The organism is Sphingomonas spermidinifaciens (assembly GCF_002351485.1).
Taxonomy (GTDB): domain Bacteria; phylum Pseudomonadota; class Alphaproteobacteria; order Sphingomonadales; family Sphingomonadaceae; genus Sphingomonas; species Sphingomonas spermidinifaciens.
In genome coordinates, this window is the sequence record NZ_NWMW01000002.1 from 1 (window position 1) to 54,934 (window position 54,934).

General features: G+C 68.8%; 57 protein-coding genes and 2 tRNA genes (1 of these 59 cut by a window edge). 36 read left to right on the forward strand and 23 right to left on the reverse strand.

What is annotated here, in order from left to right:
- Window positions 1–170 precede the first annotated feature (170 nt).
- Window positions 171–247: transfer RNA gene (locus COC42_RS10070), tRNA-Met, on the forward strand.
- A gap of 54 nt (window positions 248–301) precedes the next feature.
- On the opposite strand, the gene COC42_RS10075 is transcribed toward COC42_RS10070, so the two are convergent.
- Window positions 302–688 (reverse strand): JAB domain-containing protein, encoded by a 387-nt coding sequence (locus COC42_RS10075; protein ID WP_096343232.1) that lies wholly within the window; start codon window positions 686–688, stop codon window positions 302–304.
- A 145-nt stretch (window positions 689–833) separates the two neighbouring features.
- Here COC42_RS10075 and thyA point away from each other — a divergent pair, with 145 nt between their 5' ends.
- Window positions 834–1,754, forward strand: coding sequence for a thymidylate synthase (thyA, locus tag COC42_RS10080; RefSeq protein WP_096343233.1), 921 nt, complete (start codon window positions 834–836; stop codon window positions 1,752–1,754).
- 570 nt (window positions 1,755–2,324) lie between these two features.
- The gene (locus tag COC42_RS10085) at window positions 2,325–2,483 is read left to right on the forward strand and encodes a DUF1674 domain-containing protein (protein ID WP_096343234.1); all 159 of its coding nucleotides are present in this window, start codon (window positions 2,325–2,327) and stop codon (window positions 2,481–2,483) included.
- A 116-nt stretch (window positions 2,484–2,599) separates the two neighbouring features.
- On the opposite strand, the gene COC42_RS10090 is transcribed toward COC42_RS10085, so the two are convergent.
- Both COC42_RS10090 and tsaD read right to left on the reverse strand, forming a co-directional pair.
- A complete protein-coding gene (locus COC42_RS10090; protein ID WP_096343235.1) occupies window positions 2,600–3,574 on the reverse strand; it encodes an NAD(P)H-dependent glycerol-3-phosphate dehydrogenase in 975 nt (324 codons plus the stop codon).
- On the reverse strand, window positions 3,571–4,605 hold the full coding sequence (gene tsaD, locus COC42_RS10095) for a tRNA (adenosine(37)-N6)-threonylcarbamoyltransferase complex transferase subunit TsaD (protein ID WP_096344124.1): 1,035 nt from the start codon (window positions 4,603–4,605) through the stop codon (window positions 3,571–3,573). The genes COC42_RS10090 and tsaD overlap by 4 nt, the downstream gene beginning before the upstream one ends.
- Before the next feature lie 38 nt (window positions 4,606–4,643).
- On the opposite strand from tsaD, the gene hemC reads away from it, so the two are divergent.
- The 3 genes from hemC to COC42_RS10110 are packed head-to-tail and all read left to right on the forward strand — an operon-like array spanning window position 4,644 to window position 7,116.
- Window positions 4,644–5,570, forward strand: a complete 927-nt coding sequence (gene hemC / locus COC42_RS10100) for a hydroxymethylbilane synthase (RefSeq protein WP_096343236.1) — start codon at window positions 4,644–4,646, stop codon at window positions 5,568–5,570.
- The gene (locus tag COC42_RS10105; protein ID WP_096343237.1) at window positions 5,555–6,247 is read left to right on the forward strand and encodes a uroporphyrinogen-III synthase; all 693 of its coding nucleotides are present in this window, start codon (window positions 5,555–5,557) and stop codon (window positions 6,245–6,247) included. Before hemC ends, COC42_RS10105 begins: the two co-directional genes overlap by 16 nt.
- Complete coding sequence (locus COC42_RS10110; protein ID WP_096343238.1) at window positions 6,244–7,116, forward strand: hypothetical protein; 873 nt, start codon at window positions 6,244–6,246, stop codon at window positions 7,114–7,116. Before COC42_RS10105 ends, COC42_RS10110 begins: the two co-directional genes overlap by 4 nt.
- 4 nt (window positions 7,117–7,120) lie before the next feature.
- Here COC42_RS10110 and COC42_RS10115 read toward each other — a convergent pair whose 3' ends face one another.
- The gene (locus tag COC42_RS10115; RefSeq protein WP_096343239.1) at window positions 7,121–7,570 is read right to left on the reverse strand and encodes a hypothetical protein; all 450 of its coding nucleotides are present in this window, start codon (window positions 7,568–7,570) and stop codon (window positions 7,121–7,123) included.
- A gap of 178 nt (window positions 7,571–7,748) precedes the next feature.
- Here COC42_RS10115 and COC42_RS10120 point away from each other — a divergent pair, with 178 nt between their 5' ends.
- The 3 genes from COC42_RS10120 (at window position 7,749) to COC42_RS10130 (ending at window position 10,823) form a co-directional block, all read left to right on the forward strand.
- The gene (locus COC42_RS10120) at window positions 7,749–8,408 is read left to right on the forward strand and encodes an outer membrane protein (protein WP_096343240.1); all 660 of its coding nucleotides are present in this window, start codon (window positions 7,749–7,751) and stop codon (window positions 8,406–8,408) included.
- 165 nt (window positions 8,409–8,573) lie between these two features.
- The gene (gene dnaN / locus COC42_RS10125; RefSeq protein WP_096343241.1) at window positions 8,574–9,701 is read left to right on the forward strand and encodes a DNA polymerase III subunit beta; all 1,128 of its coding nucleotides are present in this window, start codon (window positions 8,574–8,576) and stop codon (window positions 9,699–9,701) included.
- Between the two features lie 363 nt (window positions 9,702–10,064).
- Complete coding sequence (locus COC42_RS10130; RefSeq protein WP_217991282.1) at window positions 10,065–10,823, forward strand: ubiquinone biosynthesis protein COQ4; 759 nt, start codon at window positions 10,065–10,067, stop codon at window positions 10,821–10,823.
- A gap of 117 nt (window positions 10,824–10,940) precedes the next feature.
- Here COC42_RS10130 and COC42_RS10135 read toward each other — a convergent pair whose 3' ends face one another.
- From COC42_RS10135 to COC42_RS10145, 3 genes are read right to left on the reverse strand one after another with little or no spacing between them, the layout of a single operon-like run.
- On the reverse strand, window positions 10,941–11,120 hold the full coding sequence (locus COC42_RS10135) for a Trm112 family protein (RefSeq protein WP_096343242.1): 180 nt from the start codon (window positions 11,118–11,120) through the stop codon (window positions 10,941–10,943).
- Window positions 11,117–11,725, reverse strand: a complete 609-nt coding sequence (locus COC42_RS10140; RefSeq protein WP_096343243.1) for an LON peptidase substrate-binding domain-containing protein — start codon at window positions 11,723–11,725, stop codon at window positions 11,117–11,119. The genes COC42_RS10135 and COC42_RS10140 overlap by 4 nt, the downstream gene beginning before the upstream one ends.
- Window positions 11,722–12,633 carry a tetratricopeptide repeat protein gene (locus COC42_RS10145; RefSeq protein WP_281253094.1) on the reverse strand — a complete coding sequence of 304 codons (912 nt, stop codon included), beginning with the start codon at window positions 12,631–12,633 and terminating at the stop codon, window positions 11,722–11,724. Before COC42_RS10145 ends, COC42_RS10140 begins: the two co-directional genes overlap by 4 nt.
- Window positions 12,634–12,793: 160 nt before the next feature.
- Here COC42_RS10145 and COC42_RS10150 point away from each other — a divergent pair.
- Window positions 12,794–12,868: transfer RNA gene (locus COC42_RS10150), tRNA-Gly, on the forward strand.
- Between the two features lie 196 nt (window positions 12,869–13,064).
- Here the strand turns inward: COC42_RS10150 and COC42_RS10155 are convergent.
- Window positions 13,065–13,481: a DUF1810 domain-containing protein gene (locus COC42_RS10155; protein ID WP_096343245.1), complete on the reverse strand. Its 417-nt coding sequence runs from the start codon at window positions 13,479–13,481 to the stop codon at window positions 13,065–13,067.
- 68 nt (window positions 13,482–13,549) lie between these two features.
- Between COC42_RS10155 and COC42_RS10160 the strand changes: the two genes are divergently transcribed.
- Window positions 13,550–16,876 carry an amidohydrolase family protein gene (locus COC42_RS10160; protein ID WP_096343246.1) on the forward strand — a complete coding sequence of 1,109 codons (3,327 nt, stop codon included), beginning with the start codon at window positions 13,550–13,552 and terminating at the stop codon, window positions 16,874–16,876.
- A gap of 84 nt (window positions 16,877–16,960) precedes the next feature.
- Complete coding sequence (locus COC42_RS17670; RefSeq protein ID WP_176484631.1) at window positions 16,961–17,125, forward strand: hypothetical protein; 165 nt, start codon at window positions 16,961–16,963, stop codon at window positions 17,123–17,125.
- Window positions 17,126–17,252: 127 nt separating this feature from the next.
- On the opposite strand, the gene COC42_RS10165 is transcribed toward COC42_RS17670, so the two are convergent.
- A complete protein-coding gene (locus COC42_RS10165) occupies window positions 17,253–18,542 on the reverse strand; it encodes an MFS transporter (protein ID WP_096343247.1) in 1,290 nt (429 codons plus the stop codon).
- Window positions 18,543–18,661: 119 nt separating this feature from the next.
- On the opposite strand from COC42_RS10165, the gene pgsA reads away from it, so the two are divergent.
- Genes pgsA through COC42_RS10180 form a run of 3 tightly spaced genes read left to right on the forward strand, consistent with a single transcriptional unit; the run spans window position 18,662 to window position 19,907 of the window.
- Window positions 18,662–19,216: a CDP-diacylglycerol--glycerol-3-phosphate 3-phosphatidyltransferase gene (pgsA, locus tag COC42_RS10170; RefSeq protein WP_096343248.1), complete on the forward strand. Its 555-nt coding sequence runs from the start codon at window positions 18,662–18,664 to the stop codon at window positions 19,214–19,216.
- Window positions 19,216–19,473: a molybdopterin converting factor subunit 1 gene (gene moaD / locus COC42_RS10175; protein WP_096343249.1), complete on the forward strand. Its 258-nt coding sequence runs from the start codon at window positions 19,216–19,218 to the stop codon at window positions 19,471–19,473. Before pgsA ends, moaD begins: the two co-directional genes overlap by 1 nt.
- Window positions 19,470–19,907 carry a molybdenum cofactor biosynthesis protein MoaE gene (locus COC42_RS10180; protein ID WP_096343250.1) on the forward strand — a complete coding sequence of 146 codons (438 nt, stop codon included), beginning with the start codon at window positions 19,470–19,472 and terminating at the stop codon, window positions 19,905–19,907. Before moaD ends, COC42_RS10180 begins: the two co-directional genes overlap by 4 nt.
- Before the next feature lie 257 nt (window positions 19,908–20,164).
- Here the strand turns inward: COC42_RS10180 and COC42_RS10185 are convergent, their stop codons facing one another.
- Window positions 20,165–20,824, reverse strand: a complete 660-nt coding sequence (locus tag COC42_RS10185) for a fasciclin domain-containing protein (protein WP_096343251.1) — start codon at window positions 20,822–20,824, stop codon at window positions 20,165–20,167.
- A gap of 111 nt (window positions 20,825–20,935) precedes the next feature.
- A complete protein-coding gene (locus tag COC42_RS10190) occupies window positions 20,936–21,871 on the reverse strand; it encodes a hydrogen peroxide-inducible genes activator (protein ID WP_096343252.1) in 936 nt (311 codons plus the stop codon).
- A 154-nt stretch (window positions 21,872–22,025) separates the two neighbouring features.
- Here COC42_RS10190 and COC42_RS10195 point away from each other — a divergent pair, with 154 nt between their 5' ends.
- On the forward strand, window positions 22,026–22,568 hold the full coding sequence (locus tag COC42_RS10195) for a peroxiredoxin (RefSeq protein WP_096343253.1): 543 nt from the start codon (window positions 22,026–22,028) through the stop codon (window positions 22,566–22,568).
- Window positions 22,569–22,692: 124 nt separating this feature from the next.
- The gene (gene ahpD, locus COC42_RS10200; protein WP_096343254.1) at window positions 22,693–23,211 is read left to right on the forward strand and encodes an alkylhydroperoxidase, AhpD family; all 519 of its coding nucleotides are present in this window, start codon (window positions 22,693–22,695) and stop codon (window positions 23,209–23,211) included.
- A gap of 100 nt (window positions 23,212–23,311) precedes the next feature.
- Here the strand turns inward: ahpD and COC42_RS10205 are convergent, their stop codons facing one another.
- Window positions 23,312–24,091, reverse strand: coding sequence for a sulfite exporter TauE/SafE family protein (locus tag COC42_RS10205; RefSeq protein ID WP_096343255.1), 780 nt, complete (start codon window positions 24,089–24,091; stop codon window positions 23,312–23,314).
- Window positions 24,092–24,250: 159 nt separating this feature from the next.
- On the opposite strand from COC42_RS10205, the gene epsC reads away from it, so the two are divergent.
- Both epsC and COC42_RS10215 read left to right on the forward strand, forming a co-directional pair.
- Entirely contained in the window at window positions 24,251–24,931 is a 681-nt protein-coding gene (gene epsC, locus COC42_RS10210) for a serine O-acetyltransferase EpsC (RefSeq protein WP_096343256.1), read from the forward strand.
- The gene (locus tag COC42_RS10215; RefSeq protein WP_096343257.1) at window positions 24,928–25,269 is read left to right on the forward strand and encodes a DUF2794 domain-containing protein; all 342 of its coding nucleotides are present in this window, start codon (window positions 24,928–24,930) and stop codon (window positions 25,267–25,269) included. Before epsC ends, COC42_RS10215 begins: the two co-directional genes overlap by 4 nt.
- Before the next feature lie 43 nt (window positions 25,270–25,312).
- Here COC42_RS10215 and COC42_RS10220 read toward each other — a convergent pair whose 3' ends face one another.
- From COC42_RS10220 to COC42_RS10235, 4 genes are all read right to left on the reverse strand, one after another.
- Window positions 25,313–26,335, reverse strand: a complete 1,023-nt coding sequence (locus COC42_RS10220) for a hypothetical protein (protein WP_096343258.1) — start codon at window positions 26,333–26,335, stop codon at window positions 25,313–25,315.
- A gap of 65 nt (window positions 26,336–26,400) precedes the next feature.
- Window positions 26,401–26,820, reverse strand: coding sequence for a DUF4112 domain-containing protein (locus tag COC42_RS10225; RefSeq protein ID WP_096343259.1), 420 nt, complete (start codon window positions 26,818–26,820; stop codon window positions 26,401–26,403).
- Window positions 26,821–26,825: 5 nt separating this feature from the next.
- Entirely contained in the window at window positions 26,826–28,271 is a 1,446-nt protein-coding gene (locus tag COC42_RS10230; protein ID WP_096343260.1) for an ABC transporter substrate-binding protein, read from the reverse strand.
- A gap of 42 nt (window positions 28,272–28,313) precedes the next feature.
- On the reverse strand, window positions 28,314–29,090 hold the full coding sequence (locus COC42_RS10235; RefSeq protein ID WP_245844033.1) for a type II secretion system protein N: 777 nt from the start codon (window positions 29,088–29,090) through the stop codon (window positions 28,314–28,316).
- A gap of 2 nt (window positions 29,091–29,092) precedes the next feature.
- On the opposite strand from COC42_RS10235, the gene COC42_RS10240 reads away from it, so the two are divergent.
- The 6 genes from COC42_RS10240 (at window position 29,093) to ilvD (ending at window position 35,387) form a co-directional block, all read left to right on the forward strand.
- Window positions 29,093–30,067, forward strand: a complete 975-nt coding sequence (locus COC42_RS10240) for an ABC transporter substrate-binding protein (RefSeq protein WP_245844034.1) — start codon at window positions 29,093–29,095, stop codon at window positions 30,065–30,067.
- Window positions 30,068–30,071: 4 nt separating this feature from the next.
- Window positions 30,072–30,620, forward strand: a complete 549-nt coding sequence (locus COC42_RS10245) for a type II secretion system protein GspJ (RefSeq protein WP_245844035.1) — start codon at window positions 30,072–30,074, stop codon at window positions 30,618–30,620.
- The gene (locus COC42_RS10250) at window positions 30,617–31,498 is read left to right on the forward strand and encodes a type II secretion system minor pseudopilin (protein ID WP_096343263.1); all 882 of its coding nucleotides are present in this window, start codon (window positions 30,617–30,619) and stop codon (window positions 31,496–31,498) included. Before COC42_RS10245 ends, COC42_RS10250 begins: the two co-directional genes overlap by 4 nt.
- 73 nt (window positions 31,499–31,571) lie before the next feature.
- Window positions 31,572–32,327, forward strand: a complete 756-nt coding sequence (locus COC42_RS10255) for a tryptophan 2,3-dioxygenase (RefSeq protein WP_096343264.1) — start codon at window positions 31,572–31,574, stop codon at window positions 32,325–32,327.
- A complete protein-coding gene (locus COC42_RS10260; protein WP_245844036.1) occupies window positions 32,324–33,469 on the forward strand; it encodes an aminotransferase class V-fold PLP-dependent enzyme in 1,146 nt (381 codons plus the stop codon). Before COC42_RS10255 ends, COC42_RS10260 begins: the two co-directional genes overlap by 4 nt.
- A 67-nt stretch (window positions 33,470–33,536) precedes the next feature.
- Window positions 33,537–35,387: a dihydroxy-acid dehydratase gene (gene ilvD / locus COC42_RS10265; protein WP_096343265.1), complete on the forward strand. Its 1,851-nt coding sequence runs from the start codon at window positions 33,537–33,539 to the stop codon at window positions 35,385–35,387.
- A gap of 184 nt (window positions 35,388–35,571) precedes the next feature.
- On the opposite strand, the gene COC42_RS10270 is transcribed toward ilvD, so the two are convergent.
- Window positions 35,572–37,383, reverse strand: a complete 1,812-nt coding sequence (locus tag COC42_RS10270; RefSeq protein WP_096343266.1) for a fatty acyl-AMP ligase — start codon at window positions 37,381–37,383, stop codon at window positions 35,572–35,574.
- 74 nt (window positions 37,384–37,457) lie between these two features.
- Between COC42_RS10270 and COC42_RS10275 the strand changes: the two genes are divergently transcribed.
- The 3 genes from COC42_RS10275 to COC42_RS10285 are packed head-to-tail and all read left to right on the forward strand — an operon-like array spanning window position 37,458 to window position 39,163.
- Window positions 37,458–38,033, forward strand: coding sequence for a regulatory protein RecX (locus COC42_RS10275; RefSeq protein ID WP_096343267.1), 576 nt, complete (start codon window positions 37,458–37,460; stop codon window positions 38,031–38,033).
- Between the two features lie 39 nt (window positions 38,034–38,072).
- On the forward strand, window positions 38,073–38,660 hold the full coding sequence (locus COC42_RS10280; RefSeq protein ID WP_096343268.1) for a cold-shock protein: 588 nt from the start codon (window positions 38,073–38,075) through the stop codon (window positions 38,658–38,660).
- A gap of 8 nt (window positions 38,661–38,668) precedes the next feature.
- Window positions 38,669–39,163, forward strand: a complete 495-nt coding sequence (locus tag COC42_RS10285; RefSeq protein ID WP_176484632.1) for a DUF192 domain-containing protein — start codon at window positions 38,669–38,671, stop codon at window positions 39,161–39,163.
- Between the two features lie 128 nt (window positions 39,164–39,291).
- On the opposite strand, the gene COC42_RS10290 is transcribed toward COC42_RS10285, so the two are convergent.
- Together COC42_RS10290 and COC42_RS10295 are read right to left on the reverse strand one after the other, a co-directional pair.
- Window positions 39,292–40,065, reverse strand: a complete 774-nt coding sequence (locus COC42_RS10290) for an arginyltransferase (RefSeq protein WP_096343270.1) — start codon at window positions 40,063–40,065, stop codon at window positions 39,292–39,294.
- A 225-nt stretch (window positions 40,066–40,290) separates the two neighbouring features.
- On the reverse strand, window positions 40,291–41,535 hold the full coding sequence (locus COC42_RS10295; RefSeq protein WP_096343271.1) for a threonine ammonia-lyase: 1,245 nt from the start codon (window positions 41,533–41,535) through the stop codon (window positions 40,291–40,293).
- Window positions 41,536–41,612: 77 nt separating this feature from the next.
- Between COC42_RS10295 and COC42_RS10300 the strand changes: the two genes are divergently transcribed.
- Window positions 41,613–41,945, forward strand: a complete 333-nt coding sequence (locus tag COC42_RS10300; RefSeq protein ID WP_096343272.1) for a hypothetical protein — start codon at window positions 41,613–41,615, stop codon at window positions 41,943–41,945.
- Window positions 41,946–41,953: 8 nt separating this feature from the next.
- Window positions 41,954–42,811, forward strand: a complete 858-nt coding sequence (locus COC42_RS10305) for an NAD(P)-dependent oxidoreductase (RefSeq protein WP_096343273.1) — start codon at window positions 41,954–41,956, stop codon at window positions 42,809–42,811.
- Window positions 42,812–42,887: 76 nt separating this feature from the next.
- Here the strand turns inward: COC42_RS10305 and COC42_RS10310 are convergent, their stop codons facing one another.
- Window positions 42,888–43,700, reverse strand: a complete 813-nt coding sequence (locus COC42_RS10310; protein ID WP_245844212.1) for a DUF4163 domain-containing protein — start codon at window positions 43,698–43,700, stop codon at window positions 42,888–42,890.
- A gap of 45 nt (window positions 43,701–43,745) precedes the next feature.
- Here COC42_RS10310 and COC42_RS10315 point away from each other — a divergent pair, with 45 nt between their 5' ends.
- Window positions 43,746–45,527 (forward strand): amidohydrolase, encoded by a 1,782-nt coding sequence (locus COC42_RS10315; RefSeq protein WP_096344129.1) that lies wholly within the window; start codon window positions 43,746–43,748, stop codon window positions 45,525–45,527.
- Window positions 45,528–45,614: 87 nt separating this feature from the next.
- Here COC42_RS10315 and COC42_RS10320 read toward each other — a convergent pair whose 3' ends face one another.
- On the reverse strand, window positions 45,615–47,204 hold the full coding sequence (locus COC42_RS10320) for a peptide MFS transporter (RefSeq protein WP_096343274.1): 1,590 nt from the start codon (window positions 47,202–47,204) through the stop codon (window positions 45,615–45,617).
- A 157-nt stretch (window positions 47,205–47,361) separates the two neighbouring features.
- On the opposite strand from COC42_RS10320, the gene COC42_RS10325 reads away from it, so the two are divergent.
- A complete protein-coding gene (locus tag COC42_RS10325; RefSeq protein ID WP_096343275.1) occupies window positions 47,362–47,940 on the forward strand; it encodes a nitroreductase family protein in 579 nt (192 codons plus the stop codon).
- Window positions 47,941–47,980: 40 nt separating this feature from the next.
- Window positions 47,981–48,337: a GntR family transcriptional regulator gene (locus tag COC42_RS10330; RefSeq protein WP_096343276.1), complete on the forward strand. Its 357-nt coding sequence runs from the start codon at window positions 47,981–47,983 to the stop codon at window positions 48,335–48,337.
- A 4-nt stretch (window positions 48,338–48,341) separates the two neighbouring features.
- Here COC42_RS10330 and COC42_RS10335 read toward each other — a convergent pair whose 3' ends face one another.
- Entirely contained in the window at window positions 48,342–49,016 is a 675-nt protein-coding gene (locus COC42_RS10335; protein WP_096343277.1) for an arylesterase, read from the reverse strand.
- A 22-nt stretch (window positions 49,017–49,038) separates the two neighbouring features.
- Here COC42_RS10335 and COC42_RS10340 point away from each other — a divergent pair, with 22 nt between their 5' ends.
- From COC42_RS10340 to COC42_RS10350, 3 genes are all read left to right on the forward strand, one after another.
- On the forward strand, window positions 49,039–49,764 hold the full coding sequence (locus COC42_RS10340) for an ABC transporter ATP-binding protein (RefSeq protein ID WP_096343278.1): 726 nt from the start codon (window positions 49,039–49,041) through the stop codon (window positions 49,762–49,764).
- Window positions 49,761–52,271: an ABC transporter permease gene (locus COC42_RS10345; RefSeq protein ID WP_096343279.1), complete on the forward strand. Its 2,511-nt coding sequence runs from the start codon at window positions 49,761–49,763 to the stop codon at window positions 52,269–52,271. The genes COC42_RS10340 and COC42_RS10345 overlap by 4 nt, the downstream gene beginning before the upstream one ends.
- 64 nt (window positions 52,272–52,335) lie before the next feature.
- Entirely contained in the window at window positions 52,336–53,259 is a 924-nt protein-coding gene (locus COC42_RS10350; RefSeq protein ID WP_096343280.1) for a right-handed parallel beta-helix repeat-containing protein, read from the forward strand.
- A 30-nt stretch (window positions 53,260–53,289) separates the two neighbouring features.
- Here the strand turns inward: COC42_RS10350 and COC42_RS10355 are convergent, their stop codons facing one another.
- Window positions 53,290–54,934: the 3' portion of an asparagine synthase-related protein gene (locus COC42_RS10355; RefSeq protein WP_096343281.1), read on the reverse strand. It continues 101 nt past the right edge of the window; the window shows 1,645 of its 1,746 coding nt (coding positions 102–1,746); the start codon falls outside the window, past its right edge; its stop codon occupies window positions 53,290–53,292.

Here is a 54,934-nt window from a genome sequence, read left to right on the forward strand (position 1 = left end):
AGACGGTGAACGTTCGACAGGGAAAACCCATTCACTTTGTTCGTTGGCCTCAGGCGCCGGCAGCTGCATTCGCAGCTTTGGCTATCGCGGCATAAGCCGCGGCGGCCAGTCGGCCTTGCGGAGCCTCACGGCTCCGGCCCGTACCGCCAACGCCGCCGTTCCCGAATTGGCGCGGGGTGGAGCAGCCCGGTAGCTCGTCAGGCTCATAACCTGAAGGTCACAGGTTCAAATCCTGTCCCCGCAACCAACACACACATCCGCCCCCCGCAGCTCACGCCGCGGGGGGCAATTTGCGTCTCCGCTACAGCAAGCCCAATGACCGAAAACTCGTCAGCCCGCCCCGCGTGACAATCAAGTGATCCACCAGCTTCAGATCCAGCATGCCGAAGACCCGCTCGGCGTGCCGCGTCACGGCGATGTCGGCGGCGCTCGGGCGAGGGTCGGCGGATGGATGGTTGTGCGCCATGACCACCCCCGCGGCGTTCAGCGTCATCGCCTCTTGCGCGACCGCTCGCAAGGGGATCGCGACAGCGCCGACGTCGCCGGCGGCGCTCTGGCGCACGGCGATAATCCGGTGAGACCGATCGAGCAGCGCAAAGGCGGCGATCTCGATCGGCGCGACGCCCAGTGGCGCGAAGATGGCGCGTGCGGCGCTGATGTCTACAAGGCATTGAATCGCGGCGCCCATTTGCCGAACATGCCATGAACTGCCGCGTGCCGATGGCACAGACTGGTCCGCTACGGTACCAAGCCACGCAACTCCCCGGTTGCGCGCGGGACTTGCCGATGGCGGTAGTCGCACTAAACCGCGCCGGAAAGCAGGGAGCGGCGGCGTGGAGCATTTCGACCGACAATATCTGGAGCTGCTTGAGGCGGTCTGGACGCGGGGCGACGAGCGGCGAGATCGCACCGGCGTCGGCACGCGCTCGCTGTTCGGGCCAACGATGCGGTTCGATCTGTCGGACGGCAAGGTCCCTTTGCTGACCACCAAGCGCGTGGCTTGGAAGACGGCAGCACGCGAGATGATGTGGTTCCTCACCGGCAACACCAACATCCGCCCGCTGGTCGAGCAGAGGGTCCACATCTGGACCGACTGGCCGCTCGCACGCTACCGCCGTGAAACCGGTGAGGACATCGACCGCGACTCCTTCGAAGCGCGCATCATAGCCGACGATGCGTTCGCGGAGCGCTGGGGTGATCTCGGCCCCGTCTATGGCAAGCAATGGGTTGCTTGGGACACCTATGAGCCGGCGGGCGACGGTCTGTTCCGCCGGGGCGAGCCGGTCAATCAGATCGCGCGGCTGATTGACGACATCCGAAACAACCCGACGTCGCGCCGGCTGCTGTTCACCGGCTGGAACGTTGCCGAACTGCCAGGCATGGCGCTGCCCCCCTGCCACATGACCTACCAGTTTCACGTCGCGAGGGGGCGCGTGTCGTGCGCGTTGTGGCAACGCTCATGTGACCTGGGACTTGGTTTCGCATTCAACGCATTTTCGGCCGCGCTCCTGCTGCGGATGGTGGCACAGCAGTGCGACCTGGAGGCCGGCGAGTTGGTGTGGAGCGGGGGTGACGTACACGTCTACCTGAACCACGAGCATCTCGTTACGGAGCAGCTGTCCCGCGTGCCGCGCGGCCAGCCAAGGCTGGAAATCAGGCGCAAGCCCGCCACGATTTTCGACTACCGCATCGAGGATTTCGAGGTCTTCGACTACGACCCCCACCCGCATATCGCCGCCCCGGTAGCCGTGTGATCGCCTGAGCCGTCCCTACCGCGAGCCGAAGCGGCTGCGGCGCCGGTCGCAGTGATTATCGTGCCGGACCGGTTTGCTGCACAGCCTGCGGCCCAGGATGCAGGGCGGAATGCGTTTGGCCCTCTAGGGCATCGCTGAACCCATCCGAATCGTGCCCACGAACGCCGAGCCACCGCTGCGCCTTCAAGAAAGTCGCATCGGTTACGGTCAACGAACACGATGGCGCTCAGCACCCGTCGTCACCCACTCGAGGTTTGTTGTGGCTCCTCGAAATGAAAAGCCGCAGCCGTTCGATCTGCTCATCCCTCAGCCGAACAGGTGGCTCGTTCCGAGCTCCAAGGAGCCTGAATGGAATAGAGACGCTCACGATGGGCCCCGACCCCCATCGGGCAGCGTGACTATACCAAGCATGCAACGCTTATCGACGGCGTTGCTGCTGCGCATGCACGTGCGACAATGCGTTTGTGAACCTGCGCGCTGATCTGGGATACGGGCGAGGCGGCCTGAATGAAGGGGTTGAAGCGCGCCGCGCCGCTGCCACATCGGGTGCATCAGCCAAGGAGCAACCCGATGGGCCAGCGCCCGCCGCACGTAAAGCCGCCCGCCTACCTCTCGAAGAGCCCGCCGGTGCCCAAGCCCGAGCCGGCGGCGAGGAAGCCCGATCCCGACGGCCGCGACCCGGTGCGGTATGGCGACTGGGAACTCAAGGGGATCGCGATCGATTTCTAGCGTCTAGGTCAAATCAAGGCCGCCATCCCAGCGCAGACGGGAACCGCTGAGTGCGGGGCGCCTGCGTAGTGGGCGCAAGCCCAGCTGTCGCTATGTAACGGCTTTGTGGGTGCCGCTCAGGCTTCGGGCCGGAGCGGCCTCGCCAGCAGCGCCTGTGTGATCGCGTCCACATCTGCCCCCTCGAGTAGCGCGCACACCGCCTCGGTCACAGGCATGTCGACGCCGCGCGCGCGCGCATCCTCACGGAGGACAGGGGCGGTAAAGGCGCCCTCCGCCACGGTCCTGCGGTCGGCGAGCATCGAGGCGGCGGGGCGCCCCTCGCCGATACCGACGCCCAGCGAGAAGTTGCGGCTGCTGGTCGAGGAGCAGGTGAGGACGAGGTCGCCAAGGCCCGACAGGCCGCTCAACGTCTCCGCCCGCGCGCCGCGGGCGATGCCGTAGCGGGTCATCTCGGCGAACCCGCGTGCGATCACCGCCGCGCGCGCGTTCTGGCCAAGGCCCGCGCCGTCGACAACGCCGCAGGCGATAGCGAGCACGTTCTTCACCGCGCCGCCGATCTCGGCGCCGATTACATCGTCGCTGGCATAGGGGCGCAGGCTTGGCCCTGCGAGCCGCTCGGCCAGCGCATTGCGCAATCCGGGGTCGGCACAGGCGAGCGTGACCGCGGTGGGCAACCCGGCCGCGACCTCATGCGCGAAGGTCGGGCCGGAAAGGACGGCAAGCGGCGCGTCCGGGCGAACGTCTGCGGCGATCTCGCTGACCAGCCGGCGTGTACCCGCCTCGATCCCCTTGGCGCACAGGACGAGCGGTCGACCGGCGACGTCGATTTCGCAGAGCACCGCGCCGACATGCTGCGCCGGAACGACGACGAGCAGCGCGTCGGCTTCGGCCAGATCGGCAAGGTCGCCGGTGGCGCGGATCGCGGGCGACAGCTTTGCCTTGGGCAGGAACAGCGCGTTGACGTGCGCCTCGTTGATGCTCGCCACCACCTCGGGCTCGCGCGCCCAGAGCGTCACGTCCTCGCCGCCCGAGGCGGCGACCTGCGCGAGCGCGGTGCCCCAAGCGCCCGCGCCGATGACGCCGATCCTCATGCCTTGACCCCCGCCCCGCGCGCCGGTGCCGCGTGCGGATCGAGCGGCCAGCGCGCGCGTGCGGGCGTGTCGAGCGGGTCGGTCAGCCCCGCGGCGAGGCGCTCCGCCCCGGCCCAGGCGATCATCGCCGCATTGTCGGTGCAGAGCCACAGGGGCGGGGCGACGAACGGCAAGTCGTAGGACGCGGCGAGCGACTGAAGCGACGAACGCACGCCCTGATTGGCAGCCACCCCACCCGCGACGACCAGCGCGGTGACGCCCGGCGCGCTGCCGATCGCGCGGCGCGTGCGGTCGATCAGGCAATCGATGACCGCCTGTTGGAAGGCGGCGGCGATATCCTCGGCGCGGTGCTCGCCCGATTGGGCGGCACGCGCGACGGCGCTCTTGAGGCCGGCGAAGGAGAAATGCGGCTCGGCACTGCCCATCAGCGGGCGGGGGAGCGACACCGCATTTGCGTCGCCCTGCGCGGCGGCGCGCTCGACCGCGGGGCCGCCGGGAAAGCCCAGCCCGAGAAGCTTGGCGGTCTTGTCGAACGCCTCGCCCGCGGCATCGTCGATCGTTGTCGCGAGGCGGACGTGGTCGCCCACTCCGCGCACCAGCAGCAACTGGCAATGCCCGCCCGAGACGAGAAGAAGGAGATAGGGAAAGGCGAGGTCGGGCTCTGCGAGCCGGGGGCTCAGCGCATGCCCCTCCAGATGATTGACCGCGATCAGCGGCTTGCCCGAGGCGTGCGCGAGCGCCTTACCCGTTACGAGGCCGACCATCACTCCGCCGATCAGCCCGGGCCCGGCGGTTGCGGCGATCGCATCGACATCGGCGAGCGTCACGCCGGCCTCTGCCAGTGCGCTCTCGATCAAGGGGGAGAGGATGTCGGCATGCGCGCGCGCCGCGATCTCCGGCACCACGCCGCCATAGGGGGCATGCGCGGCTTCCTGCCCCGCCAGCTTGTGCGAGAGGATCCGCCGGTCGCTGGTGACGAGCGCCGCGGCGGTTTCGTCGCAGCTCGATTCGATGCCAAGGATCAGCGCCATCGCTTCCATCTAGCCGCGCGTCCGGTTAGCACAAGGCCATGGCCCGACCCTTCCGCATCGGCACGCGCGGTTCGCCGCTGGCGCTCACCCAGGCCAATCTGGCGCGATCGCTGCTCGCCGCGGCGCATGAGCGGGACGCCTCGGCGTTCGAGATCGTGCCGATCCGCACCACCGGCGACCGCGTGCAGGACCGGCCGCTGGCCGAGATCGGCGGCAAGGCGCTGTGGACCAAGGAGCTCGACCGCGCGCTGATCGAGGGCGAGATCGACTGCGCAGTGCACTCGATGAAGGATGTCGAGACGATTCGCCCGAGCGCCATCGTCATCGCCGCGATCCTTGAGCGCGCCGACGTGCGCGAGCGGTTGCTGGGCGCGTCCTCGATCGAGGCGCTGCCGCTGGGCGCGGCGATCGGCACCTCCTCGCCCCGGCGTGCGGCGCAGATGCGGCGGATGCGGCCCGACCTGCGCATCGTCCCCCTTCGCGGCAATGTCGATACGCGCATCGCCAAGCTGACGACGGGAGAGGCCGACGCTACGCTGCTCGCCGCGGCCGGGCTCGAACGCTTGGGGCGCGGCGAAGTAGGCGTGGCGCTGCCGATCGAGACGATGCTCCCCGCGCCGTCGCAGGGGGCGATCGGGATAGAGGTGCGCGCGAGCGATGCCGATGCGCGCGCGCTGGTCGGCGCGATCGACCATGCCGACACCCACGCCTGCGTCATGGCCGAGCGGGCGCTGCTCGCGGCGCTGGAGGCTGACTGCCACTCGCCCGTCGCGGCGCATGCGCGGTTCGAGGGCGGAGTGATGGTCCTGGCGGCGCAGCTCCTGAGCGAAGACGGGGCCGAGCATGTGACGGGCTCGCTGTCGGGCCATGACGGGATCACGCTGGCGCGAGCGCTGGCGCGAGACCTGATCGAACGCGCGCCGGCGGCGGTCTGCGCGCGCTTCGGATCATGCGACGCCGCCTGATCGTCCTGCGCCCCGAACCGGGCAACGCCGCGACCTGTGCCGCAATCCGCGCGGGCGGCGTCGAGGCGGTGGCGCTGCCGCTGTTCGAGGTGCGGCCGGTTCCATGGGAGGCGCCCGACCCAGCGGGCTTTGATGCACTGGTACTGACGAGCGCCAACGCCGTGCGTCATGCCGGGCCGCAGCTTGTCCGCTATGGCGGGCTTCCGGTCGTTACCGTGGGCGCCGCTACGGCGCGGGCGGCCGAAGCGGCGGGCCTCGCCGTCGCTGCCATGGGCGAGGGCGATGCAGCGGATCTACCTCCGATGCTCGCCTCGATCGGCGCCGAGCGTCCGCTGCACCTCACCGGACGCGACCATCGGGGGCTCGGACTGGGCGAGACGGTGGTGGTCTATGCGAGCGAGCCGGACGACCCGGCGCCCGGCGCACTGGCGGTGCTCGAGGGATCGACCGCGTTGATCCATTCGGCGCGCGCAGGGGCGCGGTTGGCCACCCTCGCCAGTGCCGCTGGGCTCGGCCGTGCGACGATCGCGGTGGCGGCGATCAGCCCGGCGGCGCTTCGGGCAGCGGGCGAGGGGTGGCGCGCGGCGACGGCCGCGCCTGTGCCGCGCGACGACGCGCTGATCGCCGCGGCGCTTTCGATTGACCGCCCCGATGGCGGCAGGGATAAGGTGCCATGATCGCCGACGAAGTTTCGTTCGAAGCGCGCCCGCGTCGGCGCGGCCGCGGCCTGTCGCTGCTCATCGCCATCCTGCTGGCGCTCGGCATCGGTATCGTCGTGGCGGTGCTGTGGATCGCCCCGGTGTGGGAGCGTTGGCGCGCGCCCGCGGCAGCACGGGCCGCTGCGACGGCTCTCCCCAGAACGCCCGCCGCACCCGCCAACGCGGAGCCGGGCGCCGACCTCACTTCGCTTTATGCGCGCGAGATCGCATTGGCCGCGCGGCTTGAGGCGCTCGAGACCGAACTGTCGGGCATCGAGGGCGATTCGCGCCTTGCCTCCGCTTATGCGCGGCGCGCCGAGGGTGTGCTGGTCGCCTTTGCCGCGCGCCGGGCGCTCGATCGCGGCCTGCCGCTCGGCTATGTCGATGCGCAGCTTCGCGAGCGGTTTGGCGCGGTGCGTCCCACCGCCGTCGCGGCGGTAACGGCGGCCGCGGCGTCGCCTGTCACGCTCGAGGATCTGCGCCTCGGCCTCGAATCGATGGCGCCGACGCTGATGAGCGGGACGCGCGACGGGTGGTGGCCGGCGCTGCGCCGCGAGCTCGCCGGGCTCGTGGTGCTGCGTCAGGAGACGACGCCGAGTGCGCGTCCCGCCGACCGGCTGACGCGCGCGCGCCGGCTGGTCGATGCCGGCAATGTCGAGGCGGCGATGGCCGAGGTCGCGCGGATGCCCGGCGCGCAGGGGGCGCAGGGCTGGCTTCAGGCCGCGCAGCGCTATGTTCAGGCACGCCGCGCGCTCAACGTCATCGAGGCGACGGCGCTGTCGCTACCGGAGCCACCGCCGGCCCCGCCGCCGCCGGCCGCGCTTCCGACGCCCTCGCGGCCGCGCTGACCGCTCAGGTCGCGCAGGCGACGCGCGCCGCGTCGATCGCCGTCGCCGCCCCCGACAGGCGATAGACATCGGCGAAGGGCCGGCGATCAGTGCCGACGCTTTCGACGCTCAGGCTGCGTGCGCCGCGCATCGCCGCGACGATCGCGCGGTCGGTTTCGCTATCGGGCGCCCAGCCGTCGCGCGGCCCCGCGGTCAGGCGGAAGCGCCGCTCGCCAATGGTGAGGGTGACGCGGGCCGCGTCGCTACGCGGCCGGCTGAGCCGCACGTGAAGCTGCGGCCGCGGTCCCGATGCCGGCCATACGCCAACCGCGACGAATCCCCGGCGGCCTCGCTGGACCGGCGCGCTCATCGCATAACAGCGCCGCGGGCCATTGTCGGCGAACGCGCCCCAGGCATCGAACACGCCGATCGCGGTCGGCGAAAACGCCAGCATCAGGGCGGCAAGATGGCTCATGCGGGACCGATTGCGGCGTTGGAATGGGGCAGGGTTGGTTCAACCCCCTGTTGCGCAATTGCCACCGAAATCCCCGTTTATCTGCCGTTCATGCAACTTCGCTGCGACGCACCCATTTGAGCGCCCCGTCCGGTTCGCTGCCAGCGCGCCGGATGTGTGTTCAGGTAAGGAGTTTTCCATGCGTTACGCAATCGCCGCGGCACTCGTCGCTTCCACCGCCTTCACCGCTCCCGCGCTCGCGCAGGACCAGGTCAACCCCGTCTTCACCGGCCCGCGCATCGCCGTGCTCGGCGGCTATGACGGCATCCGGCCGGGGTCGAGCGAGGACAGCGATGTCGAGGGCGACGACCAGACGGTCGACGGGTTCCTCTATGGCGGCGAGATCGGCTACGACTTCGCCTTCGGCGGCGCGCTCGTCGGCGTTGAGGCGGAACTGACCGATTCGACCGGCAAGGTCGAGACCAACCGGGTCAATCCCAACACCTTCGGCTTCGGCGAGGTTTCGACCGGCCGCGACATCTATGTCGGCGCGCGCGTCGGTGCACTCGTCGACCCGTCGACGCTGGTCTATGCCAAGGGCGGCTACACCAACACGCGCCTCAACGTGCTGGCCGGCGACGGTGAGACCGAACTCGACACCAACTTCAACCTCGACGGTTGGCGCCTGGGCGCGGGTGTCGAGCGCGCAATCGGCACCAACACCTTCGCCAAGCTCGAGTATCGTTACTCGAACTACGAGCAGGCGCGTCTCGAATATCCCGACGGGGCGACGACGGGCCGGTTCGACGTCGATACCGACCGCCATCAGGTCGTTGCCGGTGTTGGCCTGCGCTTCTGATCGGCGCGAGCTTCGTTAGCGGGGCGTTAACCCCGCGGACCTAGTCGAACGAAGGGCCGGAGCGGCTTGCTCCGGCCCTTTTTCGCGCTAGACATAGGTGGCTTCGAGGGCCGCTCCGGGCGCGGAGGCGTGGACGTTGGTGGGGCGCGGCCCCGGGGGATTGAAATGAAGGCGACGATCGAACGCGCGACCCTGCTCCGGGCGCTGAGTCACGTCCAGTCTGTGGTCGAGCGGCGGAACACCATTCCCATCCTCTCGAACGTGCTGATCGACGCGCAGGCCCAGGGCACGATCCACCTGATGGCGACCGACCTCGACCTACAGATCGACGAGACGATCGCCGCAGCGGTGGATCAGGCGGGCGCGACCACCGTGTCGGCACACACGCTGTTCGACATCGCTCGCAAGCTGCCCGAAGGCGCGCAGGTCGAGCTGGCGGCGGCCGAGGGGCGGTTGACCGTCGTTGCCGGGCGCGCGCGCTTCCAGCTGGCGACGTTGCCGCGCGACGACTTTCCCGTAATTGCCGAGGGCGAGTTGCCGACGCAGTTCGAGCTGCCGGCCGAGACGCTCAAGGCGATCATCGACAAGACGCGCTTCGCGATCTCGACCGAAGAGACGCGCTATTATCTCAACGGCATCTTCCTCCACGTCGCCGACGATGGCGGTCCGGCGGGCGGACAGGCCGTGCTCAAGGCTGCCGCGACCGACGGCCACCGCCTCGCCCGTGTCACCGTCGCGCGGCCCGAGGGGGCCGAGGCCATGCCCGACGTCATCGTGCCGCGCAAATGCGTGGGCGAACTTCGCAAGCTTCTTGACGAGGTCGACGGGTCGGTGGGCGTGTCGCTCAGCCCCTCGAAGATCCGCTTCGATCTGGGGCAGGCGATCCTGACGTCGAAGCTGATCGACGGCACCTTCCCCGATTATTCGCGCGTCATCCCGACCGCCAACGACAAGCTGCTCAAGCTTGATCCCAAGAGCTTCATGGAGGGTGTCGACCGCGTCTCGACGATTGCCACCGAAAAGACGCGCGCGGTCAAGATGGCGGTCGATCGCGACAAGATCACGCTGTCGGTGACGAGCCCCGAGAACGGTGCCGCGGCCGAGGAAGTCCCTGGCGACTATGCCGCGATGCCGCTGGAGATCGGGTTCAACAGCCGCTACCTGCTCGATATCCTTCACCAGATCGAGGGGGACAGCGTCGAGGTCCACCTCGCCGACGCTGCAGCGCCAACGCTGATTCGCGAGAACGACAAGAGCCCGGCGCTATACGTCCTTATGCCCATGCGAGTTTGAGATCGGTCGTGCTGCGCTGCAACTTGCACTAATATCACGCGAATTTTGACGAGTTTGGTACCTAACCGGCCTTTACGCACGCTTCAGATGCGGTAACTTGTTTTACAAACAAGACAGGCTGGAGAGGCGAGATGATGGGTACGCCACCCATGGACAATCTGATGTCCACCGAAGGACGGGCGATGACAGGCGGCCTGTCGAATCTGACGATCTATATTCTCTCTGCAGCGATCATCGTGCTCTTCTGGGCAATCGTGGCGCTGCTGCTGGTCTGAGGCTTGTACCGCTTCCGCGCCTGATATATTGACAACAGTGTCAATAAGGAGTGCGCCGGTCGCCACGCAGCCCGACATAGCCGGCCACGTGCCGGAGCCGTTGACGGCAGGATTCAACCCGGGCCGCCCGCTGCACCGCGACTGGCGGGCCGCGTGGATTGCCGTACGTAATTTGCTGCGCGATCCCGAAGATACCGAACAGGTGTTTCGGATCATGCGCGCCCTCAACGCTGATACCAGCCACCGAAACTACACCCGCCTCCTTCGCTCCGCAGAGGGCGGACGGATTGCGTTTCGTCATGTCGAACTGGCTGATCGCCTTGGCGATCGTGGCTGGATCGACGCGTTTCCGGCGGGATCCGTCGGCGCCGCCTATCGCGCTTTCCTCGATCGCACGGGCTTCTCGGCACAGGGGCTGGCCGATATCAGCTATGCCGAGAACGCCGAGTTTCGTGATAGCGAGCATCCCTATGCCTGGTTCGGGCGGCGGGAGCGCGACGTTCACGACATCTGGCACGTGCTGACGGGCTACACCGCCGAGGAACCGTTGGGCGAGGCCTGCCTCGTCGCGTTCAGCTACGCGCAGACCGGCGGGCTGGGCTGGGGCGCGATCGGTGCGATGGCGGCGCTCAAGAGTCTCAAGATCACCCGCGACACGCGCTTCGCCCGCGCGGTGTGGGAAGGATACCGAAACGGCCGGCGCGCCGCCTGGCTGCATGGCGAGGATTACGAGGCGCTGCTGGCTGAGCCGCTCGACGCCGCGCGGCGTCGGCTCGGAATCGTCGAGCCGGTGGCGTATCAGCGCGCGCAGGCGTGGCTGCGGGGCAGGGGCTTGAGCGGCATCTGACGTTGACAGCAGAGAAGAAGCGGCGCCCCGACCAATCCGCCTTGACGACAGTTGAAGGGGATTAACCCCCGCGATCGTCATGCCCGACTTGATCCGGATTGCCGATTCGGCCTTCTTCTACTTAGCCTCTGCGAACCGCACCGCCGCCTCCACGAGTAGCACCGGCACGCCGTCGCGGATCGGATATGCCAAGCCGGCCGCGTCCGACACCAGCCGGTCGCCCTCCTGCCGCAGCGGCGTGCGCGTCGCCGGGCAGACCAGCCGTTCGAGGAGCCACGGGTCGAGCGGCGCCGTCATTGCAGCGTCGCGTCGTCCTGACCATGACGGCCAAAAAACTGGATCAACTGCACGAGCAACTCGGCCCGGTCGTCGAGCGTCGCCGATTCGAGCAGCGCCTGCTTCGACGCGACGTCGAACGGCGCGATCTGGGCAATGCCGTTAACAAGGCTCTCGTCGTCGAGCCTCGTCACAGCTTCCCAATCGACGGCATAGCCATGCACCTCGGCGAAGCGGCGCGATTCCATCTCAATCGACGCGCGCATGCCGAGGCTGAGCGTCTCGGCCTCGGCACGAGGCAGCAGCTCGGCCTCGACCTGCCGGAACAGCGTCGCCACGTCGAGTTCGCGGACGATGCGGAACAGCGCCTGCCCTTCGAGCACGATATCGAAGCGGCCGTCGTCATGCGCCTCGACATCGACGATCCGGCCGACACAGCCGGTCTCGAAGAGCGGCGGCGGCTCGCCGGGCCCGCGCGGCTGAACCATGCCGATCCGTCGATCTCGCGCGAGCGCGTCGCTCACCATGGCGCGATATCGCGGCTCGAAGATGTGGAGCGGCAGGTGCATCCCGGGAAACAGGATCGCGCCCCCGAGAGGAAAGACCGAGAGGCGCGTGGCGCTCATCCGAACAGGATCGCCGACAGGCGGCGGCGCTGCTGCGACACCCACGGGTCCTCGAGCCCGACGACCTCGAATAGTTTCAACAGCCGCTGGCGCGCCGCCCCTTCGTTCCAGTCACGATCGGCCTGGATCATCCTGAGGAGCAGATCCGCAGCGGCGTCGCGCTCGCCCGCCGCCATCAGTCCACCCGCGAGTTCGTAGGCGAGCGCAGGATCGTCGGGATTGGCCGCGACCTGTGCCTTCAGCCCGGCCAGGTCGTCGACCGGCGCCGCCTCGCGCGCGAGCGCCAGCGCGGCGTTGGCGCGGGCGACCTCCGGCGATTTCGCCGCCTCGTCGGGCAGCGCGGCGAGTGCGCCCTCGGCCTCGTCCAATCGGCCAAGTGCGATCAACGCGCGTGCACGGCCACCCGCGACCGCGGCATGCTCGGGCGCCATCTCGGCAAGCTGGTCGTAGATCGACAGCGCGCGTGCCGAGTCGCCCTCGCCCAGCACACCCTCGGCCATTTCGATCAGCGGTTCGAGTTCGGCCTCGGCCTGCTGGTCAGCGCCGGCGATCGGCAACTGGCGGAGGATCTGGTCGAGATTCGCCTTGAGTGCCGATTCGGTCCGCGCCTGCCCCAGATCGGCGACGAGCTGGCCCTGAAACATGGTATAGACGGTCGGAACCGAGCGCACCTGGAACTGCGCAGCGATGAACTGGCTCTTGTCGACGTCGATCTTGGCGAGGCGCACGCCCTTGGGCGCATATTCGCCCGCCACCTTTTCGATCACCGGGCCGAGCGCTTTGCACGGGCCGCACCACTCCGCGGTGAAATAGACGATCACCAGCTCGGTCATCGACGGTTCGACGATGTCGCGGCGGAACGCCTCGACGGCTTCCTTGTCGGCGGCGGAAAGACCCAGCGTGGCCAAGGCGGCACCCCTTGATGGTGAAACGGACAATGCCCCCATGTGGGCCTTTCGCCGCGACAGGCCAACCCCTGCCTTGGTCACGAAAAAGGGGTTGCGGACCCTTGGGGCCGATGCTAGTGGCCGCCGCCTCGACACGGGGTTCCCGGTCGATGACGCCAGAGCGGGCGTAGCTCAGGGGTAGAGCACAACCTTGCCAAGGTTGGGGTCGAGGGTTCGAATCCCTTCGCCCGCTCCAGTTCGGTGCTGCTGATTAGCAGCGCTAATCTGCAAATTAGCAGCGGACCGGCCGGTGGTGGCAGAGCAACCGACCGACGCCGCGGTCTCGCCGCGGCGTGCTCACGCTTCTTTCTGTCATTTCTTCCCCTCTTCAGCGCATTAAGAAGAGGGGCAGCCCGCCGACAAGCTCAGGGCAAACGGGGTTGAAGGGGACTCTAACCCAACCTCTCCACCGTCGCCGCATCCGGCCCGCCGAAGAACGCCGCCAGCGCCGCCGCGACCCGCGCGCCGCCGCCCGCGGCCGCGAACAGCGTCAGCGAAGAGCGAAGCTTCATCGCGTCGATTCCGCCCATGATCGCCTCGGCCGATCGGTCGCGGTGCGCCAGCAGCGCCCCGACGCATTCGACATAGCGCGCGCCGAGCACTGGATGCGCGAGATATGCGCGCGCTTCATCAAGCGATGCGATCGCATAGGCGCGCGCCATTGCGCTGCGCCCCAGCCCCTCGATCTGCGGGAAGATGAACCACATCCAGTGGCTCTGCTTCTCGCCCGCGAGAAGCTCGGTCAGCGCGATCGGGTAGACGCCCTCCTGCGCGGCGACGAAGCGTTCGAGATCAAAGGCTTGAGCCATGGCATTGCCCTTCCGACAGGCGGTGGTTACGCACGGCACCAAATAACGATCCAGTCGGGGAGCCCTTCATGCCGCGTACCGCCGTCTCGTTCATCGCCCTGTCGCTCGCGCTCGGGAGCGCGCAGGCGCAGACACCGCCGACGCAAAGCCAGCCGCCGGTCGAGGCCACCGAAGCCCCCGAGAACGAGGCGCGCGCTCCCGCGCCGACGCCCGCGCAACCCGCCCCGCCCGCGGCAACGGCGCAGGCACCCGCCGCTCCCGCCGACAAGAAGGCGAGGTGGGACGTCAATGCGCCGCCGGGCGCCGCGCTTCGCCAGGTACGGATCGACACCGACGAGGGAAGCTGGATGGACGTCGATGTCAGCCCCGACGGGCGGACGATCGCGTTCACGCTGCTCGGTGACATCTATACGATGCCGATCGCCGGCGGCACGCCGACCCGCATTGCCGAGGGGCTCGCATGGGAAGTGCAGCCGCGCTTCTCGCCCGACGGGCGGCGCATCGCCTTCACCTCCGATCGCGGCGGCGGCGACAATATCTGGATCATGAACGCCGACGGCAGCGACAAGCGCCAGGTGACGAAGGAGGATTTCCGCCTCCTCAACCAGCCGAGCTGGTCGCCCGACGGCGAATATATCGTGGCAAAGAAGCATTTCACGACCGGTCGCAGCCTCGGCACCGGCGAGGTGTGGATGTACCATGTCTCGGGCGGAGCCGGCGTGCGGCTGGTCAAGCGACCCGACGAGCGGCACCAGAAGGAACTGGGCGAGCCGATCTTCGCGCCCGACGGCAAGTCGGTCTATTTCACGCGCAACGTCACGCCCGGCCCGATCTTCGAATACGCGCAGGATTCGAACACCGACCTGTTCCACATCGAGCAGGTGGACCTGGCTACCGGCGAGACGCGCGCGGTCGTGACCGGGAATGGCGGCTCGGTCCGGCCGCAGCCTTCGCATGACGGCAAGAAGATCGCCTTCGTCCGGCGCGAGGCGACGCGATCGAAGCTCTATGTCCGCGATCTGGAGAGCGGGGCCGAGCGCAAGGTCTATGACGCGCTCGACCAGGACGTGCAGGAGACCTGGGCCGTCACCGGCGTTTATCCCAACATGGCGTGGATGCCCGGCGACAAGGAGATCGTCGTCTGGGCGGGCGGCAAGCTCAACCGCATCGACGTCGAGAGCGGACAGGCGCGGCAGATTCCCTTTCGTGTCACCGACACGCGCACCGTGACGCAGGCACCGCATCCGCAAATCACGGTCGGCGAGGCGCGCTTCACCACGAAGATGCCGCGCTTCGCCAGTGTGTCGCCCGATGGTCGCCAGGTTGTGTTCGAGAGCCTGGGCAAGCTCTACGTCAAGCCGATGGCGGGCGGCCCGGCGCGGCGGCTGACGCGGGGCGGTGAAGGGCGGGAGCTATTCCCCACCTGGTCGCCCGATGGCCGGACCGTCGCCTATGTCGATTGGACCGATGCGGGCGCCGGGCGGCTGATGACCGTTCCGGCCGCAGGCGGCGCAGCGAAGGCGATCACGACGCGCGCGGGCCATTATGCGCGCCCCCGGTTCTCGCCCGATGGCGAGACGATCGTGTTCGAGGGCAAGGGGGCGCGGCGAGTGACGCGTCCTGGCTATGCGCTCGACGACGGGGTCTATCGCGTGGCGGCGAGCGGCGGCGCGCCGATGCTCGTCGCGAGGGGCATGGCGCTGCCGCAGTTCGGCGCGGCCAGCGACCGTGTGTTCATGGTGGGCGAGGATGCGGGCAAGCAAGTGCTCGTCTCCACCGACCTCAGCGGCGGCGCGAAGCAGACGCATTTCATCGGCGAGCTTGCGACCAACTTCTCGGTCTCGCCCGATGGCCGGACCGCGGCGTTCATCCAGAATTACGAGGCGTTCGTCGTCCCGCTCGTGCCTGGCAACCAGGCGCTGGAGATCGACCCCGAGTCGAAGGCGCTGCCGGTGACGCGCGTCAGCGCCAATGGCGCGACCTATGTTAACTGGTCGGCGAAGGGCGACCGTATCCACTGGTCGACCGGCCCTACGCTCTACACGGCGGAGCGGGCACGCCTCTTCCCCACCGCGCCCACGGGCGAGAATGCGGCGAAGTTCGTGCCCCCCACGACCGGCCTCGACCTGTCGATGCCCGTCGAGGCGGCGAAGCCCAGCGCCACGCTTGCGCTGACCGGCGCGCGGATCGTCACCATGGCGGGCACGGACGGCGGCATCGTCGAGGACGGCACGATCGTGATTCGCGGCGACCGCATCGTCGCGGTGGGGCCGCGTGCCTCCACGCCGGTACCCGCGGGTGCGAAGACGATCGACGTTGCCGGCAAGACGATCATTCCCGGCCTGATCGACGCGCATGCACACGGGCCGCAGGGCGATGACGAAGTGGTGCCGCAGCAGAACTGGTCGCTGCTCCAGAATCTCGCCATGGGCACGACGACGATCCACGATCCCTCCTCCTCCGCGAGCGAGATCTTCGTCGCGTCGGAGATGCAGCGCGCAGGCCTGCTCACCGGGCCGCGCATCTATTCGACCGGCGAGATCATCTATGGCGCGCGGGCGGCCGACGTCTATGCGCGGATCGACGGCTATCAGGACGCGCTCGATCATGTCCGCCGACTGAAGGCGCAGGGTGCGCATTCGGTGAAGAACTACAACCAGCCGCGCCGCGAGCAGCGCCAGATGGTCGTCGCCGCCGCGCGGGCCGAGGGGATGCAGGTGGTGGCCGAGGGCGGGTCGCTGTTCGGCATGGACATGAACCTGATCGCCGACGGCAACTCGACGCTCGAGCACAATATTCCGCTTGAGAAATTCTACGGCGACGTCGTCCAGATGTTCGGCCAGTCGGACACCAACTACACGCCGACGCTGATCGTCAGCTATGGCGGCCTCGCCGGCGAACCCTATTGGCGGCAGGCGACCAACGTCTACGACAACCCGCTTCTCATCCATACGCCCCGCGACGCGCTGCTCGCCAACACCGCGCGGGTGGTGAAGGCGCCCGAGAGCAACTTCGTCGACGACGACAATGCGCGCGAGGCGCATCGCATTGCAAAGGCTGGAAGGCTGGTGTCGATCGGCGCCCACGGCCAGCAGGCGGGCATCGGCTCGCACTGGGAGCTCTGGTCGTTCGTGCGCGGCGGCATGACCCCGATCGAGGCGCTGGGTGCGGGCACGATCGAAGCGGCGAAGTCGCTCGGCATGGCGCGTGACATCGGCAGCCTCGAACCCGGCAAGCTTGCCGACCTGGTGGTGCTCGACGCCGATCCCAGCCAGGACATACGCAACTCGGACAAGATCGCGCGGGTGATGCTCGGCGGCCGCCTCTATGACGCGCGCACGATGAACGAGGTCGAAACCGGGACGGCGAAGCGCCTGCCCTATTGGTGGGAGTGACCGGGCGGCGCCCGTCCCGCGGCGGGACGGGCGTAAACCGCAATACGGCTTGAGCCAAATCGTAAACGGCGCGTTAACGGGTGCATGCAGACTCGTGCCGCACCGCCCAGCCACCCGCTCCGCCGCCAGCTCAAGCTGACGCGCGCCGACCGCGCCGCCAACGCCCGGCGCGCCGAGGACAGCGACGTGAAGCTCTTTGCGCTGAGCTTCACCGCTTTCTTCGTCTGCTTCTACACCTTCCTGCTGTAGGGCGGGACCGGAGCCGTCGCCCAAGCGAAGGCTGGGGCGGCGTGCGGCGCCTGCGGTGCGCTGCTCCGGGCAATCCGGCTTTCGCTGGCATGATGATCGTCGCAGCGAAGTCCGCCTGATCTCGGCGTCAATCGCACGCCAGATGAAGCCGGCGGGCGATCCACGCCGAGATCAGGCACATGCCCGCCACCACCAGCAGCATGTCGGCCGGTCCCACGCCGAGCGCGGTGAGGGCGATGACCGCGGCGGCGCCGACCACCATCGCGCCGGCGTTGACGACATTGTTCGCCGCGACCGTCCGCGCGGTCTGGTCCTTGGTCACCGTCGTCGTCAGGAAGGCATAGAGCGGCACGACGAACATGCCGCCGGTGGTCGCGATGCCCATCAGCGTGCCGAGCACGATCAGCGACTGCGGATGGCTGACGAAGTGCCAGACATTGTAGAGGCTGCCCGGCGGCGCCGGGATCCACAGCCGCGATTCGATCGAGAAGGCGACGACGAACAGCGCCATGCCGATCACCGAGATCGGCGAGTACTTCGCCGAAATCTCCGACTTCAACATCGAGTTGATGATGACCGATCCGACCGCCACGCCGATCGAGAAGATCGCGATCATCAGACTCGCGACGCGCTCGTCGGCAGTCAGGACGTTCTTGGCGAGCGGGGGGAAGACGACGATCAGGACAGCGCCGATGGTCCAGAAGAAGCTGATCGCGCAGATGGCGAGGAACAGCCGGCGGATGTGCATCGTCTGGCGGATCAGCCGCCACGAGGCGGTAAGGGGATTCCAGTTGAGCTTGAGCATCGGCCCGACGCGCGGCGCCGATGGCACCTGTCGCCCTGCGGCGAGCCCGACCAGCGCGACGACGATCACCAGCGCCGCCGCCGCCTCCACGCCGATCCAGCCCGCCGTCACCGTGCCGAGCAGGATCGAGAGATACGTCCCCGCCTCGACCAGGCCGGTGCCGCCCAGCACCTGATCCTCGTCGAGATGCTGCGGCAGGATCGCGTACTTGATCGGCCCGAAAAAGGTCGAGTGGATGCCGAGCATCAGCACCGCGCCCAGCATCATCACGATGCCCGGCGTCGCATAACCGTGCTTGGCGATGATGAGGCCGGTCGCGCCGAACATCATGATCCCGACCTCGGCCAGCTTGACCAGCCGGATGATGCCCGCCTTGTCATAGCTGTCGGCAAGCTGTCCCGACAAAGCCGAGAGGAAGAAGAACGGGAGGAGCGACAGGCCCGTCGCCAGCGCGTTGAAGTTCGATTCGACCGCCGGATCGTTGAAGATCTGGTACGTCGCGAACAGCACCATCGCGGTCTTGAACAGATTGTCGTTGAAGGCGCCCAGGAACTGCGTGACGAACAGGGGCAGGAAACGGCGCTCCTTGAGCAATCCGAGCGCGTTGATCATGCGGGGGGCTACCGGCCTTGTTGGGAGACGCGAAACGATCGAGGCCGGAGGTGTAGCCGCAAGGACAGGGGCGCTCAACCCGCTCGCACGGGCGCATGCGCGGTGTTAGGGGAAGGGCGATGCTGACACTGCCCAACATCCTCACCCTGTCGCGGATCTTCGCGGTGCCGCTCCTCGTCGGCCTGCTCTGGTGGCCGCAATGGGCGGCGGGGTATGCCATCGCTTTCGTCCTCTACTGCGTGGTCGGGTTCACCGATTATCTCGACGGCTATCTGGCGCGGTCGCAGGGGACGGTGTCGAAGCTCGGCATCTTCCTCGACCCCATCGCCGACAAGATCATGGTCGCGGCGGTGATCCTGATGCTCGCCTCGACGCGCGACATCGGCGGGGTGCATCTGATCGCGGGGCTGATCATCCTCCTGCGCGAGATTATGGTGTCGGGACTGCGCGAATTCCTGGGCGGGCTGCGCGTGTCGGTGCCGGTGTCGCGCCTCGCCAAGTGGAAGACCGCGCTTCAACTCGTCGCGCTGGGGGCGCTGATCCTCGCGGGCGCGGTGCCCGACTGGGGCTTCGTCCGCGTCGTCGGGCTTGCCAGCCTGTGGAGCGCGGCGGTGCTGACGCTGGTGACGGGCTGGGATTACCTGCGCGTCGGCCTTCGTCACATGGACAGCTGATGGCGATCGAGATGCTCTATTTCGCCTGGGTGCGCGAGGTCGTGGGTACGGGCAGCGAGCGGATCGATCCGCCCGCCGGCATCGAGACGCTCGGTGCGTTGATCGACTGGCTAGCGGATCGGAGCGCGGCGCATGCGAACGCTTTTGCCGATCGCGAGCGGCTGCGTGCGGCGATCGACCAGTCGTTCGCGTCGCCCGACGCGCCGATCGCGGGGGCGAGGGAGATCGCGATCTTCCCGCCGGTGACGGGCGGATGATCCGCGTCCTCGTTGCGGCCGAGCCGATCGACGTCGCCGCCGAGCTGGCCAGCGTCGAGGTCGACGGGGCGGGCGGGATCGCGAGCTTCATCGGCCGCGTGCGTGCCGACGATGGGGTAAGCACGCTCGAGCTCGAACATTATCCCGGTATGACCGAGGCGGCGTTGCGGAGGGTAGCCGAGGGCGCGCGCGATCGCTGGGGGCTGGCGGCGGTGACGATCGTCCACCGGGTCGGTGCGATACTGCCCGGCGAGCGCATCGTGTTCGTCGCGACGGCCGCCGTGCATCGCCGCGCGGCGCTCGACGCCTGCGCCTACTGCATCGACCGGCTCAAGACCGACGCCCCCTTCTGGAAACGCGAGGTGACGCCCGAGGGTGCGCGCTGGGTCGAGGCGCGGGCGGGGGATGCCGCGCGGGCGGCGGATTGGGGATAGATCGGCCTTCCGCCGTGCCGATCTGACCTCCGATAATTCCGAGCAGCCGGTGTATCGAAGTCGCGTTTCGAGGGACGGTCGCGCGCGATATCTCGAGAGGAGTCCGTTCGACTACCTGCCAAGGCAGGCGCTCAGGACAGGCTTGCGCCTCGCGACGCGACCCGGTTTCTGCTCGGCTCAACGGAGGGCGTCGCCCCAGACATCAAAAGGGCGCCGCATTTCTGCGACGCCCTTTGTTCAGGCCAGAACCCGGAAGCTTACGAGCCCGCGCCCGAGGTTTCCGCCGCGGGCGCGAGCTTGGGCACCACCACGCCGTTGACGACATGGACGACGCCGTTCGAGGCCATCACGTCGGGCTGCGCGACATAGCTCTTGTTGCCGCTGGCATCGGTGAGCGCGATCGCCGCGCCCTCCTCGGCGACGGTCAGCGGGCTGCCCTCGACCGTGGTGAGCGTCGTTTTGCCGCCGCCTGCCTTGATCTGCGTGCGCAGCTGCTCGAGCGTTACTTTCCCGGGCACGACGTGATAGGTCAGCACCTTGGTCAGCGTCGGCTTGTTCTCGGGCTTGAGCAGCGTGTCGAGCGTGCCGGGGGCGAGCCGCGTGAACGCCTCATTCTCGGGCGCGAAGACGGTGAAGGGACCGGGGCCCGACAGCGTGGTGGCGAGGTCGGCGGCCTTCACCGCGCTGACCAGCGTTGACAGCTTGGGATTGCTCATCGCGGTGTCGGCGATCGTGCCGCTGGCGGCAGCGGGCGTCGCGGTCGGGGCCGCGGTCGTCGTCGTCGTCGAGGTCGCGGCCTGACCGGCCATCGGCTGCTGCTGCGCCGCGGTCGGTGCGGTCGGTGCCGTCGTCTGCGCCATCGCGAGGCTCGAGGTCGCGGCAAGGCCCGCAAGGGCGACAATGGAAAGGCGGTTCATAGAACGTCTCCAGCTGCTGGAACGAAAAATCGGGGTGCGCGCCGCGGCGGGGGGAGGGGGGAGCGACACGGCGCGCGATTGATCTACGTTTCAGCGCTTGGATGGTTTCCGCTACCGTCCTTTGTCCGTAATTTCAGCGTCCTCGCCGCGCGCGGCGGCACGCAGCACGCCGGCGAGCAGGCGATAGTCGCGCTCGCGCGGGCTCGCCTTGCGCCAGACGAGCGCGATGCGCCGCTCGGCACGCTCGGCATCGATCGGTCGCGCATCGATATGCGTGCCGCGAAGGATCCCCGCGCCGATCGCCATCTCGGGCAGCATGGTGACGCCAAGGCCGTTCTCGACCATCTGGACGATGGTATGGAGCGAGGTGCCGAGCATCGCCGCCTGTCCGCGCAGCTCCGACGTCGCGCACACGGCGAGCGCATGATCGCGCAGGCAATGCCCGTCCTCGAGCAGCAGCAGCCGCGTCTCGTCGATATCGTCAGCCATGACCGGACCCGAACCGGGCAGCGTTTCGGTTTCCGGAAAGGCGACGAACAGCCGGTCGGCGAACAGCGGCTCGACCTCGACCTCGCCGCAGGCATAGGGAAGCGCGAGGAGCACGCAGTCGGTCCGGCCCGAATGCAGCGCCTCGCACGCCGGCCCCGTTGGCTCCTCGCGCAGGAACAGCTTGAGCTCGGGATACTGCCTTCGCAGTTGCGGAAGGACTTGCGGCAGGAGGAAGGGGGCGATTGTCGGGATGACGCTCATCCGCATCTCGCCGGTCAGCGGTCGCCCCGCCGCGCGGGCGATCTCCCCCAATTCATCGGCCTCGCGAAGCACCCGGCGCGCCTTGTCGGCGATGCGCTCGCCGAGCGGCGTGAAGCGGACGACGCGGCGCGTCCGCTCGACCAGGGTCACGCCGATCAGTGTTTCGAGCTCGCGGATCCCCGCAGAAAGCGTCGATTGCGTGACGTAGCAGGCGTCGGCGGCGCGGCCGAAATGCCCGGCGTCGCGGAGCGCCACCAGATACTGGAGCTGCTTCAGCGTCGGCAGGTAGGTCGTCATGGCCGACAGATGGATTGATCGGCTCAGTCGATCAAGCGCCGCGGAAACGCTGATTGGAAAAGAAGGGGTGGATCGGTCTAGCTGCAGTGCAGCGCAAACGGTGCCGCAGCGCACCATGCGCCTCCCCTTAACGACCATAACAGGAGGCATTTTCATGCTGACCGTCGGCGACAAGCTCCCCGAATTCACCGTTCCCGTCCAGCAGGGCATCGACGCGCTGCCCGCGGGCGAGACGCTCAGCCACGACGCCTTTCCCGGCAAGTGGAAGGTGCTGTTCTACTGGCCGAAGGACTTTACCTTTGTCTGCCCGACCGAGATCGTCGGCTATGCCGAGCTGAAGGGCGACTTCGAGGATCGCGACGCGGTGCTGATCGGCGCCTCGACCGACACCGCGCACGTCCACCTGGCGTGGCGCAAGTCGGACCCGGACCTCGCCAAGGCCGACTTCCCGTGGATCGCCGATAACGGCGCGGTGCTGGCCAACGCGCTCGGCATCCTCGACAAGAACGAGCATGTCGCGTTCCGCGCGACCTTCATCATCGATCCCGACAACGTCATCCAGGCGGTGCAGGTTAACGGCCTCAACGTCGGTCGCAACCCGGCCGAGACGCTGCGCGTGCTCGACGCGCTCCAGACTGACGAGCTGTGCCCCTGCAACTGGAACAAGGGCGACGACGTGCTGAAGGTCGCCGCCTGATCTCCCGGGCGCGCGCCTCGGCGCGCGCCCGCCATTTTCCGTCACCCCAGCGGAAGCTCAGGTCTCCCTGTGACGGGCGACCGCAGCTTGCGCTGGGGTGACGCGCTTCTGCAAAGGATCGCACATGTCGCTCAAGGAATTCGCGTCGGCGCTGCCCGACTATGCCAAGGACATCCGCCTCAACGTCGGCTCGCTGCTGAACGAGGCGGGGCTCGACGACCAGCGCAAATACGGCACGATCCTCGCCTGCGCGCACGGCACCGGCTACAAGCCGCTGGTCGAGGCGGCGGAGGCCGAATGCGCGGCCAAGCTGTCGCCCGAGGCGGCGAACGCCGCGCGCGCGGCGGCGGCGGTCATGGCTATGAACAACGTCTATTACCGCTTCACGCACCTCGCCTCGAACGAGGAATATCGCACGATGCCGGCGAAGCTGCGCATGAACGTCATCGGCGCGCCGGGGATCGATAAGATCGACTTCGAGCTGTTCAGCCTCGCTGTGAGTGCAATGAACGGCTGCGGTATGTGCATCGACGCACATGAGCGCGTGCTGCGAAAGGGTGAGGTTTCGGCCGCGAACGTGCAGGATGCGGTGCGCATCGCCTCGGTGCTGAAGGCGGTCGCGACGATCCACGCGACGCTTTGATCTGATCCAGCTTACGCCGGATAGGCGGCACCAGCCGCTCTCCCATCAAGATACTCAGTGAGTGGCCGGGTGGGGGGGCGAGCTGGTGCCGCCCCTGCCGTCAGGCAGTGAAGAACCGATAGATGCTGAACAGGCTGGTCGCGGTCAGGACGACGCCCACCAGCACCAGCAGCGTCTTGGTCGGCACGCGCTTGGCGATCATCGCGCCGAAGGGCGCGGCGACGACGCCGCCGATCAGCAGACCAAGGACCGGGTGCCAGAAGTCGGGGCCGAACCCCCTGGTACCGATCCCGATCAGGAAGGTGATCGAGATCGACACGGTGAGGAAGAACTCGACCGAATTCACCGTGCCGATCGTCGTGCGCGGCGTGCCGCCCTGGACGAGCAGGTTGGAGGTCACGACCGGCCCCCAGCCGCCGCCGCCCGCGGCGTCGAGGAACCCGCCGGCAAGGCCCAGCGGCTCGATGATCTTCGGCTCGCGCTCGCGGTGCGGGGGATAGCGAAGGCCCCGCCACAGCAGATAGACGCCGACGCCCGACAGATAGGCCATCACGAACGGACGCGTCACCGAGGCGTCGATGGAGGTGAGGAGATAGGCTCCCGTCACCCCGCCGAGAATGCCGGGGATGAGCAGCCGCCAGAACAGCTTCCAGTTGACGTTCCGGTGCAGCGCATGGCTGATCCCCGAAACTCCCGTCGTCGCGCATTCGACGAGGTGGACGCCCGCCGATGCGGTGGCGGGCGGCACGCCGATCACGCTGACGAGCAACGTGCTCGAGATGACCCCGAACGCCATGCCGAGGGCGCCGTCGACGATCTGCGCCACCAGGCCCACCGCGACATACGGCAGCAATTCGGCAAACTGGAGCCCCTCGAACATGCGCGTCCTTGATTGAAGAGTGCGACGGTGGGGATTGCCGCCCGAACCGGCGCGAAACAAGACAGTTCGGGTTTAGCGCGGACAAGCGCGGTCGGTTCCGCGCTTGGAATGATCGACGCCGCATCCTACATGCCGCTCTTCGTGGCTAGGGGACACGCCATGCTGAGGGCGCTTCGCGTCTATCTCGATTCGATCCGCGCGCGCGATCCGGCGCCGCGGTCGCGGGCCGAGATACTGCTCTACCCGGGCGTCTGGGCGCTCGGCTATCACCGTATCGCCCACGCGCTGTATCGGCGCGGCTGGTTCTTTGCCGCGCGCCTGGTCAACCACTGGTCACGCTGGCTGACCGCGATCGACATTCATCCCGGCGCGACGATCGGACGCAATTTCTTCATCGATCACGGCTTCACCGTCATCGGCGAGACGGCGGTGATCGGCGACGATGTGACCATCTATCAGTGCGTGACGCTGGGCGGGACTAGCCCCGACAACGGCGTCGCGGGCAAGCGGCACCCGACCCTGCTCGACGGCGCCATCATCGGATCGGGCGCGCAGGTGCTCGGCCCCATCACGGTCGGCGCGCGCGCGCGGGTGGGCGCTAACGCCGTCGTGACCAAGGACGTGCCCGAGGGCGCGACGATGGTCGGTATTCCCGCCAAGTCGACGCTGGTCGAGGCCGAGACCTATCAGAAGTCGTTCATGCCCTATGGCACGCCGTGCAGCCAGATGTTCGACCCCGCGACGCAGAAGATCGAGATCCTGCGCTGCGAGATCGAGACGATGCGCAAGCGGCTCGACGCGCTGGTCGCCGAGGAAGAAGAGCGCCGTAACCGCGCGTGACGGGAGAAGTCGTCTCGCTCGCCGCGCGCCGGCTGCCGCAGATCGGGTTCGAGCGACTCGAGCTCAACCGGATCCTGGATCTCTACGGCCGGATGGTCGCGGCGGGGCACTGGCGTGACTATGCGATCGAGCTGGGGCACGACGCGGCGGTGTTCGCTGCGTTTCGCCGGGCGGCCGAGCGGCCTGAGGTGCGGATCGAGAAGCGTCCGGCGCTTCGCCAGCGGCAGGGTATGTGGGCGCTGGTGAGCGAGAGCGGCGCGGTCCTGAAGCGAGGGCATGACCTGGCTGGGGTCCTGGCCCCGCTCGAACGCCGGCTGATGAAGATCGTCGAGGACTGAATCGCTCCGCCACCCCGGAAGGAGCCCGGGGTGACGGCATGGATCAAACCGTGGCCGGCGGCAGGCGCGTCGCCATCCCCTCGCCGAGCAGGCTTACCACCCGCCGCCGCATCGGTTGCCAGAAGGCCGAGAGCGTCAGCAGCGCCGAGCCAATGACGAGGCCCGTGAACGCCGCCCCCAGCTCGACCGCGCCGGCGCTGCGGAACAGCTCGTAGAGCGCGAACAGGACATAGGCGAGGCTCGAGACGAGCAATGCGCGGCGATCGACCGCGAGCGCCACGATCGCGAAGCCGAGATAGAGCGCGATGACGAGCGCGGCGATGGCCGGCCCCACCGGCCCCTCGAACACGCCGAGCAGGTGGAAGATCGGGTGCGCGATCAGCGGCGCGGCGGCAAGGTGGAGCCAGAAGGCGACGTCGCTCGCCCGCGTCGTGCGCGCCCGGTCGCGAATGTCCCAGCGCATCGCCAGCGCAAAGATGGCGAGCCCTGCGGCGAGAACGAGCGGAAGCGCCGCCTCGTCGATGCCGGGAAAGATCGCGAAGGCGAGGCCGACGACCGCGCCGGTCAACGCCAGCGCACCCGCGGCGACGGTGATCGGCACCATGAAGCGTCGCCAATGCGCCCAGGCGGCGGCAAGCCCGAGCAGGCCCACGCCCGACAGGATCAGCGCGTTGATACGCTCGCCAAAGTTGGGCTCGAGCGTCGCCAGCGCACCGATTGGCGCAGCCACCACGCCGCCCACGAACGCGCCGAGCAAAAGAATGCTGGGCAGCGCCATCCGGCGGCGCCGGGTGAAGTATTCCGCGAGCAGCCAAGCGGCGACGGCGACGCCCACCCCGCCCATCGCCATCGTGATCGCCGCGCCGATCTGCGCGATCGCGGCAAGCAGCAGCGCAAGCGCCACCGCGACGAAGATGTCGTTGAAGCCGGTGAGAAGCCGGAAATGCTCCTCGTCGACGGCGGGGGCGTTGCGCTGCGCGGCAACGTGCGCTCGCAAGGCGAGAGCGGCGGCGGGGCTGAGCGCCCCCGCCGTGACCGCAGCGTCGAGATCGGATTCGCTGTACATGGCTTCCCTCCTGTATTGCTTGACTATGACACCACTGCCATAGCCTTGCAATACACCCGAAGGGTTCAGCGCTCGACCGTCACCGTGCCGGGGTGATGCTTGTCAAGGTGGCGGCGGATAAGGCGCAGGTTACGCGTGTTCGACCGGAAGAAGAAGTCGGGCACGATGCCGATGCCGGGGATCAGCCCCAGCGCCCAGTCGACGCCGACATTGCCCGCCATCCGCGCCATCGACAGCTTCGACATGCCGACATTGCGCGCTTCCCACAGCATATAAGCGCCCGCCACCGCACCGACGAAGCTGCCCGCGACGGGAACGAGGCCGAGCATGACATCGAGGCCCACGGGGCGGTTGATACCGGGGATGACGACGGCGCGTTCCATCACACGCTCGATCGCCTCGACACGGGCGCGGACCGACTGGGGGTCGCGCTTGAGGGGGAGGCGATCGAAGATCGTAGGGTCGATGCGGCGGGTCTGTGCCATGCTACCTAAGTGGCCCCGCCGCGCAGGTGATTCAATGGATGCCAGCCGCGCGCATTGCCGCGCCATTCGCGCAGCCGTAGCGCCACCAGCGACCAGCGCAGCGGCTGGGCCAGCGGGATGAAGGCGACATCGCGGACCATTGCCGCATCGGCCTCGGCAAGGAGGCGGCCGCGCTCGGCGAGATTGCCCGCCTCGCGCGCGCGGGCGAGCGTGTCCGCGATCGGCTGTGCGCACGGCTGGCAGGCCATGCGCAGATACCAGCGCGCGCTGCCATAGGGCGCGACCTCATCGACGAGGCGAAGGTCGGCGCGTGTGTCCGGCGCCACGCGCCGCGCGAGAATGCCGACGCCGGCAAGATCGGCGGTCAGCCGCGCCGCCAGCCGGCTTGCCCCCGGCCCCTCGGGCATGGCGATGGTGAGTTCGGGAGCGACGCCGCCATTCGCCGCGCGCCATTGGGCGACGCGCTGCTGCGCGGCGGCCCGGCGAGCGTCGAGGTCGAAGGCGAGCCAGGGCGGGCGCGCCGGGTCGACGATCGAATCGAGCGGATCGGGCAGGATCGTCTCGGCCGCGGCCCAGTCGGGCGCGAAGTCGCGCGTCAAAGCGGCGCGATCGATCGCCATCGCCACCGCCTCGCGTCGCTCGGGCGCGGCGAGGAAACCGGTGCGGCGCGCGACCGACAGGCCGAACAACCCGCGCGCCGGATCGAGCCGCCGATTGGGCGGCGACACGTCGGCCATATCGACCAGCGGCCAGTCGGCGAAGGTGCCGCCGATTACATAGTCCGATCGGCGCTCGCGAAAGCGCAGGATCGCGGTGGCGGCGCGCTCGGCACGGATCTGCACCAACTCGGCCGCATCGGGGGCGTCGGCGGCCTCGTCGGCGGCGGCGGGGTCGTAGCCGGGCCGAAGCAGCGGGGCATCGCCGGCCTGCTCGACGCGGAAGGGGCCGCTGCCCCCGCCTGGACCGGGGATTGCCAGCTCGGGCTGGGCGAACAGGGGCAACAGGTCGGGACACGGGCCCGACAGCCGCACCTCGATGACGAGCGGTGTCATCTCGACCACCTCGTCGATCGCCGACAGATGCGGGCGCAGCGGATTGCGGCGATTGCCGATCGCGCGGCGCAGGCCCGCGACCACCTGCCGCGCGGTGACGCGGCTGCCGTCACCCCATTGGGCGTCGGCGAGGCGGAAGATGTAGCTGCGCCCCTCGTCGATCACGATCCAGCGTTCGGCGAGGCCCGGCTCGACCTGTCCGGCCGCGTCGAAGCGGACGAGCCCTTGCGCGGTAGAGGCGGCGAACAGCGCGGCGGGAAGCGGCAGCGGATCGCCCGCGCGCGCGGGCAGGCGCGGCGCACCCGAACCGATCGCGCTCACCACCACCGGCACGTCGTCGGGCCGCCGGTCGCAGCCGGCGAGCGCGGCGAGGATCAGAAGGGGGGCAAGGCGGCGCATTGGTTCGGCAGGGCAACGATCCGGAACGACAGTCGCTCCCGCTTAGAAACTGCTTTCGACGCCGACCCCGGCGGGCAGGCCGGTGAAGGGGAGCATCGACGCGCCGTCGGGCGTCAGGGTGACGCGATAGCTGCCGTCCTCGCTCACGCTTGCGTCGATCAGCGTTCGCCGCCGCTGCGCGATTGGGGCGAGGCGGATGCGGCTCTCGCTGCCGACATGTTCGGCGACCAGGATCATCGCCGGGGTGGGGACGGGCGCGCCATCGGGTGTCCTGCGGCAGGCGCCGGGGTCGATCGTCGCCTGCCCCTCGACCAGGCCGCGACCCGGCCCGATCGTCAGGCGCGGGAACTCGGCCTGCATCGTCAGGTCGCAGGCGAAGCCGAGATTGGGGAGCAGCGCCGATAGGAGCGAGCCGTTGGCACTACCGCTGACCGCATCGAGCCGCACACCGCCGGGCCGCAGGATCGCCTGCCCGCCGAGATCGGTATCCTCGCCGCTCGCGCGCCAGTCGACCGCGAAGCCGAGCGAGGTGAGCGAGCGGAGCGGCGCAAAGGTCCAGCGGACGATGCTGCCGCCCGCAACGCCGACCTCGCCCGACCATATGGTCCCGGCGACGCCGGTGCGCCACGGGCGGTTCTTGATGAAGACGCTTGCCGGCATCGTCGCCAGCATCGCGATCGCATAGGCGGCTATGCCGATGCTGCCGAACAGGATAAGACGCCGACGTGCCGCACCATCTGCCCCGGGGAGTCGCGCCGCTGGATCGGCGGGCCGCGCTATTGTTTCTGCGATCGTCCCTCGTCGCAGCAGCGTCTGCATCCGTGGTTTCCCCTGTCTGGGCAGCGAAGACCGACAAGCGGCCGGTCGCCCTGCTGATCCCGCGCAGCGGACCGCGCGCCGCGCTGGGCACTAGCATGGAGCGGGCAGCGATGCTCGCTGAAAACACGCCCGGCCGGCTGATCGTGTTCGACACCGGCGGGACTGCCGCGGGCGCTCAGGTGGCGGCGGTCGCGGCGATGAAGCGCAAGGTCGCGATGATCCTCGGGCCGCTGCTCGCCGAGGAAGTCGGGCCGGTCGCGGCGGTCGCGAACGGGGCGGTGCCGGTGCTCGCCTTCACCAACGATCCGGGCGCGCGCGCGCCGGGCGCCTTCACCCTCGGCATCACCGCGCGGCAATCAACGGGCGCGATCCTTCGCTATGCGCGCTCGCGTGGCGTGCGGCGGGTGGCGACGATCGCCGACGGCTCGCGGTGGGCGGTGGCGGCGGCAGAGGCGGCCGCGGCGCTGCAGGGCGAGCTCAACCTCGACGTCCGGCGGATCGACGTGGCCGCGGGCCAGCCGCTGCCCGCGGCGGGCGACGCGCCCGATGCGGTGCTCATCCCCGGTGGCGGCGATCCCGTCATGGCGGCGGCGCGCAACCTCAAAGACACGGGCATCCAGCTGCTCGGCACGGTGCAGGCGCTCGATCACCGGCCTGCGAGCCTTGCGGTGCTCGACGGCGCGTGGCTGGCGAGCCCCGACCCGGCGGCGTTCGCTGCCTTTTCGCAGGCGTTCGAGGCGCGGATGGGCGGCGATGCCGGGGTGATCGCGGCGCTCGCCCATGATGCGACGGCGATCTCGAAGCAGCTGCGCGAGAAGAACGCCTTGAACCGTGCCGGGCTGCTCGCAGAACCCGGCTTCGACGCCGCGACCGGCCCCTTGCGCTTCCGCGAGGACGGCAGCGTCGCGCGCGACATGGCGATCGTCGTCGCCGGGCCGGAGGGCTATGCCAAGGTCGCGACCAGCCGCGGCGCGTGAGGGCGTGACCGCCGCCAACACGAATCGGGTGACGGCGCAAGAAGCCGGCTTCACGCTGATCGAGCTGATGATATCGCTTGCGCTGTTCGCGCTGATCGCGGTGGCGGGGCTGGCGCTGGTCGACTCGATCCTCGGCGTCGAGGGGCGGACGGCGGCGCGGCTCGACGCGCAGGGGGCGATGTCGCGGGCGATGTACGTGCTGACCAACGACGTCGACCAGATCGCGCGCGGTCGCATCGTGTCGAACGGGCACGAGCTGATCTTTACCCGCGCCGCGCCCGGCCTCGGCGGACCGCCGGTCGAGATCCGTTGGATCCGGAGCGGCGATACGCTGGTCCGGCTGGTCGGCGGCGCGCAGCAGGTGGTGCTGCCGGGGGTGAGCCGGCTCGACGCGCGCTTTCTCGATGATGGCGGCTGGCGAGCGGCCTGGCCGCCCTCGGAAGAGCGTGCCGAGGATTGGCCGCGCGCGGTCGAGATGACGATCGGGCTGGGCACGCGCGGCACTCTCCGCCGCGTCGTCGCGCTGCCTGCCCGCCCGGCGAGCGGGCCATGAAGCCGATCCGCGCGGGCGAGGAGGGGCTGATCCTCGTCAACGTCCTCCTGTTCGTGGCGATCGCGAGCGGCCTCGTCCTGCTGATGGTCAATCGAGAGGAACTGGCGCTCGACGGGGCGCTGCGCATGCGAGAGGCGTCGCGGGCCGCGGCGATCGTGCGCGGCGGCGAACTGTCGGCGCTGACGGCCCTGCGCCGCGATGCCGAGGACGCGCCCGAGGTCGATCATCGCGCCGAGCCCTGGGCGGCGGTCGCGCAGCGCAACATCCCGATCGAGGGCGGCGGCAGCTTCGACCTTGCGGTCGCCGATGCCGAGGGGCGCTTCAATATCAATAATGTCCGCTCGGGCGAATCCTCGGCCGTCATCCTGTTCGAATCGATCGCGCGCGATGCGGGCATGACGCCCGAGCAGATCGTCCAGGCGATCGGCTATGTCCGCGCCGCCGGCCCCGTCACCGACCTCAGGCCCATCCGCCTCGCCGGGCTCAATCCCGCCACCGCCGACCGGCTGGGGCGGATGGTGACGGCGCTGCCGGTGCAGACGCAGATCAACCTCAATGCCGCGGGGCGCGAGCTGATGACGCTGTTGCTGCGCGATCCCGTCGCGGTCGAGCGGCTGCTGGCGGTGCGCGAGCGCAAGGGCTTCCTCGACCGCGACGACCTGTCGCGCGAGAATCTGATGATGCCGCCGGGACTGCGCCTCGCCTCCGACCACTTCTGGGTGCGCACGCGCGCGAGCGTCGGTTCGACCAGCCAGCAGGGTGCGGCGCTGATCGAGCGGCGCAAGCGCGACGACGGCACCCGCGAGACGGTGGTCGTGGAGCGGTGGCGCGGCGCCGCGATGCCGCCCGACGTGCCGGAGTTTCCGGCGGCGCGCTGAGTGTTTGCTCAAGCCCAACCCTTGAAAGGGAGGGGCTTGAGGAATGACCCCCGCTCCCGCTACGCCTGCCCTCATGGCGATGACTTACGGCGAGTATCTGGCGCTGCCGACGCTGTTCGATGCGCAGCGGCCGATTTCGGACCATCCCGACGAGCCGCTGTTCATCGCGATGCACCAGACGCAGGAATTGTGGATGAAGCAGGGCATCCACGAGCTGCATCAGGCGCTCGCCCTGCTTCGTGCCGACCGCCTGCCAGAGGTGTACAAGGTGCTCGCCCGCGTCAGCCGGATCCAGGCGGTGATGACGTTGTCGTGGGATGTGCTCACGACGATGACGACGACCGATTACCTGCGCTTTCGCGGCGTGCTCGGCAGCTCGTCGGGGTTCCAGTCGGACCAGTTCCGCACGGTCGAGGTGATGATGGGCTTCCGCGACGGCCCCCGCCACGGTCCGCAGACCAAGGCCGCCGCCGAACAGCCCAGCCTGTGGGACGAGGCCAACATGGCCGCGGCGCGCGCCGGCCTGCCGATGCCGGAGGCCGCGCTAAGCCGCGACTGGTCGGCGCCCTACACCCCCGACCCGGGGGTCGAGGCGGCATGGGCGACCGTGTACCGCGACGAACGAACCTGGTGGCCGCTCTATCAGCTCGCCGAGAAGCTGGTCGATTTGGACGAGGCCTTTGCGACGTGGCGGCACAAGCATTTGCTGACCGTCAGCCGCATCATCGGCCACAAGCGCGGGACGGGCGGCACCGGCGTCCATTATCTCGAATCAACGCTCCCCAAGCGCGCCTTCCCCGAACTCTGGTCGCTGAGAACCAGCCTGTGACGACGAGCTACAAGCATCTGTTTCAGCGTTCTCTCGCTGCCAACCCCGATCGGCTGCACATGGCTGCGCACAGCCATCACCTGTGGCCTGACGCCAGCTGGCTTGGCCATCAGGCGGCGTGGGAGGATGCCGCTCGGCTCGCCGACACCAAGTGGAAGCGCGTGATGGAGGAGATGTGGCCCGCCGGACAGGGTCATGTCGCGCGCGAGCTGGCGCTGCCCGATCCGTCGACCGTCTGCTTTGCCGGCAACACGCATGATTTCCTGATCCGTATCGTCTCGGCGATCCCGCGCCGGCCGGTCCGCATTCTCGCCACCGCGGGCGAGTTCCACAGCTTCACGCGCCAGGTCGCGCGCTGGGTCGAGGCGGGCGACGTGGTGCTCGAAACCGTCGAGGCCGACGATGCGCTGGAGGCGCGGCTGGTCGAGCGGGCGCGGTCGGGTGAGCATGACCTGATCGTCGTCAGCCATGTCACGTTCGGCACCGGCCGCGTGTTCGGCGCGCTCAGCGACCTCGCCGCCGTCGCCGCGCCGGAGGGGCCGTGGGTGCTGGTTGACGGCTATCACGGCTTCATGGCGGTCGAGACCGACTTCTCCGCCTATGCCGGCGCGCTGTTCTACACCGCGGGCGGCTACAAATATGCGATGGCGGGGGAGGGCGTTGGCTTCCTTCACGCGCCGCCCGGTTACGCGATGCGCCCGGCGGTGACCGGCTGGTACGCCGCATTCGACGACCTGACCGCGCCGCCGGGCGGAGTCGGCTATGCCCCTGACGGCCGCAGGTTTCTCGGCGCGACCTTCGATCCGTCGGGGCTATACCGCTTCGTCGCGGTGCGCGACATGCTCGCGAGAGAGGGGCTGTCGACCGCGGTCATCTCCGCGCATGTCGCCGACCTGCGCGACCAGCTGATCGGGTCGCTCGACAAGTCGGCGCTCGGCGATGCGGAGATCGTCAATCCGCCGGGGTCGATGCAAGCCCGCTTCCTTGCGCTCAGGAGCCCCCGCGCGGCCGACTGGCAAGCGGCGTTGCTCGCGCGGGACGTCTATACCGACGTGCGTGGCGACGTGCTGCGCATCGGGCTCGGCCTCTACCACGACGCCCGCGACGTCGAACAATTCTGCGAGATCGCAACAAAGCTATAGCCGGGCTGGCCTTTGGCGCACGAAAGCTGCATAGGGCGCGCCTCCCGACTCTTGAGGAAGCGTCCCGATGCCCGCCTATCGTTCCCGTACCACCACCCATGGCCGCAACATGGCGGGCGCGCGTGGCCTCTGGCGCGCGACGGGGATGAAGGACGAGGATTTCGGCAAGCCGATCATCGCCGTCGCCAACAGCTTCACGCAATTCGTGCCCGGCCATGTCCATCTCAAGGATCTCGGTCAGCTGGTCGCGCGCGAGATCGAGGCGGCGGGCGGCGTCGCCAAGGAATTCAACACCATCGCCGTCGATGACGGGATCGCGATGGGCCATGGCGGCATGCTCTATTCGCTGCCCAGCCGCGAGCTGATCGCCGACGCGGTCGAATATATGGTCAACGCCCACTGCGCCGACGCGATCGTCTGCATCTCCAACTGCGACAAGATCACGCCGGGGATGCTGATGGCCGCGATGCGCCTCAATGTCCCCGTGGTGTTCGTGTCGGGCGGGCCAATGGAAGCGGGCAAGGTCGTCGTGAAGGGCAAGGCGCGCGCGCTCGATCTGGTCGACGCGATGGTCGTCGCTGCCGACGACAGCTACACGGACGAAGAAGTTGCCGCGATTGAACGCTCGGCCTGCCCGACCTGCGGCAGCTGCTCGGGCATGTTCACTGCCAATTCGATGAACTGCCTGACCGAGGCGCTGGGCCTCGCGCTACCCGGCAACGGCTCGGTGCTGGCGACCCACGCCGATCGCGAGAAGCTGTTCCGCGAGGCGGGGCACCTGATCGTCGACCTCGCCAAGCGCTATTACGAGCAGGACGACGAGACCGCGCTGCCGCGCACCATTGCCAGCCGCAAGGCGTTCGAGAATGCGATGAGCCTCGACATCGCGATGGGCGGGTCGACCAACACCGTGCTGCACCTGCTGGCCGCCGCGCAGGAGGGCGGCGTCGATTTCGGCATTACCGATATCGACCGCCTCAGCCGCCGCGTGCCCGTGCTGTGCAAGGTCGCGCCCGCGGTCGCCGAAGTGCATATGGAGGACGTCCACCGCGCTGGCGGGATAATGGCGATCCTCGGCCAGCTCGAGCGCGGCGGGCTGTTCGACGCCTCGCTGCCCACCGTCCATTCGGCGACCTTCGGCGACGCGTTCGACCGCTGGGACGTGTCGCGCACCAACTCGGAGGAGGTGCGCCAATTCTATCGCGCGGCGCCCGGCGGCGTGCCGACCCAGACCGCGTTCAGCCAGAGCGAGCGCTGGGAGGAGCTCGACACCGATCGCGCCGGGGGCGTGATCCGGTCGGTCGAGCACGCCTTCTCGAAGGACGGCGGCCTTGCCGTGCTGTTCGGCAACCTCGCGCCCGAGGGCTGCATCGTGAAGACCGCGGGGGTGGACGAATCGATCCTCACCTTCCGCGGCACCGCGCATGTGTTCGAAAGCCAGGACGCCGCGGTCGCCGGCATCCTCGGCAACATGGTCAAACCCGGAGAGGTCGTGCTGATCCGCTACGAGGGGCCGAAGGGCGGGCCGGGGATGCAGGAGATGCTGTACCCGACCAGCTACCTGAAGTCGAAGGGGTTGGGCAAAGCCTGCGCGCTCGTCACCGACGGCCGCTTCTCGGGCGGCAGTTCGGGGCTGTCGATCGGCCATGTCTCGCCCGAGGCGGCGGAGGGTGGGCTGATCGGACTGGTCGAACAGGGCGATCCCATCGTCATCGACATTCCCAACCGCCTGATCGCGATCGACCTGCCCGAAAATGTGCTCGCCGAGCGGCGGGCGGCAATGGAGGCGAAAGGGGCCGCGGCGTGGAAGCCGCTCGGCCGCAAGCGCGAGGTGTCGGCGGCGCTGCGTGCATATGCGGCGCTCACTACGAATGCGTCGCGCGGGGCGGTGCGAGACGTGGGGCAGGTGGAGCGTTAAAGCTATCCTCCCCCCTGGAGGGGGAGGATGCGAAGACTTGGCGGCGCGAGCCGCCTAGTGGCAGTTGGAGAGGGGAAGCGACCGAATTGCGGTCGCGAGGCGGGATGCGCCGCTCCCCCTCTCCAAGCTTCGCTACCGGCTGACGCCGCAAGCTGCGCTATCCTTCCCCTCCAGGGGGAGGAAGTCAGGCGGCGATGTCGTAGGGCTTGATCTCGCCCGCCAGATACAGGTTCCGTGCCTTCGCTCGGCTCAACTTCCCCGAGCTCGTCCGCGGCAGCGTCCGCGGCGGCACTAGCTCGACCACGCAGTTCATGCCTGTCACCGACCGCACGCGCTCGCGAATCTCGTCGCGCAGGCGGCTGCGCTCGGCATCGTCGCTGGTGCGGCACTGGACGAGCACGGCGGGCGTCTCCTCTCCGCCGGGCGTCGTGATCGCGAAGGCGGCGATATCGCCCGCCTTAAAGCCGGGCAGCTGCTCGACGGCCCATTCGATGTCCTGCGGCCAGTGGTTGCGGCCGTTGACGATGATCATGTCCTTGGCCCGGCCGACGATGTAGACATAGCCGTCGGACAGGTACCCCATGTCGCCGGTGTCGAGCCAGCCGTCCTTCATGCACGCTGCGGTCGACGCGTCGTCGCGGAAATAGCCGACCATGACGCTGGGACCGCGGCACCAGACCTTGCCGATCGCCTTGTCGGGAAGCGGCGTGCCGTCCTCCTCGCGGATCTCGACTTCCATGTCGCGCACCGGTCGGCCGCAATTGACGATTGCGCGATATCGCTGCGGGCGTCCGCCCTCGGCAGAGATGCCCGAAAGCTGCGTCTCCTCGACCAGCTCGACGACGATCCCCTCGCCCGGCGGCATGATCGAGACGGCGAGCGTCGCTTCGGCGAGGCCATAGCTCGGCAGGAAGGCAGAAGCCTTGAACCCGGCATCGGCGAATGCATCGACGAACTTCTGCATTACGTCGGGGCGGATCATGTCGGCGCCGTTGCCCGCGACGCGCCAGCGCGACAGGTCGAAGCGGTCGCCGGCCTTGGTCTGGCTCGACATGCGGCGCGCACAGATATCGTAGCCGAAGGTCGGTGAATAGCTGAGCGTCGTCCCCGGATTGCGGCTGATGAGATCCAGCCAGGCGAGCGGACGGCGGGCGAAATCCTCGGTCTTGAGGTAATCGACCGACACCTGGTTGGCGATCGGCGACAGGAAGCAGCCGACCAACCCCATGTCGTGATACCAAGGCAACCACGACACGCAGCGATCGCTGTCGATCAGCGCCATGCCGTGCGCGTGCGCTGCCAGGTTGTTGAGCAGCGCATGGTGCGTGATCGCGACGCCGTGGGGAAAGCGGGTCGAGCCGCTCGAATATTGTAGATAGGCGATGTCGTCGCCCTTCGCCTCGGGGAGCGCGGTTTCGGTCGCGGGGGCGGCGGCGAACGTCTCCCACGCGATCCCCTCGACGCCGATGCGGGTGGCGGCGGCGCCGGCCATCGCCTCGAGCTCGGCGGGATAGAGGAACAGGCGCGGATCGCAGCTCTCGAGCTGCACCGCCAGCTGGTCGATATAGCTGTCGCGCCCGCCGAAGCTGGTGGGCAGCGGTAGCGGCACCGGCCACGCGCCGGCATAGACCGCGCCGAAGAACAGCGAAGCGAACTCCGCGCCCGTTTCCGCCACAAGTGCGACACGCTGGCCGGGTTCGACCCCCAACGCGATCAGGCGATAGGCCTGCGCGATCGCGTCGTTGCGCAGTTCGGCATAGGGATAGGCGCGGATCAGCGTGCCGCGCGCATCGTGGAAGTTGAGCCCCCGCGCGCCGGTGGCGGCGAAATCGAGCGCTGCGCCCAGTGTCTCGAAATCGGAGAAGCGTCGCGCGAGCGTGCAGGCGCTCGGCGTGGCGTTCAGGGTTTCGGCGGCGGCACTGGTCACGAATGGCGATCCCGGATCATTGTCATTTTCGGCGCATCCTCCCTCCACGCCGGCATCTCGCCGACGCATAGAGCGCGCAGGCTGGCACCGGTCGCACGGCCTCGCGTTCAAATTCGACCGTCACTGTGGCACAAACATGGCCGATGCCCGGACGCAAGCCTTCATTACGGCCTTATGACGCCAAGTCGCTCGAGCGGTCCGCGCTGCGCTATGTCGAGCGGTTCGCGACGACCCGCGGCAAACTCGCCGATTACCTGACCCGCAAGCTGCGAGAGCGCGGCTGGGCGGAGGAAAGCGAGCCCCCGGTCGAGGCGCTGGCCGAGCGCTTCGCCGAGCTCGGCTATATCGACGACCGCGCCTGGGGCGAGGCGAAGGCGGCTGCGATGACGCGGCGGGGGCTAGGCGCGCGGCGGGTGCGCCAGGCGCTCGGCGCGGCGGGGATCGCGGGCGAGGACATGGCGGCGATCGACGAGGCGGCGGGCGACGCCGCGGTCGAGAGCGCCGTGGCCTTCGCCCGGCGCAAGCGAATCGGTCCCTTCGGCCCCGGCTCCGATGATCGCGCCGTAATCGAGCGGCAGGTCGGCCAGATGGTCCGTGCGGGTCATCCGCCCGACCTCGCTCGTCGGATCGCACGGATGGAGCCACCATCGTCCGATCCGGAATTCCGGTTCGAGGACGCTGACGATGTTGCAGCGCGACTCAAAAGTTCGCTTTCGTGAAATGCTGTGATAGGCTTACGCCCCGGGGGTAGAGCAATCATGCGTAGCGATCCGCAGGGACGGATGGAGAATTACGAGGCGCCGGCCTTTCTGTCGGGGGGCAGCATGACCGATCACGATGCCGACGACCGGATCTATTCGGGAACGGTCAAGTGGTTCGACGTGACGCGCGGCTTCGGATTCCTCGTCGCCGACGATCCGGCGGTGGGCGATATTCTTGTCCACTTCTCGATACTTCAGGAACATGGCCGGCGCAGCCTGCCCGAGGGGGCGCGCGTCGAATGCCATGCGCTCCAGCGGCCGCGCGGGCTGCAGGCGCGCGACATCGTGTCGATCGACCTGTCGACCGCGGTCGAGATGCCGCCGCCGCGCAATGCCGACCGGGTTGACCGCACCAAGCTGATCGACGCCGCCGGCCCGTTCGAGGCGGTGACGGTGAAGTGGTTCAATCGCCTGAAGGGCTATGGCTTCATCATCCGCGACGGCGCGCCGGGCGACGTGTTCGTCCATATGGAGACGCTGCGCCGCGCGGGGATCGAGGAGGTCGCACCCGACGACCGGCTGCGCGCGCGCATCGTCGAGGGCGACAAGGGCCCGCTTGCGGTGGCGGTCGAAAAGCCCGAATGATCGCGCGCATGTTGACGCGCACGCTTTTCCTGGCGCTCGCCGCCGGGCTCTTCCCGCTCACCGCCTGTACCGGCGGCGGCGCCGCGCCCCTCTCCGCCGAGGAGCAGGCCAAGGGGATCGTCCCCGTGACGGTGACGACCAAGTCGGGCAGCCATGTGTTCAAGGCCGAGCCCGCCAAGACGCCGGCCGAGCAGCAGCGCGGGCTGATGTTCCGCACCGACCTGACCGACACCTCTGCGATGCTGTTCTGGCCCTATCCGGCCGAGGGCGGCGGCCCGCGCGAGGCGAGCTTCTGGATGAAGGACACGCCGACCGCGCTCGACCTCATCTTCATCCGCCCCGACGGTACCATCGCCCGCATCGGCCGCGGCGAACCCTTCGACGAGACGCCCGTCGTGTCGGGCGAGCCGGTGGGCGCGGTGCTCGAGGTCAAGGCCGGTGTCGCCGCCATGACCGGCATGGCCGAGGGCGACAAGGTGAGCTGGCCGGGCGGGCCAGCTTAGGGGCGAAGGAAGCACCCTTCGTTCAAACCGGCGTCATCCCGGCGATGGCCGGGATCCCTGAGTGGTATCGCACTACGCGCGGCCGAAGGCCCCAGCCTTTACCGGGGCGACGTTCCCACGAATGCTGATCAGACCAATTCGGCGACCTTCGCCGGTGCCGCCGCCGCTTCCGCTGGCATCTCGCGCCAGCCGGCGGCGCCGAGCACCTCGAGCGGCCGGAAGCGCGCCTTGTAGGCCATGCGCGCCGATCCCTTCACCCAATAGCCGAGATAGACGTAAGGGAGGCCCACCGACCTCGCGCGCGCGATATGGTCGAGGATGATGAAGGTGCCGAGCCCCGGGCGCGCATCGGGGCCGGCATCGTAATAGCTGTAGATCATCGACAGGCCGTCGGCCTGCTGGTCGGTGATACACGCGCCGACGAGCTTGCCCGGGCGGCCGTTCGCCGACGGCTCGCGATATTCGATCACGAAGGATCGGACGGGGCTGTGCTCGACCATGTCGGCATAGTCCTGCTCGTCCATGCCCGCCATGCCGCCGCCGGGATGCCGGCTGGCGAGATATTGCTGGAGCAGCTCGAACTGCTCGTCGGTGGCCCAGGGGCGGCAAGCGCTGACCTCGAGGTCGGCCATGCGGCGCATCAGCTTGCGATGGGTGGCGTTCGGCGTGAAGCGATCGGCGACGACGCGCACTGACTGGCAGGCGTTGCAGCTGGGGCAGGACGGGCGATAGGCGACCGACTGGCTGCGTCGAAAGCCGATCCGGCCGAGCGCGTCGTTAAGCTCGCCGGCATGCTGGCCATTGAGCTCGGTGAATACCTTCCGCTCCTGCCGGCCAGGCAGATAGGGGCATGGCGAGGGGCTCGTCACGAAGAAGCGCGGAAAACGGAACGGTGCGGTCACGCTTCGCGAAGCCCCTCTTACCGGGCCGCGGCATGCGGCCCGAACCCAATATGCAGGGGGCGATTCGCGATGAAAAGGCGGTTTACCACGAAAAGAACGTTAACGTGTGCCGGACCGACTGCCAGGCCGGCACGCCCCCGTTTGCACACCTGTCTATCATGGTTGCGCCACGCGCAGAATCGGGGGCTGACTCGGTTTGGCGTCGTCCGGATTCGCTTTGGCGTATCAGGCGAGTTCGACGAGGCTCACTTCATAGCTCGCCGCGCGCAGCGCCTCGATCAGCCGGTCGAGATGCGGGCGATCGCGCGTTTCGCACTCGATGTCGGTGATGAGGCCCTTGGCCGGCAGCGTCGTGAACACGCGCTGGTGATAGATCTCGATAATGTTGACGGCCTGCTCGTGAAAGATCTTGGCGACGCCGAACAACGCGCCCGGCCGGTCCTGAAGCCGAACGCGCAGCCGCGCGAGCCTTCCTGAGCGGGCGAGGTCGCGGAGCAGGACGTTGGCGAGGAGGCGCGTGTCGATATTGCCGCCGCACAGGACGATGCCGATGTGCCGCCCCGCGAACCGCTCCTTGTGCGAGAGGAGGGCGGCCAGGCCTGCGGCACCCGCCCCCTCGACCACGGTCTTCTCGATCTGGAGAAGGAGGCTCACCGATTCCTCAAGGCTGCGTTCGCTGACCAGCACGATGTCGTCGACCAGCGCCTGAACAATCTGCGCCGTCAGGCCGCCCGGCTCCTTGACGGCGATCCCCTCGGCCAGCGTGTCGCCGCCGATCGGCCGGCTCTCGCCAGAGACGCGATTGTACATCGAGGGGTAGAGCTCGGCCTGAACCCCGATGACCTCGATAGCCCGCGCCTGCGCCTTGGCGACGGTGGCGATACCCGAGATGAGCCCGCCGCCGCCGATCGGCACGACGAAGCTGTCGATGCCGGGCGCGTCCTCCAGCATCTCGAGCGCGATCGTCCCCTGCCCCGCGACGATGCGCGGATCGTCGAACGGGTGGACGAAGGTATAGCCGTTCGACGCCTCGAGCTTGCGGGCATGGGCATAGGCTTCGTCGAAGGTCTCGCCCTCGAGGATCACGGTCGCGCCGTGTCCCTCGGTCTGCGTCACCTTCACCGTGGGCGTCGGGCGCGGCATGACGATGGTGACGGGGATGCCGAGGCGGATGCCGTGATAGGCAAGGCCCTGTGCATGATTGCCTGCCGAGGCGGCGATGACGCCCTTGGCCCGCTGCTCGGTCGACAGCTGGAGCAGGGTGTTGAGCGCTCCGCGCTCCTTATAGGCGGCGGTGAACTGGAGATTCTCGAACTTCAGATACACCGTCGCGCCGACGAACTGGGACAGCGTCTTGCTGACCAATGTGGGCGTGCGAACGACAGATCCGGCAATGCGCGCGCGCGCCGCGAACACGTCGTCTAGCGTGACCGGCGGTTCGGCCGGGGCGGGCGATGCGAGGCTTGCCATGGATCGCCCCTAGCGGATCGGGCGCGCGGGGGGAACGGGGTTGCGATCCGGGACCGGCGGGCCAAGCTTGGGCGGCGATGCACCACCATTTCTTCTCGCTCCGCATCGCCGCGATCGTCATGGTTGCCGCGGTCGTGGTGGCGTCGATCGACCTCTGGATCAACGGCTTCGTCACAGTCGCCGACCCCGACCGGCAACTCGTCGCTGCGGTCCTGCGCGACGGCGACGGCGATCGGCCGATGCGGCCGATGGCCGAGGGCTTCTGGGCGGGCCGTGCGCGGGGCGACGGATCGATCGTGATGCGCTGCGAGAACGGTGCCGAGCTGCCCGGACCCTACATCACCAACGGCGTCGTCGTGCGCGAGACGGTCGCGCCGGGCGCTTGCGCCGCCGCGCGGAGGGGGCGATAGGCGGGTTCATGGCAAAGCTCGCATTTCTGGGACTGGGCGTCATGGGCGCGCCGATGGCGGGGCATCTGGCGAAGGCCGGGCACGACGTCACGGTATTCAACCGCACCCGCGCCAAGGCCGACGCCTGGGTCGCGGCAAATGGCGCGCGCGCGGCGGCCAGCCCCGCCGAGGCGGCCGAGGGTGCGGCGGCGGTATTCGCCTGTGTCGGCAACGACGACGACCTGGCCCAGGTGACGCTGGGCGACGGTGGCTGCTTCGCGACGATGCCCGACGACGCCGTATTCGTCGACCACACCACCGTCTCCGCCGCGATCGCGCGCGAGCTGGCGGGCAAGCGCGGTCTCGTCGTCGATGCGCCGGTCTCGGGCGGGCAGGCGGGGGCCGAGGCGGGCAAGCTGTCGGTGATGTGCGGCGGCAGCGCGGCGGCGGTCGCGGCGGCGCGGCCGTTCATGGAAGCCTATTCGGCGCGCATCGTCCATGTGGGCGAGCCGGGCGCGGGGCAGACGACCAAGATGGTCAACCAGATCTGCATCGCCGGCGTGCTGCAGGGGGTTAGCGAGGCACTCCGCTTCGCGCAGTCGTCAGACCTCGACCTCGACAAGGTGCTCGAGGCGATCTCGGGCGGGGCGGCACAGAGCTGGCAGATGGTCAATCGCTGGCCGACCATGGCGAAGGACGAGTTCGACTTCGGCTTCGCGATCGACTGGATGCGCAAGGATCTGGGCCTCGCGCTCGACGAGGCGAAGCGGAACGGCGCGCTGCTGCCGATGACGGCGCTGGTCGATCAATTCTATGCCGAGGTGCAGAAGGCCGGCGGCGGGCGCAAGGACACGAGCGCGCTGGTGACGCGGTTGCCGAAGCGGTGAGAAACGAAGAAGCGGGGTCGAGGATCAAGACCGGGGCGACGAAGGAATCTACGGGCCGGTATCCCGGTTCCTTCTTCTACCTCACCGCGAATTCATCACGATAATAGGGCTTTGCCGCTCCGATCAACGCCTTGGTGACGGGGAGTGTCACCTCGAACGTGCCCTCGGCGTAAGGGCCGGCGACATACGGCCCGACGAGCAGGCCGATCCGATCGATCTTCTGCCGGTTCGTCGATCCCAGGATCAGCGTCGCTTCGGCCACGTCGGGGCAGTTGTTGAAGGCGTCGTTCGATCGGACCACAGGCACGCCGCGCCGCTGCTGCCGCAGCCGGTCGATCTCTGCGCAAAAGGCGGTGCCCACCGCCCGTTGAATCGCCTCGGACGAAACGAACAGCTCGGTCGGCGCCAGCCGCCGACCCGCCGCCTTGTCCCAGACCAGCGCGTCGAAGCCCGGGCTGCCATGCGCACCCCCGGAATAGACATAGATTTCGGCAGACAGGCTGAGCAGGCGCGGCGTGTCGGTCACGACCTGCCAGCTTGTGGTTGAGTCATAAGGCCGGAAGTCGAATCCGCCGACCTCGGCCTCCTTGCGGAACGCGGCGGTGTCTTTGTCGAGCTCTGCCTGCAACGCCGCGCGCCGCCCGGCGAGCCAGCGCGCGAGCGGGGGGATCGCCGCTGCCTCGGCCGGGTAGCTATATTCGAAACTGTAGTTGTCGGTCTTCAGCGCGGTCCTGCTCGGCCGGGCTGCGGGCGAGGGCGTCGGCGACGGGGCCGGCGCTGTCGCAACGGGGGGTGCAGCATCGTTCCCGCCCGGCATTGCGGGCTGCTCGGGCGCAGGGTCGCACGCCGTGAGGAGGGCACCGAGCCCCAGCATCGCTACCGTCCGCATCACGCCCTCGCCAAAAACCCGAGCAAGCCATATGGCAGCGCGATGATGCTTCTCAACCGCTTCCTCGCCCGACCGACCCGCCACGCCGCCCTGCTGCTTGCCGCCACCGCGCTCGCGGCGCCGGCCCTCGCCGACGGGCTGATCGACAATGTCGACGGCGTGACGCTTGACGAGAAGGGCCGGCCCGAGCGTTTCACCGGCATCCTGATCGACGAGGACGGCAGGATCACCCGCGTGCTCGGCCGCAAGGACAAGCGGCCGGAGAAGCTCGACTGGCGCACCGACATGAAGGGTCGCGTCGTCCTGCCCGGCATGATCGACGCGCACGGGCATTTTATGGAGCTGGGGTTCAAGGCGCTGTCGCTCGACCTGTCGGACACCAAGACGTTCGAAGAGGCGAAGGCGAAGATCGCCGCCTATGCCGCTGCCAATCCCAACCGGCCATGGATCACCGGCGGCGGCTGGAACCAGGAGAAATGGGGCCTCGGCCGTTTTCCGACCGCGGCCGAACTCGACGCGATCGTGCCGGGCAAGCCCGTCTGGCTCGACCGGGTGGACGGCCACGCGGCCTGGGCGAACTCGGCGGCGATGAAGGCGGCGGGCGTGACCGCGAAGAGCGTCGCGCCCACAGGTGGACGGATCGAGAAACTGCCGAGCGGCGCGCCTTCGGGCGTGTTCGTCGACGCGGCGATGGCGCTCGTCGCCAAGGCGGTGCCCCCCGCCCCCCCGCGTGAGCGCAATGCGGCGTTCCTCGAGGCGCAGCGCATCCTCCTGTCCAATGGCATCACCGCGACGGCGGACATGGGCACCAGCCTCGATGACTGGCTGACCTATCGCTACATGGGCGACCGCAATCTGCTGCGCATCCACATCATGAGCTATGCCAATTCGGTCGAGACGGCAGTGCGCGTAGGGGTAAGCGGGCCGACGCCGTGGCTCTACAACGATCGCCTCAGGATGGGCGGGATCAAGCTCTATCTTGATGGCGCGCTGGGGTCGCGCGGCGCGTGGCTGAAGGCACCCTATGCCGATGCGCCCGGCCAGACCGGGCTGCCGCTCCAGAACGATACGCAGCTTTTGAACCAGATGAGCCGCGGGGCGATGGACGGGTTTCAGCTGGCGGTCCACGCGATCGGCGACCGCGCCAATGCCGAGGTGCTGGCCGCGATCGAGGAGCTGTCGAGCAGCTATACCGGCGACCGGCGCTGGCGGATCGAACATGCGCAGATCGTCGATCCCGCCGACTTGGCCGCCTTCGGCCGGAACGGTGTCGTCGCCTCGATGCAGCCCGTCCACCAGACGAGCGACCGGGTGATGGCGGAGACGCGACTGGGCGCGCAGCGGCTCACCGGCGCCTATGCGTGGAAGTCGATCGGCGCGACCGGTTCGCGCGTCGCCTTCGGCTCGGACTATCCGGTTGAGAGCCCCAATCCCTTTGCCGGCTGGGCGGCGGGCTTCACGCGCCAGGATGCGGATGGCCAGCCGTTCGGCGGCTGGCGGCCGGAAGAAGCACTGACGCGCGAGGCGGCGTGGCGCGCCTTTACGATCGACGCGGCCTATGCCGGGTTCGCCGAAACCCGGCTGGGGCGGATCGCCCCCGGGATGCGCGCCGACTTCATCGTCGTCGATCGCGATCCGACGATGGCCGCGCCGGCGGAGCTGCGCGCGACGCGCGTACTTGAGACCTGGGTCAATGGCGAGAAGGTGTGGGTCGAGGGCCAGCGCGCGCTGCCCGTGCCAGAGGGCGGGTCCGCGCCGGTCAAGGCGGGGCCGGTCGAGCCGGGGCGGTATCCTCCCCGCAACGGGGAGGTGCCAGGCGAACCCTGACGGAAGGGGGGCGCCGCGAGCGCGGTGCGTGCGACCCGCCCCCTCCACTGCCGGCGGCGGTCTCCCTCCCCCTGGCGGGGGAAGGTTTTACACCTTGAGCTCGCCGCCCGTCCGCGTGCCGGGCGCCGCCGGCTCGGCGAGTTCCGCCTCACCCGCCAGTGCGTGGTCGGCATCGCCCAGCGTGTCGAGGTGCATCAGCCGCGCCACGAACGGTGCGACCGCCAGCACGCCGACGCCCACCGCGGCGGAGAACCAGCCGATCGTCGAATAGACCTCGAGCACGCGCTCCGGCCCCGCACCCTCGCCGCCGGTCGCCTGAGCGATCAGGCTGGCGATGAAGTTGCCGCCTGCGGTCGCGAGGAACCAGGCACCCATCATCAGCCCGGTCATGCTCGCGACCGACAGCCGCGTCATGTTGGACAGGCCCACGGGCGAGAAGCACAGCTCGGCCATGGTGTGGAGCAGGTAGACCGCGAAGATGAAGATCACCGGCGTCAGCTCGCCCGGGGTGCTCGCCGCGCCCGCAACGAGGACGAGGAAGCCGAGGCCGACGACGATCAGGCCGATGCCGAACTTGAACGGCGCGCTGGGCTCCAGCCCGCGCTTGTTCAGGAACGTCCACAGCCACGCGAAGATGGGCGCGAGGATGATGATGAAGATCGAATTGACCGACTGGAACACCGACGCGGGCACTTCCCAGCCGAGGATGGTCCGGTCGACCTGACGATCGGTGTAGAGGTTGAGCGACGATCCCGCCTGCTCGAACAGCGCCCAGAATAGTGGGCACAACGTGATGAGGAACAAGGCGGCAAAGATGCGGTCGCGGTCCTCGCGCGCCAGCTTTGCGACCGCCTTCCATACGATGAAGGCGTAAGTGATGACGAAGCACGTCATCAGCGCCCAGCCGACCGCATTCTGGAAGCGGATCAGCCACCACGAGATGCCGACACCGACAACGGCGCCCAGATAGATGATCCATTCGCGCGACAGACCGGCTGCGACCGGCGCCTTGAGCAGTGCGCGGTTTGGCGGCTCGCCTGCGCCTCGCAACTCGTGGCCGAAGATGATGAAGACGATCAGCCCCGCGACCATGCCGACGCCCGCCGCGCCGAAGCCCCACGACCAGCCCACTGTCTCGCCGAGGATACCCACCGCGATCGGCCCCAGCCACCCGCCCAGGTTGATGCCCATGTAGAAGATCGAAAAGGCCGGGTCGCGCCGCGGATCGTCGCGCCGGTAAAGCTGACCGACAAGGACCGAGATGTTCGCCTTGAGGAAGCCGGTGCCGATGATGATCGAGGCAAGCCCCAGGTAGAAGCCGTCGAGATAAAGGCCCTGTTGCCCCGCCGGTCCTTCGAACAGCGCGATCATCAGATGACCCGCGGCGATGAAGAATCCGCCGACCAGCACCGCCTGCCGCGCGCCGAGATAGCGGTCGGCCAGATAGCCGCCGAGCACGGGCGTGATGTACACCATCGAGGTGTAGGCGCCGTAGATTGCATAGGCGGGCTCGTCGCCGAACAGGAAATGCTTGGTCAGAAACAGGATTAGGATTGCGCGCATCCCGTAATAGGAAAAGCGCTCCCACATCTCGGCGAAGAACAGCACGAACAGGCCGCGCGGGTGGCCGAGAAACTCCTTCGCCGCCGGCGCGGCGGGGGCTTGTCCAGTCGCCATTCGGCGTCACTCCATGGTCGGGCCGGTCCCGTGCCGGCACTTTGCCCGCGACCCTAGCCGGCAAACGCGCAAAGCCAAGCGCAATGTCACAGATGTGACTTGTCGGGCGGATGAACGCGCCTTGGCGGGCGCTGGCGGGATCGCTAGCTGAAGGGCCATGTTCAACGACACCTCCAGCCTTGCCGCCTATCTCGCCAGCCGCCGGTCGGGCAAGCCGCGCGACATGGTCGCCCCCGGCCCCGATCGCGACCAGATCGCGTCCATGGTCGCGATGGCGGCGCGAACGCCCGATCACGGCAAGCTCGCGCCGTGGCGCTTCGTCGTAATCCCGGACGAGCGGCGTGAGGGCTTCGCGGCGATGCTGGAAGCGGCGTATCTCGCCGAACGGCCCGAGGCCAAGCGGCTGGAGATCGAGGCGGTGCGCCAGTTCGCGCATCAGGCCCCGAGCCTGATCGTCGTCCTATCGTCGCCGCGCGAGAGCCACATCCCGTCGTGGGAACAGGAATTGTCGGCGGGGGCGGCGGTCATGAATCTGCTCCACGCCGCCCATGCGCACGGCTTCGTCGGTGGATGGCTGACCGGTTGGGCGGCATTCTCGCCCGCCGTGCTTACGGGCCTAGGGGCGCGCGCGGGCGAAAAGATCGCGGGGTTCGTCTTCATCGGCACGCCGTCGCGTGCGCTTGAGGAGCGGCCGCGGCCTGCGCTCGACCTCATACTTTCGGATTGGTCCGGCTGAAGCGGTTTCCAAGCGCACCCATTTGCCGTATTAACTCGGCATGACAGCGATCGAACATGACGACTCGCCCGTGTACATGCGGCTTCGCGCGACGATCGCAGCGGCGATCCTGCGGGGCGAGTACCGCGCGGGCGACCAGCTCCCCTCGGTTCGCGCGCTCGCGGCGGAGGTGGGGGCCAATCCGCTGACGGTGGCGAAGGCGTACCAGACCTTCCAGGACGACGGCTATGTCGAGGTGCGGCGCGGCGTCGGCATGTTCGTGCTTCCCGGCGCCGCCGAGGCGCTGCGCGTCGCCGAACGCGACCGCTTCCTCAAGAGCTACTGGCCGCGCGTTCGCGACCACATCGCGCTGTTGGGCCTGAGTGCCGACGAATTGTTCGACCGCGAGCGGGTCTGATCCGTCAGCGCGTTGCCAGCGCCTTTTGCACCAGCGGCGTCACGCGATCGACGATCCGCACGATCCCCTCAGGCTTCGGGTGGATGCGATCGGGAAGCATCAGCGCGGGGTTCGTGACGACGCCTTCGAGGAAGAAGGGGTCGAGCGCGGCATTATATTTCCTCGCGAGGTCGGGATAGATGCCTTCGAACGCCCTGACATAGTCGGCGCCTAGATTGGGCGCAGCGCGCATGCCCGTCAGCACGATCGGTATGCCGCGCTTCTTCAACTCGGCGCAGATCGCGTCGAGATTGGCGCGCGTCTCGGCGGGGTCGATGCCGCGCAGCATGTCGTTGCCGCCCAGCCCGACAATGGCGAGCTCGGGCTTTTTCGGAAGCCCGTCGAGCGTGAAGGCGAGCCGGCGAAGCCCCGCCGCGCTGGTGTCGCCCGATACGCCCGCATTGCGCACGGTCGCCGGCACGCCCGCGGCCTTCAGCCGCTGTTCGAGGACGTAAGGGAAGGCCTGCTGCGGCAGCACCCCATAGCCGGCATAGAGGCTGTCGCCGAACGCGAGGACAAGGCGCGTGTCCGCCGCCTCGGCACGCGCGCCGGGTGTCGGCGTCGGAGCGGGTGCAGGCGCGTCGGCCGAGCAGGACTGGAGAAACAGCGCCGCCACCACATATGCTGCCGAACGCTTCATCGAAGGACGCATTTTGCCACCCATGCCAGCCGGAACGATCGCCGCCGATCCTGCGATCCGTGTGCGCCCCGATATCGCGATCGTCGCGCAGAATGTCACGCTTTCGCTCGGCAGCCGCCAGGCCCCGACCGACATCCTCAGGGGCATTGACCTCGACATCGCCGCGGGCAGTTCGGTTGCGATCCTCGGGCCGTCGGGGTCGGGCAAGTCATCGCTGATGGCGATCCTGTCGGGCCTCGAACGCGCAAGCGGTGGCCGGGTCGAGGTGGCCGGTGTCGATTTCACGTCGCTGGACGAGGATGGACTGTCGCGCGCACGGCGGGGCCGGATCGGGATCGTTCTCCAGGCCTTTCACCTCCTGCCAACGATGACCGCGCTGGAGAATGTTGCGGTGCCGCTGGAGTTGGCGGGTGTGGGCGATGCGTTCGCGCGGGCGGAGGCGGAGCTGGCCGCGGTCGGGCTCGGCCATCGCCTGACTCATTATCCGGCGCAGTTGTCGGGCGGCGAGCAGCAGCGCGTGGCGATCGCCCGCGCCGTCGCTCCCGCGCCGGCGATCCTCTTCGCCGACGAGCCCACGGGCAATCTCGACGAGGCGACGAGTGGGGCAATCGTCGAGCTCTTGTTCGAGCGGCAGCGTGCCGCGGGCGCGACCCTGGTGATGATTACGCACGATCCGTCGCTGGCCACGCGCTGCGATCGGGTAATCCGGATGCGTGACGGCCGCATCGTCGAGGACAGCGCCGCTTGAGCCCCGCCGCGCTCTGGCGGATCGCCCGCCGCGACCTCCATGCGGGCTTCCGCGGCCTGCGCCTCCTGTTCGTCTGCCTGTTCCTGGGCGTCGCGACGCTGGCGACGATCGGCAGCCTGACTGCTTCGATCTCGACCGAGCTGTCGGCGCGCGGTCGCGTGATCCTGGGCGGTGACGTCGAGGTGGCGATGACGCAGCGCGAGGCGGGGGCGGCCGCGCTTGCGGCGATGCGGGAAGGGACGACGGGCTTCTCCAAGACCATCCGGCTGCGCGCGATGGCGAACGGACCGGCGCGGGCGGGCACGCCGGGCGCGGTGCTGACCGAGCTGAAGGGCGTCGATGCCGCCTATCCGCTCACGGGGACGCTTCGGCTGGCGAGCGGCCGCTATGCGCCGCTCGGGCCCGACACGATCGTCGTCGATCGAGCGCTCGCCGAGCGGTTGTTGCTGCGCGTCGGCGACCGGCTGCGCTATGGCACCGCAGGCTTTCTCGTCGCCGGGATCATCGCCGAGGAGCCCGACCGCGTGAGCGAAGGGTTCACCCTCGGCCCCGTGGCGATCGTGTCGCTCGAGGGGCTCCGGCGCACCGGGCTGGTCCAGCCGGGTGCGCTCTACGAGGCGAAGTACCGGCTGACGCTCCCCGCCGCGACGCCGCCATCGGGGGTGGTCGATCGGCTGAAGGCGCGGTTTCCGGCCGAGGGATTCGAGACCAAGACACGAGATCGCGCGGCGCCGGGGGCCGACCGCTTCTTCCAGCGGCTCGGCCAGTTTCTAGGGCTGATTGGCCTTGCCGCGCTGGTGATCGCCGGGATCGGCGTCGGCAACGGTGTGGGCGCGTACCTGACCGCCAAGCGGGGCGGCATCGCGACATTGAAGGTGCTCGGCGCGACCAGCCGCGATATCGAGCGCCTCTATCTGATGCAGATCGGTGCGGTGTCGCTCGTCGCGGTGGCGAGCGGGCTCGCGGTGGGCGCGGCGTTGCCCGCGGTGATCGTTGCGCTGGTCGGGGATCTGCTGCCGGTCAGGCCCGCGGTCGGCCTCCACCTGCTGCCCCTCCTGACGAGCGCGGCGTTCGGGCTGCTCATCGCGTTCGCCTTCGCGCTCCCCCCACTTGCCCGCGCGCGGTCGATGCCGGCGGCGGCGCTGTTCCGCGAGGGGGTCGAGCGGCGCGGCGGGATCGAGCGGCGGACGGTCGCGCGGGTCGGCGTTGCCGCGGCGGGGATCGTGGCGCTTGCGATTCTCAGCGCGCGCGATCCGCTGTTCGCGGCGGCGGTGCTGGGAAGCGTCGCGGGCGTGCTGCTGCTGCTGGCCGGGCTCGGCTGGGCGATCCGGCGGCTGGCGGCGCGGGTGCCGCGGCCGAGGGCGCCGCTCGTCCGGCTGGCGGTCGCCAACCTCCACCGCCCGGGCGCGCAGACGGGCGCGCTCGTCGTCGCGCTTGGCCTGGCGCTCACCCTGTTCGTGACGCTGGCGGCGATCCAGACCAGCCTCGATGCCGAGATCGCCCGCGCCGTCCCCGCCCGCGCGCCCGACCAGTTCGTGCTCGACGTGCCGAGCGACCAGCGCGCGCGCTTCGAGCGGCTCGTCAAGGCCAATGCACCCGAGGCAGCGCTCAACATCGTCCCGTCGCTGCGCGGCACGATCGTTGCCTATGCCGGCACCCGTGTGGCGGAGCTTGCGCAGATTCCCGACGACGCCTGGTTCCTGCGCGGCGAGCGCGGCGTCACCTATTCGGCGACTCTGCCGCAGGGGAGCGTGCTGACCGCGGGCAAATGGTGGCCCGCCGATTACCAAGGCCCGCCGCTCGTGTCGCTGGACCGCGAGGCGGCGGGGGCGATGGGGGTGGAGGTCGGCGACACGCTGACCGTCAGCATCCTCGGCCGCGAGATCGAGGCGCAAATCGCCAATTTGCGCGAGATCCACTGGGAGACGCTGGGCTTCAACTACATCATGGTCTTCTCGCCCAACACGCTCGCCGCGGCGCCGCACAGCCTCACGGCGACGATCGAGATGGACGACGCGAACCAGGGCGCGGTGACGCGTGCGCTCCTCGCCGCCTTCCCCTCGGCCTCGATCATCGCCACGGCGGAGATCGTGGGGCAAGTGCGCACGATCCTCGATCAGATGGCGGCGGCGATCCTGCTGTCGGCATCGGTGGCGATCCTGGCGGGCATTGCCGTCCTGATCGGTGCGATCGCCGCGAGCCGGGCGGCGCGCACCTATGACAGCACGATCCTCAAGACGCTGGGCGCGACACGGGCTCAGGTGCTGGGCGCGCAGGCGATCGAGTATGCGCTGCTGGCGGCGGTGCTGGCGCTGCTGGCGCTAGGCTTGGGCGGCGGGGCCGCGTGGTTCGTCATCGTCCGCGTGTTCGACTTCGGCTGGGCGCCCGACTGGGGCGTAGTGCTGGGGACGCTCGGGACGGGCGCGCTGCTGACGCTCGGCATCGGACTGGCGGGGAGCTGGCCGGTCCTCTCGGCGCGTCCCGCAGCGGTACTGCGCCGGCTCTGATTAACCGCCGCGGCGCGGCCGCCCGAGTGATAAATGGTGCAGGGACTCGGATAAGGATCGTCCCATGCGCCACATTGTCGCGCTGCTCGCCGCCAGTTTTCTCGCCGCGCCCGCGCTCAGCCAGGGCGGCGGCCCCTACAGCGTCGAGGGCGGCGGCAGCTATGCGAGCCTGCAGGACGCGGTGAACGCGATCGGCGGCGGCAGTGGCACGATCCGTATCGCGCCGGGCCGCTATCGCGATTGTGCGGTGCAGACCGCCGGCCGGATCGCCTTCGTCGCCGAACCGGGCAAGGTGGTGTTCGACGGCGCGATCTGTGAGGGCAAGGCGACACTGGTGCTGCGCGGACAGGGGGCGAAGGTCGACGGCATCGTCTTCACCCGCACCTTCGTCCCTGACGGCAACGGCGCCGGCATCCGCATCGAGACGGGCAATCTGGAAGTGGTGAACACGATGTTCGTCGACGGCCAGTGCGGCATCCTGTCGGCCGAGGATCCGTCCTCGACGATCAGCATCGACAAGACGACCTTCGCGCGGCTCGGCAAGCATCCCGACGGCACCGGCGCCCACGCGCTCTATATCGGCAACTATGGCGGCCTCAGGGTGACGCGCAGCCGCTTCGAGCAGGGCACCGGCGGCCATTACGTCAAGAGCCGCGCACCGCGGATCGAGATCATCGACAACAGCTTTGACGACAGCCGTGGTCACACCACCAACTACATGATCGACCTGCCCAACGGGGCGAGCGGTCGGATCGCCGACAACAGCTTCGTCCAGGGGCCGGACAAGGAAAACTACTCGACGATGATCACCGTCGCGCCCGAGGGGATCGAGCATTCGTCGCGTGGGCTGGTAGTCGAAAACAACCGCGCGAGCCTTGCCCCCGCCTTTAAATACGAAACGGTGTTCGTCGGCGACTGGGCCAAGGACGGGGTGATAGTGCGCGGCAACACGCTGGCGCCGCGGATCAGGGAATATGCGACGCGCTGACCTTCTCGACTCCCGTGTCGGGGAGGGGAGTCACGCGAGGCGTCCGCCAAGCCATGTCCCGAGATACTCGAGCGCCGCAAGCCGCCGCCAAACGGCGCTGTCGGTGACGCGCTCGACATGGAAGAAGCGGCGCATCACCGGCATGTCGAGATCGATGACGCGGCGCATATAGTCGGGCTCGAGCAGCCCGCCATGCTCGTCGCCCATCGGCCGAAGCCGCCGCTGAATGGCGTAGCTGCGCTGGCGGAGCCAGGTGGGGCGGATTCGCGACGACCATTCGGCGCGGCGATGTCGCCGGTCGGGGCCGCTTGCGAAATCATGGCCATAGGCGGAGGGTTGCGCCGCAAGCGCGGGGTCGATCGCGGTCAGCAGGCGCGATTCGAAATCCCCCGCCTGCTTGAGCGCCATCGGCAGCTTCATCGCCTCTGCAACGACATGCGGGTCGAGGAACGGCATCGCATAGGCGCCCTGCCGCGATTCGAGGCTGATCTCGCGCCCGAACAGCGACCGGCAGCGGACGCGGGGATAGGCCTGCTCGATCCATTGCCGCGACAGGCGCGTGGTGGCGGAGGGGGCGCCGAGCGCCTCGGCGATCTTGCCCTCGACAACGCCGAGAAAGGACTGCGCGTCGAACAGGTCGGTCGTATCGCGTGCGTCGAAGCGTGCGAAGAAGCTGCGCGCCACCGTCCGCGACGACAGTGGCCGGTCGGGCAGGAAGAAGAAGTCGCGCCACACCTCGCCGCAGCCGCCCGACGCCGCCAATCCGCCGCCGGCATGCCGTTTGTTCCGCGCCCAGACGGCGCCGCCGTTGTCGAAGATGTTGCCGAACGTGGGGAGCGCGTCCCACGCCCTGAAATTGGACTCGACCACCGCCGGGAATGCCTCGGGCGTGGGCGAGAACGCCCCGTCCTTGTCGACCCATTCGACGTCGAAGCCGAGCGCGTCGCCCATCGCTTCCGCGATCAGCACATCCTCGTCGTCGCGCGCGCCGTACACGTAGAGGGCGGGATCGACGCCCTCGGCGCGCAGCGCGGCGAGGAGCAGGCGCGAATCGAGCCCGCCCGAGAGCGGCGCATGAACGGTACGGAAATGGCCGAGATGCGCACGAACCGTGTCGGACAGCGCTGCACGGTGGTGCTCGATCCGATCGCCGAGCGGCTCGTCGGTCGGGAGGTCGGGCAGCGGGCGGTCGTAGCGATGGCGGACGCTCCCACCGGGCGTCAGTTCGACGACCGCGCCGGGACCGAGCGTCTTCAGCTCGGCGAAGACCGTGTCGTCGCCAACAGGCACGACATTGAAGGCGTACTCGTAGACGCCCTGTGGATCGAAGCTGACCCGCGGCAGCGACACGAGTGCAGCGGTCAGCGAGGTCGAGAAGACGGTGTCGCCGAAGTCGTGATGCAGCTGGTGCGCGGCGAACCAGTCGCAGAACGCCCAGGCGCGCCCGTCCTTGACCAGGAGCGCGCTGAACTGGCCGCCGAGCCGCGACCAATCGGGGTCGCCGCCGCGATACTCGTCGAGCAAGGCCGCCAGCGCCGCGGTGCCGATGCGTCCTGCATAGGTGAGCGTGCCCGCCACCGCGACCAGATCGTCACCGGCTTGATGCCATGTCGCCGGTCCGCCCTGGACGTAAGCATAGTGCAGCCCCGACCAGCCGGGAATTTCGATCTGCGTC

Coding starts and splice junctions, on each gene's coding strand:
- COC42_RS10075 (WP_096343232.1), bottom strand. CDS start 688: ATGGGCGCCGCGATTCAATGCCTTGTAGACATCAGCGCCGCACGCGCC.
- COC42_RS10085 (WP_096343234.1), top strand. CDS start 2,325: ATGGGCCAGCGCCCGCCGCACGTAAAGCCGCCCGCCTACCTCTCGAAG.
- COC42_RS10090 (WP_096343235.1), bottom strand. CDS start 3,574: ATGAGGATCGGCGTCATCGGCGCGGGCGCTTGGGGCACCGCGCTCGCG.
- tsaD (WP_096344124.1), bottom strand. CDS start 4,605: ATGGCGCTGATCCTTGGCATCGAATCGAGCTGCGACGAAACCGCCGCG.
- hemC (WP_096343236.1), top strand. CDS start 4,644: ATGGCCCGACCCTTCCGCATCGGCACGCGCGGTTCGCCGCTGGCGCTC.
- COC42_RS10105 (WP_096343237.1), top strand. CDS start 5,555: ATGCGACGCCGCCTGATCGTCCTGCGCCCCGAACCGGGCAACGCCGCG.
- COC42_RS10110 (WP_096343238.1), top strand. CDS start 6,244: ATGATCGCCGACGAAGTTTCGTTCGAAGCGCGCCCGCGTCGGCGCGGC.
- COC42_RS10115 (WP_096343239.1), bottom strand. CDS start 7,570: ATGAGCCATCTTGCCGCCCTGATGCTGGCGTTTTCGCCGACCGCGATC.
- COC42_RS10120 (WP_096343240.1), top strand. CDS start 7,749: ATGCGTTACGCAATCGCCGCGGCACTCGTCGCTTCCACCGCCTTCACC.
- dnaN (WP_096343241.1), top strand. CDS start 8,574: ATGAAGGCGACGATCGAACGCGCGACCCTGCTCCGGGCGCTGAGTCAC.
- COC42_RS10135 (WP_096343242.1), bottom strand. CDS start 11,120: ATGACGGCGCCGCTCGACCCGTGGCTCCTCGAACGGCTGGTCTGCCCG.
- COC42_RS10140 (WP_096343243.1), bottom strand. CDS start 11,725: ATGAGCGCCACGCGCCTCTCGGTCTTTCCTCTCGGGGGCGCGATCCTG.
- COC42_RS10155 (WP_096343245.1), bottom strand. CDS start 13,481: ATGGCTCAAGCCTTTGATCTCGAACGCTTCGTCGCCGCGCAGGAGGGC.
- COC42_RS10160 (WP_096343246.1), top strand. CDS start 13,550: ATGCCGCGTACCGCCGTCTCGTTCATCGCCCTGTCGCTCGCGCTCGGG.
- COC42_RS17670 (WP_176484631.1), top strand. CDS start 16,961: ATGCAGACTCGTGCCGCACCGCCCAGCCACCCGCTCCGCCGCCAGCTC.
- COC42_RS10165 (WP_096343247.1), bottom strand. CDS start 18,542: ATGATCAACGCGCTCGGATTGCTCAAGGAGCGCCGTTTCCTGCCCCTG.
- pgsA (WP_096343248.1), top strand. CDS start 18,662: ATGCTGACACTGCCCAACATCCTCACCCTGTCGCGGATCTTCGCGGTG.
- moaD (WP_096343249.1), top strand. CDS start 19,216: ATGGCGATCGAGATGCTCTATTTCGCCTGGGTGCGCGAGGTCGTGGGT.
- COC42_RS10180 (WP_096343250.1), top strand. CDS start 19,470: ATGATCCGCGTCCTCGTTGCGGCCGAGCCGATCGACGTCGCCGCCGAG.
- COC42_RS10185 (WP_096343251.1), bottom strand. CDS start 20,824: ATGAACCGCCTTTCCATTGTCGCCCTTGCGGGCCTTGCCGCGACCTCG.
- COC42_RS10190 (WP_096343252.1), bottom strand. CDS start 21,871: ATGACGACCTACCTGCCGACGCTGAAGCAGCTCCAGTATCTGGTGGCG.
- COC42_RS10195 (WP_096343253.1), top strand. CDS start 22,026: ATGCTGACCGTCGGCGACAAGCTCCCCGAATTCACCGTTCCCGTCCAG.
- ahpD (WP_096343254.1), top strand. CDS start 22,693: ATGTCGCTCAAGGAATTCGCGTCGGCGCTGCCCGACTATGCCAAGGAC.
- COC42_RS10205 (WP_096343255.1), bottom strand. CDS start 24,091: ATGTTCGAGGGGCTCCAGTTTGCCGAATTGCTGCCGTATGTCGCGGTG.
- epsC (WP_096343256.1), top strand. CDS start 24,251: ATGCTGAGGGCGCTTCGCGTCTATCTCGATTCGATCCGCGCGCGCGAT.
- COC42_RS10220 (WP_096343258.1), bottom strand. CDS start 26,335: ATGTACAGCGAATCCGATCTCGACGCTGCGGTCACGGCGGGGGCGCTC.
- COC42_RS10225 (WP_096343259.1), bottom strand. CDS start 26,820: ATGGCACAGACCCGCCGCATCGACCCTACGATCTTCGATCGCCTCCCC.
- COC42_RS10230 (WP_096343260.1), bottom strand. CDS start 28,271: ATGCGCCGCCTTGCCCCCCTTCTGATCCTCGCCGCGCTCGCCGGCTGC.
- COC42_RS10235 (WP_245844033.1), bottom strand. CDS start 29,090: ATGCAGACGCTGCTGCGACGAGGGACGATCGCAGAAACAATAGCGCGG.
- COC42_RS10250 (WP_096343263.1), top strand. CDS start 30,617: ATGAAGCCGATCCGCGCGGGCGAGGAGGGGCTGATCCTCGTCAACGTC.
- COC42_RS10255 (WP_096343264.1), top strand. CDS start 31,572: ATGGCGATGACTTACGGCGAGTATCTGGCGCTGCCGACGCTGTTCGAT.
- ilvD (WP_096343265.1), top strand. CDS start 33,537: ATGCCCGCCTATCGTTCCCGTACCACCACCCATGGCCGCAACATGGCG.
- COC42_RS10270 (WP_096343266.1), bottom strand. CDS start 37,383: ATGCGTCGGCGAGATGCCGGCGTGGAGGGAGGATGCGCCGAAAATGAC.
- COC42_RS10275 (WP_096343267.1), top strand. CDS start 37,458: ATGCCCGGACGCAAGCCTTCATTACGGCCTTATGACGCCAAGTCGCTC.
- COC42_RS10280 (WP_096343268.1), top strand. CDS start 38,073: ATGCGTAGCGATCCGCAGGGACGGATGGAGAATTACGAGGCGCCGGCC.
- COC42_RS10285 (WP_176484632.1), top strand. CDS start 38,669: ATGTTGACGCGCACGCTTTTCCTGGCGCTCGCCGCCGGGCTCTTCCCG.
- COC42_RS10295 (WP_096343271.1), bottom strand. CDS start 41,535: ATGGCAAGCCTCGCATCGCCCGCCCCGGCCGAACCGCCGGTCACGCTA.
- COC42_RS10300 (WP_096343272.1), top strand. CDS start 41,613: ATGCACCACCATTTCTTCTCGCTCCGCATCGCCGCGATCGTCATGGTT.
- COC42_RS10305 (WP_096343273.1), top strand. CDS start 41,954: ATGGCAAAGCTCGCATTTCTGGGACTGGGCGTCATGGGCGCGCCGATG.
- COC42_RS10310 (WP_245844212.1), bottom strand. CDS start 43,700: ATGCGGACGGTAGCGATGCTGGGGCTCGGTGCCCTCCTCACGGCGTGC.
- COC42_RS10315 (WP_096344129.1), top strand. CDS start 43,746: ATGCTTCTCAACCGCTTCCTCGCCCGACCGACCCGCCACGCCGCCCTG.
- COC42_RS10320 (WP_096343274.1), bottom strand. CDS start 47,204: ATGGCGACTGGACAAGCCCCCGCCGCGCCGGCGGCGAAGGAGTTTCTC.
- COC42_RS10325 (WP_096343275.1), top strand. CDS start 47,362: ATGTTCAACGACACCTCCAGCCTTGCCGCCTATCTCGCCAGCCGCCGG.
- COC42_RS10330 (WP_096343276.1), top strand. CDS start 47,981: ATGACAGCGATCGAACATGACGACTCGCCCGTGTACATGCGGCTTCGC.
- COC42_RS10335 (WP_096343277.1), bottom strand. CDS start 49,016: ATGAAGCGTTCGGCAGCATATGTGGTGGCGGCGCTGTTTCTCCAGTCC.
- COC42_RS10340 (WP_096343278.1), top strand. CDS start 49,039: ATGCCAGCCGGAACGATCGCCGCCGATCCTGCGATCCGTGTGCGCCCC.
- COC42_RS10350 (WP_096343280.1), top strand. CDS start 52,336: ATGCGCCACATTGTCGCGCTGCTCGCCGCCAGTTTTCTCGCCGCGCCC.